This is a genomic window from Lactobacillus sp. M0393, assembly GCF_016102025.1.
In the GTDB taxonomy this organism is placed as follows: Bacteria; Bacillota; Bacilli; order Lactobacillales; family Lactobacillaceae; genus Lactobacillus; species Lactobacillus melliventris.
Genome location: NZ_JACFPK010000007.1, coordinates 1 through 57,671, shown reverse-complemented (window position 1 = coordinate 57,671; position 57,671 = coordinate 1). Strand labels below are relative to the sequence as shown.

The following is a 57,671-nucleotide window of genomic DNA, read 5'->3' as shown; positions in this document are numbered from 1 at the left end:
CGTGAAAAACTTTTGCTATTTTCAATTCTTTTTGAATCATTAATGGTGAAGCAATTATTTTCAAGCTTATCATCGCCAAAATGGCAGCCCCTAAAGCAGATGCCTCAACTGATTCGGGCACATAAACTTTGTATCCCGTTATGTCAGCCAATAATTGATCAAAAAATTGGTTTTTAGCCATCCCTCCGACTAATATTAAAGCTTCAGGCCTTTGTCCATTAAATTGATTGAGTTCCTTTATGATCAAATTTATATTATAAAGCTCCCCTTCCAATACTGCTCTGGCTAAATCTTTATTTGTATGAATTGCAGTTAATCCCATAAAGCCACCAGAAGCATCAGGATTCCAAATTGGTGCACGTTCACCAAAAATATAAGGCACAAAGAATAGCCCTTTAGCGCCCACAGGGCTTTTCTTGGCTAAATCATTTAGTTCCTCAAAGGTAGCTAAATTGAAAATCTTGTCTTTTAACCACTGCCACACATCACCAGCATTATTAGTAGGTGCACCAACCACCCAATTATTTTGATACTGATAATATGTAAATAATTTACGATTTTGACATAGTCTTAAAGTGTCAATATTTGTTCTGACGGCCGCAGAAGTCCCACAGCTAACCGTATAAAATCGTTCATCAATTTGCGGATTGCTTAAATTTGCCAGAGTCCCATCAGAGCCGCCAATTATAAGGGGTACTTTAATGCTACTTTCAAAATTTGGCACTTGAAAAGTTGTGTCTACTAACTGAGGGAGCTGTTCCTTTTTTATATTCAAATATTGCAAGATATTATCATCCCAGTTTTTGGTATAAGTATTAAACAGGCCTGAAGCATTCGCAGTTGCAAAGTCAACATAGTAGTGCTGAGAAAACTGATACAAAATATAGCTTTTAATATCAACAATAAAAGCAGTCTTCTCCCATAACTTTTTATTCTTTTCTTTAAGCCATAACAATTTACCTAAAGGGAGCATGGGATGTAATGGTGCACCGGTATTTTTTGTCAGGTCAAACAAGTCATCTTTAATAATATCTTTTTTAAATGTATCCGTTGCTCTATTATCAGCCCAAGTATAGACATTAGTCAGAGGATGATTATTTTTGTCAATTAATATTAAAGTATGCATAGCAGAGGAAAAGCCTATCCCTTTAAGTTCAGCAATAGCAATTTTATTTTGTACCTCTGTTAAGCCTAACTGCACTGCTCTTAAAATATCCTGAGGTCTTTCCTCCGCCTGACCTGTTTCTTCAGTAATCAATGGATAATCATAGCTAGTTTGATAAATTATATGACCCAGTTCATCAAAAGCGATGGTTTTTGTACTTGTTGTCCCAATATCTACACCTATTACAATGGACATTTGTTACTTACTCTTCTTGATCCCTTCTATTAATCCATATAAATATTCTTCAGCTAATGCTCGGTCAAATAAGCCGTAACCTGGCATAGCTTTCTCATCCCAGATTGCTCGCCCATGATCTGGCCTGATGTAGCCGGTAAAATTATTATCAACTAATATTTTCATCAACTCATACATATCTAAGTCACCATCTTCTGATAAATGAGATGTTTCATGAAAATCGTACTTAGAAGTAAACTTAATATTGCGAGCATGAACAAAAGCTACTCTATTTTTTCTAACAAATTTTTCTAAAATATGTGGTACGTTATTTTGAGGATTAGAAGCCAAACTGCCACAACAAATAGTTAAAGCATTCGCCGGACTATCGACCATTGAAACAATTCGCTCCAAATCCTTTTCGCTTTTACAAATTCTAGGTAAACCAAAAATATCTTGAGCAGGATCATCTGGATGAATTGCCATTTTTATTCCTACTTCTTCACACACCGGAATAATTTGCTGCAAAAAATACTTTAGATTATCTGCTAAGTCAGAGCTTGTTTTGCCAGCATATGCAGAAAATAATTCTTTTATTTTTGCCAGCCTTTCTGGCTCCCATCCTGGCATCACAAAGCCGTTATTATTGGACTCCACTTTTTTAATCAGTTCCTGTGGATTTTCTTGAACTAATTCTCTTTGAAAAGCTAAAGCAGTCGATCCATCTGGCAGTTTATAATCTAAAGAAGTCCTTGTCCAGTCAAATATTGGCATAAAGTTGTAGCAAATAACTTTAACATCAGCTTTTGCCAGATTACGAATTGTTTCTTGATAATTTTTGATATATTTTGCTCTTGAAGGTAATCCAAGTTTTATGTCTTCATGTACATTAACTGACTCGATCACGTCCATTTTTAATCCCGCAGCAGTTATTTCTTTTTTTAAATTTAAAATTTTTGATAGAGGCCAAGTTTCTCCAACAGGAATATCATAAAGCGTGGCAACCACTTGGTGAACTCCTGGAATTTGTCGTATTTGCTTTAGTCTTACTGAATCAGCGTTTGTACCAAACCATCTAAAGCTTAATTTCATTGTTTATTCTCCTCAAAGGTTGATTTATACGAATATGCGCTATCATCAGGTAACGTCCTCTTTGAGATAAGATCTGCATACCAATATCCCGACTTTTTCATTCTTCTTTTTAGATTATTTTCTAGGTCAATTTCTACTAAACCATACCTGTTTTTAAACGCATTCATAGGCGATACATTATCTGTAAATGCCCACAACATATATCCTTGACAGTTTGCGCCATCATTAACCGCTTTTATTAGCCAATAAAGATTTTCCCGTATGTAATTAATTCTATAGTCATCTTGAATTACCCCATCAGAGTTTTTATATTTTTGCTCATTTTCTATCCCCATTCCATTTTCACTAATAAACCATGGAAAATTGTGGTAATCCGTTTTCATGATCATTGCAAGATCGTACATCATCGGAGGATAGACTTCCCATCCCCGAGAAGCGTTATATTTTCTACCCGGTAGATCGAAATCACTGTAATATTTTTTAATACTAAATGGTGAATTATTATTCCACTCGTATTCGCGCTGCTTGACCCTGGCTGGTTTATACAGATTTAAACCAATATAGTCAATAGTATTATTTTTAATGAGTTGCTGATCCTCTGAATGATATCTAAACATAATATTATTTTCTTTTAAAAGTGCTATTAATTCTTGAGAATAACTACCCTTAACTAATGGATCTACAAAAATTCTGTTATTAAGCAAATCAAACCTGTGTGCTGCTAAAACATCTGGATCATATGTTTTTGATCTTGGGTATGCAAATTCCCAATTATGAATAACACCGATCTTGCCACCTTGGTTCATTTGATGATAAATTGCTACTGTTTTCGCCGTAGCAAGCACCTTATGATAATTCCACTGCATCCATTGCTGAGGATCAACTATATGTGGGTATCTCACAGCATCTAAATAAATCCTGGTTTGGGGTACTATCGGCTCGTTGAAAGTAAACCAGTCTTTTACTCGATCACCATATCGTTCAAACAAAATTTTGGCATATTTTACATATAGATCTACGACTTTTCGTGAATTCCAGCCACCGTACTTATTCTGTAAATATTGGGGTACATCATAGTGCTCAATAGCTATCATCGGCCTAACGTTAGCTTTTATCAAAGCATTTATTACATCGTCAATATGTTTAGCATATTCTTCATCAACAGTAAGATTGTCATAATCTGTAAAGAACCTTGACCAATTAACCGAAGTTCTGTATGAATTTAAGCCGATTTTTTTCATTAAATCTATGTCTTCTTGATAACGATTCATAAAATCAGTTGCTACATCCGGTCCTTTGCCATCATGCCAAACGAAGTATTCGTTTTTAAACCAATCATCAAGGTATGAGTCCTGGCCATCTTTTTTTCCACTCCATCCTTCTGTTTGCCAAGCAGACGAGGCTGCACCTAAATTAAAATTTTCAGGTATTTTCATTTTTATACTCCTTTAATACAAAAAAGGCTGAATAATTATTCAACCTTTCAACAAATTAATTTTCTTCTACTGAAGGTTTTTGGGTTTCAGAAATTTTAACAAATGGTAAGTAAATTAAAACTGCAACAACAATACATACAGCTTGGGTAATCACTGCGCCCCAATTACCACCAGTCGCCAAAAACCCGCTAATTAATGGTGGTGTTGGCCATGGAGTATAAACATATGCTCTAGCAGCAAAGCCCGTTGCCGTTGCAAAATAGCCAATTGTACCTGTTACTAACGGAGTAACAATAAATGGAATAGCAAGGATAGGATTTAGTACAATCGGCAAGCCAAAGATAACTGGTTCATTAATATTAAAAATTCCAGGTGCTAATGACAATTTCGCAATAGCTTTAATATCAGCCCTTTTCTTTGTGACTAAAAATATGGCTATCAATAAACCAATTGTGACACCTGAGCCACCCATGCTCATGTACATATCCCAAAATGGCATAGTAATAATATTAGGCAATGGTTTACCAGCTGCATGTGCTTCTGTATTAGCTGCAATTGCGGCAATTAATAGCGGTTCACGAATCGGTTTAATCATTTGATTACCATGAATACCTATTATCCAGAATAACTGTGCCACTAGCATTAACAGTAGGATACCGGGTAGTCCCTGAACTACATTTTGCAATGGCTTTTGTACCAAACTGTAAATAATATCAAACAAAGACATATGTGTGATTAGGGTAATTATTACTCCAACAGCAGAAATTATAGCTACTGTAATCATTGTTGGGAATAAAGCAGAAAAGCTTCTGGAAACATTAGATGGTACACTATCCGGCATTTTCAATTGCAGTGCTTTTTGCTTACTCAACCAAGCATAAAGTTGTACAGAAAGGATTGCAATTAACATTCCTAAAAACAATCCTTTTGTATCAGTATACTGTTTCGCAAAAACATCTGTTACCTGAATCGTCTGTTTCTTAGCCGTAATAAAATTATAAACACTAGGATTAACTGAAACATAGCTCATTAAAGCAATGATCCCCGGGAAATAGCCCTTTAAATTGTTTTTCTTACCCATTTCAATACCGATAATGAATACAGCATAAATGGTAAAGAAACTTAATGTGGCATAATTAATACCATTCGCAATGGGTTGCAAATTAACCAGCCAGTGCAGTCCATTTATTTGAGCCAAGCCTTGTTTATCATCAAAGACCATACTGGAAAATAAAGTTGCAAACGCGCCAGTAATAATAATCGGAATCAATGAATAGAATGCATCTTTTATGGATGATATATATTTGTTGCCATTTATGACAGCAGCAAATTTATTCATTGCTGAGACAAATTTTTGTCCTTTTTTCATTTTACTCCCTCCAACTGATATATTAGTATATTTGATTACGCTTTCATTATAGTATGCAGCTTTCGTAAAAGTCAACAGAAGTTGTATACTAATATATATGCTTTAAGGAGAAAAATATGTTGCCAGATATTAGAAACATGCAAACAATCGCATATGATAAATTAAAAGAAATGATTGTCACATTGGAATTAAAGCCGGGAGAAAAAATAACTTTAAATAAGATTATTGATACTTTAGGTATTGGTAGGACTCCCATTCGTGAAGCAATTATCAAGTTTAAAGATCAAAATTTAGTTAAAGTTATACCTCAGAGTGGAACTTATATCTCTAAAATAGATCTGAAACAAGCTGAAGATGCAATGTTTGTTAGAAAACTTATTGAAAAGAAAATAGTCGCTATGGCAATTAATAAAGACGATGACGATCTTAAAAATAAACTAGCTAAAATATTGGATTTCGCTAAAGTAAAAGAAAATCAGCAAGACAAAAGAAATTTTTTTCATTTTGATAATGAATTTCATAAATCTTTTTATACTGCCGTTGATAAAGAAGACATTTGGAATTGGATGCAAACTCTAAATGTTCAACTAGAAAGATTCAGATATTTACGTTTATCAGTTGAGGATCTACAATGGTCTACTATAATTGAGCAACATGAATCAATTTTTAATACAGTTATTAATAAAGATATTCCTTTAGGTACTCATGAAATTGAAAACCATCTTAGTATGATGTTTAAAGAAGAAAATGAGCTTATTAGTGCTTATCCTGATTATTTTACAAATTTGATCAAATAAAAAGAACGCCCTATTGGACGTTCTTTTTTAAGGTTTTACACTTAATTAGTGAGCTGAAGCACCTGAAGTTGTGTCAGGTTCTGGTTCAGGCTCTGGCTCAGGTTCTTCTTCAGCTTCTGAAGCACCTGAAGCAGCATCTTCTACTAAGCCATACTTGTCAGCAAAGTAACTAAATGGTTTCAAGCCTTCAGCTTGATACTTCTTAACAAATTCTGGGTCATCAAGAGTATTCAATTCAGTTGAGTAAGGCATATCATGAGTGAACTTAATGTCAACTAACATTGGTCCATCCATTTCCTTGAATTCTTTAACTGCGTCTTCGAATTCTTTCTTAGTACGTACAGTTACACCTTTTACATTCATACCTTCAGCAACTTTAGCCCAGTCGTTGTTTGGCAGAATAACACCTGATAATGGTTGGTGTGATTCATCAACTTGTTCAGCTTCAATGTAGCCTAAAGTATCATTAGTGAAGACAACGTTCATAATGTGCATATTGTAACGAGCTTGAGTCAACAACTCTTGGTTCATCATGGCAAAGCCACCATCACCACTTAAGTTCCAAACTTCACGCTCTGGGTGAGCAGTTGCTGCTGCAAGTGCAGCTGGTGAACCAAAGCCCATAGTTGCGTACAAGCCTGAAGTTGCCCAAGTTTGGTCATCATGCAAGTTTACTAAACGTTGGAAGTCAATGTTAATGTTACCAACATCAATAGCAAATTGTGCGTCATCATCAGCATATTTATTGATAATGTCAAAGATTGGTTCACGGCGAATTGGCATTTCGTCTGAATCATCAAAGCTGTGTTCCCATTCTTCCCAGTTTTGACGGTCAGCAATAGCAGCCTTGTAAAGTGGTGATTCTTCACGAGCTTGACCTGCGTCAATCATAGCTTGTAAAGTCTTAGCACCATCAGCCAAGATTGGAACATCAACAGCGTGACGCTTGCCTAATTTTTCTGAGTCAACATCAATTTGGACAACTTTAGCCTTAGGATCAAAGAAGAATAATGAGAATGGTGAGTCATTACCAACCCAGATAACTGCATCAGCATGAGTTTGGATATCATCACTTGGCTTAGGTGCAACACGACCAATTGAACCCATGTAAGCTGGGCATTTATCTTCAACAACACCTTTAGCCATAACTGAGGACATCAATGGGGTCTTGAATTTTTCAGCAAATTTTTCTAAGACATCGCCATGACCCTTCATACCTAGACCAAAGTAAACAACCGGGTTCTTTGCTTCTTCAAGAAGCTTAACAGCTGCTTCAACTTCATCTTTCTTAGGAGCTGCATAGTTTGGAACAGCCTGCATTGCATTGTAATTTACACGGTAATTGTCATCAATCTTGTCCCAGCCAAAATCCTTAGGAAGAATTAAGACAGCTGGACCCTTCTTAGCATAAGCTTGACGAATTGCTTCATCCATCATTGAAGGGATTTGCTCTGCACGCTTAATTTGGTGGTTCCAAACAGCAACCGGATCAAACCAAGGCTTTTCGTCAAAGGCTTGGAAGAAGTCCATATCCTGACGACCAGTTGGAACGTTAGCTACAATAGCTACCATAGGAACTTTGTCGTATTTTGCATCGTACAAGCCGTTCATCAAGTGAACAGCACCAGGGCCGGCTGAACCGAAGCATACACCGACCTTGCCAGTATATTTATATTCAGCTGAAGCAGCCAAAGCACCAGCCTCTTCGTGCCGAACTTCAATATACTTCAACTTACCCTTAAAGTCGTGGATAGCGTTCATTGTTGAGTCAAATGAGCCACCCGGAAAACCATAAATATGATCAATATGCCAGTCCAACAAAACTTGGAGCATGGCATTTGCGCCATTAATTTTTGCCATTTTAAAGTGCATCTCCTTAAATACATGTTTACTTACATATTGTATTAAAACATATAATTTCACAATTTCAAGTAAGCAAAATTAGTTATTAGCACAACATGTAAGCGCTTTGTAAAAATATTATCTTCACAAAGTTAAGCGCTATACTAATGACATTCAGATAACAGCAATAATTTCATTTGTGATTAGCTGATCATAACGACCAAATTTGTGCATTTTTTGGTGTATTTAATCCTCAGAAAATATTTTTTATAAAGTTTAAATTTTTACTAAATTTAATGTTGAATTTTCTGATAACGACCATTTTGCACGTAAACGCTTAAAATGGCCATATCTGCTGGATTTACTCCTGAAATACGTTCAGCCTGTGCTATTGTCTCAGGTCTGATTTTGGCAAATTTCTCTCGTGCTTCTGTTGCTAAGCCATCTATTGCACTGTAATCAATGTCCACAGGAATTTTCTTTGCTTCCTGCCGGTGCAGTTTATCAATTTGTTGCTGTTCCTTTTTAATATAACCGGCATACTTAACGTTAATTTCAATCTGCTCTCTGACATAGCGCTCATTTGAAATATGCATCCCTGTCAAACGCTCAATATCAGTCACCTTAACCTTAGGCCTTCTTAAGAAAACATCAGCCTTCACGCCGGCTTTTAACTTTTCTTCACCAATACTTGCAAGATACTCCTGGACCTCTTTTGTAGGATGAACCGTGATCTTTTTAACAGCTTGGGCAGCTTGAGCAATTTGTTCTTTCTTTGCTAAGAACTTAGAATAACGTTCTTCAGAAATCAAACCAAGTTTAAAGCCATAATCCGTCAAACGTAAATCAGCATTATCATGACGTAAAATCAAACGATATTCTGCTCGTGAGGTCAATAAACGATATGGTTCTTCTGTTCCTTTAGTAACTAAGTCGTCAATTAAAACGCCAATATAAGCTTCATCGCGGCCTAGGGTAAATCCGGGCTGACCAGCAGCCCGCAAAGCTGCATTAATGCCAGCAATCAGTCCCTGTCCTGCTGCTTCTTCATAGCCGGAAGTTCCGTTCATCTGCCCCGCAGTAAACAAGTTTTTAATATTTTTGGTTTCTAAAGTATGTTTTAACTGCCAGGGATCAATCACATCATACTCAATAGCGTATCCGGGGCGCATTAGTTCCGCATTTTCAAGGCCAGCTACCGAGTGCAGCATTTTTAACTGAATTTCTTCAGGCATTGAGGTTGAAAAATCGCCAACATATATTTCTTTAGTATTTTTACCCTCCGGCTCCAAGAAAATCTGATGACGCGGTTTATCCGCAAAACGAACTACCTTAGTTTCAATTGACGGACAATAGCGCGGTCCTACACCTTTGATTTCTCCCGAAAACATAGGCGAACGGTTTAGATTTTGGTTAATTATTTTATGCGTGGTTTTATTTGTATATGTCATCCAACATGAAACCTGATTCTTGAGGTAATCTTCATCTTTAGTTTCATAGGAAAAATGACGCGGAATTTTATCGCCAGGTTCTTCCTCAGTTTTAGAATAGTCAATCGTATTACTGTTAACGCGCGGTGGTGTGCCCGTTTTAAAACGGCGTAATTTAAAGCCCAGTTTTTCCAAATTTTCTGAAAGCTTAATTGCCGGTACAGTGTTGTTGGGACCGGATGAGTAATTCAATTCGCCAATAAAAATACGCCCGCGAGCTGATGTTCCTGTTGTGAGTACAACGCTTTTAGCATGGTACCTGGCTCCTGTGTTGGTAATTAACCCTCTGCAAACTCCATCTTCAACAATTAATTCATCAACTGTCGCCTGTCTCAAAGTCAAATTAGGCGTATCCTCAATCACTTTTTTCATCTGTTCGTGATACTGCCACTTATCGGCTTGTGCGCGTAATGCCCGTACAGCTGGCCCTTTACCTGTATTTAGCATCCGCATTTGAATATAGGTAGCGTCAATATTTTTACCCATTTGACCGCCCAAGGCATCAATCTCGCGCACCACTGTTCCTTTAGCCGGACCTCCTACTGACGGATTGCACGGCATAAAAGCTACCATATCAAGGCTAATCGTCAAAAGCAACGTCTTTTGGCCCATTCTGGCACTCGCCAGGGCTGCTTCACTGCCCGCGTGACCAGCACCAACAACAATGACATCATAATCATTTGAGTCATAACTTTTAATCATTAATTTTCACACCTATTTCCCTAAACAAAATTGACTAAACAATTCATTAACTAACTCATCAGGACTGCTTTCACCCGTAATTTGACCTAGAGTGTCCCAGGCGCCGTTGAAATCAATTTGGGCAATGTCTATAGGAACTTCTTCATCTTTCAAGGCCTGAACAACGTCTTGCAGCTGCTTTTTGGCCTTTTCCAGTAAGCCAACCTGCCTTTGATTAGTTACCATGACCTGGTCATTTGAGTTCTCAATCCCCTTGAAAAACAGTTCTTTGATTGTTTTTTCTAATTGCTCAAGATTTTGTTTTTGCAAAATTGAAATGGCAATAACCGGACTCTTGGTTAAATTTGTTATTTCGGCAGTAGAAATTTTTTGTCCCAAGTCGGTCTTATTTAAAATAACAATGCGCTTTTTCTCAGCAGTAGCTTCAATCAAGGCATAGTCTTCAGGAGTTAATTCCTTACTTGAATCAAACAAGAGCAAAACTAAATCTGCCTTTGCCAGTGCTTTTTTGGAACGCTCAACCCCAATTTTTTCCACCTTATTATCAGTGTGCCTGATACCTGCAGTATCAATTAATTCTAAAGGTACACCTTCAACAGAAACATATTCTTCCAAAGTATCACGGGTCGTACCGGCAACATCGGTAACGATCGCCGTATCGCTTTGAGTCAGATAATTAAGTAAAGATGATTTCCCGACATTAGGTTGACCAATAATCGCAGTAGCTAAGCCGTTACGTAACGCCGTTCCTTCACTTGCCGTTTTGAGCAATTTATCTATTTTAGCAATAACAGACTGAGAAACACTCACCATTTGCTTAGCCGTAACAGTATCAGCATCATATTCTGGATAATCAATGTTGACTTCAACGTTAGCTAGCGTATCCAAAATTTCCTGTCTCATTGCCCTAATTTTTTCCAGCAGACCGCCTTCCAGCTGCTTTTCTGCCACTTGCCGGGCCTTATCAGTTTTAGCGCGCACAATATCCATCACACTTTCCGCCTGAGTCAAGTCAATGCGGCCGTTAACAAATGCCCTTTTAGTAAATTCACCAGGATCTGCCATGCGCGCACCGGTTTTTAATAATAATTGCAAAATATGGTTAGTGACGACAATGCCACCATGACAATTAATTTCAACAATGTCTTCTCTGGTAAAAGTCTTAGGAGCCAGCATTACAGATACCATAACTTCATCGACTACTTGTTGATTTTCAGGATCAACTATATGTCCATAATGAATAGTATGAGTCGGTACCTTAGTTAAATTTGCACCCTTAAAAACCTGATTGGCAATTTTAACAGCTTCTTCACCAGACATTCTGACAATAGAAATGCCACCTTCACCAATTGGCGTTGAAATCGCTGCAATCGTATCAAACTCCGTTAAAGTTTGTGCCATGATTTTCTCCTTTTTCAATAAAAAAAGCGCATTATTCCACCATGAATAATCATGATGGATAAAGCACTTTGACTACTTTAACTAAATCATTAATTTAGATTAAAAATTATTTTCTACGTTTTAATCGTTTATACGTTCTTCTTAGTTGCCGCTTACGTTCGCGCTCTTGGCGCTCTCTTTCTTCCTGTTCACGCCGATATTTAATAGGGTTTTGCAGAATGAAAGTTTGAACCACCTGGAACAGGTTGGAAATTACCCAGTAAACTACAATAGCTGACTGGAAATATATACCCATTACACCAACCATAATTGCCATACCGTAAGTCATAATCTTAGTTGACAAGGTTTGTGATTCTTTTGGCGTAGATAATTGACTGATATAAGTTGATATAAAAGTCAAGACCATAGACAAAATTGGCATAATAAGGTATGGGTCCGGCTTACCTAAATCCATCCACATAAAGTGGCCAGTTTGCAGTTGTGGCGTTTGCCAAATCGCACCATACAAAGCATACATAACCGGTAACTGAATAATTAAAGGCAAACAACCAGCATAAGGATTAATTCCTGCCTCTTTATAGAGCTTATTTGTTTCTTGCGAAAGCAAAGTTCGCGATTCTGTATCACTACCAGGATACTTTTTACGTAAAGCGTCTATTTCCGGCTGAATTTTCTGCATCTTGGTAGTACTCTTAATCTGAATAGCACTAAGCGGATACAAAATAAGACGTACTATAATAGTAAAGATAATAATTGCCCAACCATAGTTGTTGCCTACCAGCTTCGACAGCCACAACAAAAACGTGGACATGTAATAAATGACCCAGCGATTCCACCAGCTGCCGCTTGTATGTGAAACAGGTTCTGGCTTGCCGTTTGATGCACATCCTGTTAAGACAACCGCTAATGCAACTACTGTCAGCAGCACAAGTAGACGCTTGACATTCTTTTTAGTTAAAATGTCTTTCACTCTAATCTTCCTCAACTTTATTCGGTATCTCTTCAATTATATTGGCTAAAAAGAGTGCATGCAATAGGTTCTTATGAACATCATCCCATTTAAAATCGCGCGCATATGGTCTAGCAATGACTAAAAAATCAATATGTGGTTTAATTAAAGGTTTATTTTCAGTAAGAACAGCGCGAATATAACGTTTGAGGCGATTACGCACTACAGCGGTGTGTCCGACCTTTTTACCAACAGAAATGCCAACACGAAAATGCTTGTTTTCCGGTTTGTCCATTTGATAAATCACAAAAGCACGATTTGCTACTGAATTGCCTGACTTAAAAACTGTCTGAAAATCATTTTCTGTTTTAACACGATAAGACTTTCTCAAAACGTTTCATTCCACTCTTAAAAATTAAAAAAACCACTGGGATTTCAGTGGTTTAAGCAGATAAGACTTTTCTACCCTTTGCGCGGCGTCTAGCCAAAACCTTACGGCCATTTGATGTACTCATCCGTTTCATAAAGCCGTGAACTCTTGAACGGTGACGCTTTTTAGGTTGGTAAGTTCTTTTAGTTGTCATTAAACTACACCTCCAATTTTTGTATGCAGACTGCACAATTTAATATCTAGGATACCATGATTAAAGTAAAAAACCAAGTAAAAAGAGAAAAAACATCAGGATTAATTACCAATTTAGGAATAATTTGTGACCTGGCTTAAACTGGCCGTAAAAAATTCTTACAGTTTTCTATAACAAATCAGCCTTGGCAATTTCAATTGACGGGTAATGTCCAAGTGCTGGCAAATCGGTATCAGGCGGGCAAGAATAAACCATATAATAATCGCCTTCGGCCTGCTTGGCTGTCAATTCTTTCAACTTTTGTCTGGCGCGTTCAACATTCTGCGTAATATAAACTACACTAACAACGCCCACCTTTTCTGTTGCATGTGCACTGATTTCAACACTGCCTTTTAGTATCACCTTTAAATTGCCGTCGTTTTTTAGCCCCAACTCAACATAATCTTGATAATCCATATTGGTACCTCACAATAAATAAATATTTTTATTTGCTGTTAACCAGCCTATTCAGCACTTGGAGTAGTATCAAATAAAAAGCATACTTATAACGTTACTCCTTCAATTATAATGGCGCTTTCTTTACAGTCAAGTTGGTTTATAGGTCTTGTCTGGAACTTCACAAATTATTTTAAATAATGAGTATTAAATTATTGTATCGATTCTGAGACTATTTTTAAGAGTGCCTTTACGCCGCTGCAATGACACCCTATTAAACAAGTTGGTTTACACAGTACTTCACATTCTTTACTCTTTTTTAATCATTCTATTACTTATTGATGATAAAATTATCTTTGGAGGCAAGCGCTTTCCATAGCGCTTAATACAATTTTGTTATAATAAAGGAGATTTTTATGGTAAGTGGTGTTTTTAAAGGTGCTGCTCAAGGCTTTCACAGCTTATTAACCAGTAATGTTACATTAAAGGACGGTAAAATAATCAAAGTTGCTGTTGACGGTGTTCAGCCATATACGGTTGGTTCCTATGCAATACCAACAATGATTAACAGAATTGAAAAAGCCGGCAATACTGATGTGGATGTTGTTACATCCGCTTCAGTAAGTACCTCGGCAGTTGTTAATGGCGTAAATAAAGCTTTAGAAGTTGCCCAAGGAAAATTAACTGCAGACGATGCCGTTAATCCAAAAGTAAAACCAAGTAAAAAACCTAACTATCCGGTTTATGCCAAAGTAAACAATAACAAGTATATCGAATCTCAAGTGCAATTTGACGATACTTATGACGTGATTGTTGTTGGTTCAGGTATCTCTGGATTATCAGCTGCTATTGAAGCAAAAAAGCATGGTAACAGCGTAGTTATTTTTGAAAAAACAGGTATGGTCGGTGGTACCAGTAATTATTCCGCTGGCGTTATTCAGGGTTCTGGCGATAAATATCAAAAAGAATTTACAAGCTATCAAAATGACAATCCTGAACTACATGCTCAAGAGTTAATTCAAGCCGGTGAAGGCAGAGTAAATCCTCAAATGATAAAAGAATTAGCCGAGGATTCTGCTAATAACATTGAATGGCTGGCAAGTTTAGGAATAAAATGGACCTCTGTTTATGGCCACAGAGTTATTCCTTATGAAAACAAGGATTACTTTGCGCAAAGAATTCACGTTTATGAACATGGTGGCGGTTTAGGTACAGGCTGCGTAATGATTGACGCAGTCAGAAAAGAAGCTGACCGTTTGGGAATAAAGATTTTCTTTGATACTCCTGTAATTAATTTAGTAACCACCAGCTATACTGACAAATCAGTTGTTGGCGTAGTAACTAATTGCAAAGGCAAAACTAGTTATTATCGCGCTAATAAAGGTGTAGTCCTTGCTACTGCTGGTATTGACTATAATGAAAAACTAGCTAAAGAATTTGCGCCGCAACAATATCGTGATATTAAAAATCATGCCTTGACTAATTCTAAATACGATACCGGTGACGGTATTTTGATGGGATTAGCACTTAACGCCGCAACTGAAGGCTTAGGCGGCTCTATGGATGTTGATTTCAAGAGCAACGTAGGTGCAGCAGATAATTTGCCAACACCACCAATGTTTTACGTAAATGGCAACGGTAAACGTTACGTCAATGAAGATACTACTTACGGTTATCTAACCCGTGCCACTTACCAACAAGAATTAATTTGGAATAAGCCGACTTGGCAAATCTTCGATTCATCAACCTTCTCTGCCCCATTTTCACCTTGGAGATCTGCTGCAGACACGGGCAAAGATATTAATTCCGGTCAAATGTTTAAAGCAGATTCAATTGCAGAATTAGCTGCTAAAATCAATGTACCAGCTGAAAACTTAAAGCGGCAACTAGAGACCTGGAATGAAAACGCCGCAAATGGTGCAGATAAAGAGTTTGGTCGTAAAGAAGGCCTGCAAGAATTACATGCGCCATTCTATGCTTATGCTCACAAGGACAGCAATTTTGGTGCAATTGGCGGCTTGAAAGTAACTACTAATTATGAAGTAGTTGATCAAGATGATCAAAAGATTGCTCACCTGTATGCTATCGGCTGCAACTCTGGTGGCTGGAATGCAAATTATTACCCATCATCAGGTACTGCCTTAGCCGAGGGAATGCATTCAGGCCGCAGAGTCGGCAGAGTCCTCTCCGGTTTAGTAGAAGAAGTTAATGTTACGCCTGCAGAAACTGATGTAACAACCGGTTCATCAGAATATTAAAAAACTAATTTTTAGACAAACAAGAAAAGCGTTCTTACTAAATTTTATTTAGTAAGGCGCTTTTTCTGTGCTCAAGTTAAAAACAACTTCTGTTTATAAAATTAAGCCAGTTCGACGCAAAAGAATTATAAGTTATTTATTATTAGTAGCAAGAGATTTTAAAGCAATAAGCGCTGTCATGTATTAGCGCTAATTACTTCTTATTATGTTAAGACAAAAGTAAAATTTCCTACACCGGTTCAAGATTAAGTTTCGTCGTATTTGTTTAAAATTAATATCCTAAAATTATCCACAAGTGCAAATTCACATCATTTTACACAAACTTATCCACAATCTACAACCTGTTTATAAAATTATACACAGCATGTGGATAGCATGATTAATATAACTTGCAATATACTGCTATTTCAGTAAAAGATTTCCACAAGCAATAATGTAAATAAGATAAATATTACTCAAATTTTTTAATCTAAAGTGAATTTTCTTCTAAAAACTATCCACAGCTTGTTAATTCTGAATTCTTTTTGTGCACCTGTGGAAAACATTTTTATTAGATGGTAAAATAAGTTTTGCGTAACGTAAGCGGAGGGAAATATTTTGTTTGACATTAATAAATTTTGGCAGCATTTTAATACAGAAATGCGTGAACATTTTAATGAAGTTGCATATAATGCCTGGTTTAAAAATACCAGACCAGTTTCTTACAATAAAGAAACTCACGAATTAAAAATTGCCGTACAAAATCCTGTAACCAAAGGATATTGGGAAAAGAATTTAGCTTCACAATTAATTCAATCTGCATATGGCTACGCTAATATTGAGGTTATGCCCATCTTTCAAATTGAGGGCGATCAAAGTACTGAGCGCATTGTAACGCCTAAACCAAAAAGTGAGACAATGTCCGTAAATTCACGGCCGCAAATGGAAAATGCCTTTGTTCGTAACCTTAAGCTTAATGAAAAATATACTTTTGATAATTTTGTTCAAGGCGAAGGCAATAAGCTGGCAGCCGGTGCAGCTTTAGCTGTGGCTGACAGTCCCGGTAGTTTTTACAACCCCCTTTTTATTTTTGGCGGTGTAGGTTTAGGTAAAACACACTTGATGCAGGCTATCGGCCATCAAATGTTGGCAGAACGACCTAATGCTAAGGTTGTCTACATTCAAAGTGAAACTTTCGTTAATGATTTTATAAATTCAATCAAAAACAAAACGCAAGATCAATTTCGTGCAAAATATCGAACCTGCGACTTATTACTAGTTGATGATATTCAATTTTTTGCTAAAAAAGAAGGTATTCAAGAGGAGTTCTTCCATACTTTTGAGACTCTTTATAATGACCAAAAACAAATAGTCATGACGAGTGACCGGCTGCCTACCGAAATTCCTGATTTGTCAGAACGACTGGTATCACGATTTACTTGGGGGCTGCAAGTAGAAATTACCCCACCAGACCTGGAAACACGAATCGCAATCTTACGTAAAAAAGCCGAAGCCGAAAATTTAATAATTGATGATAATACACTCGATTATATTGCTTCTCAAGTTGACACTAATATCCGTGAACTTGAAGGGGCTCTGGTGAAAGTACAGGCACACGCAACAATTGAGCACGAAGATATCAATGTCAATCTGGCTCGTGAAGCATTGGCTGATCTCAAATTAGTCCAAAAAAACCAAGGTCTGCAAATTTCTAAAATTCAAGAAGTCGTTGCCAATTATTTCCAAACTTCAACTTATGAATTAAAAGGAAAAAAGCGGGTTAGACAGATTGTCGTTCCAAGACAAATTGCTATGTATTTATCCCGTGAATTAACTGACTCCAGCCTTCCTAAAATCGGACAGGAGTTTGGCGGTAAGGATCACACAACTGTGATGCATGCTTACGAAAAGATTAGTCGGGAAATTAAGACCAATTCCGACATCAAGACCGCTGTTTTTGATTTAAAACAAATGCTTGACCGCTAAAAAGTTATCAACTGTGGATAAATAACGGACTTGTACACATCTTTTTAACCGCAATAATTACGTTATTTTAAGGCTAATGTATCTTTTCAACAGAAATCACAGGACCTACTAATACTACTAATTAAATATATAATTAATATAAAGGAAATAGACAAAATAACAGGAGGCACCAAATGAAATTTACAGTTAACAGGAATCTTTTTTTAGATAATTTAAACAATGTAATGCATGCCATTTCATCCAGAGCAACTATACCGATTCTTAGTGGTATCAAGCTTAATTTAACGGAAACGGAATTACTTCTCACTGGAAGTGATACTGATATTTCAATTGAAATCAAAATACCAGTTAGTGAAGATCTGACCGTTGATTCAACCGGATCAGTCGTTTTACCGGCAAGATTTTTTAGCGAGATTATCAGACGGTTACCGGGAAAAGAATTTTCTTTGGAAGTTAAAGAAAGTTTCCAAACACAAATTATTTCTGAAAACAGTGAGTTCACTATTAATGGTTTAGATGCTAATAACTACCCAAGATTACCGGAAATTCCAGACGAGTCCTCTTTTGTTATTTCGGGAAAAACTTTTCGGGAAATTATCAATGAAACTCAATTTGCGGTTGCAACTCAAGAAAGTCGCTTAGTTCTGACTGGTGTCCACTTCACCTTTAGTCCTGATAAAATTCATGCGGTAGCCACAGATTCACATAGACTGTCCAGTCGTGCGTTGACTTTAGAAAATGGACCACAAACAAAAACAGACTTAATCATTCCGGGAAAGAGTTTGATGGAACTTGCACGTATTATCGGAGAAACTGATCCGGAGATTAAAGTTTGTCCGGGTGAAAATCAGGTACTTTTTGAAATTGGCAACATTCTGTTTTATTCACGTCTACTTGAAGGCAGCTATCCTGATACTGAACGCTTGATACCCACTGACAGCACAACAACTGTAGAATTTGACTTAATGGAGCTTTCAAGTGCACTTGATCGGGCAAGTTTACTGACACATGCAGGACGCAATAACGTAGTTGATTTGACACTGGATACTAAAAAACAAAGTGCCAAATTATCTGGTGAATCAGCAGAAATTGGGAATGTTGAAGAAGATGTTAGTTTTAAGAAACTTGAAGGTGAGAATTTAAAGATTTCCTTTAATCCTGATTATTTGCGTGATGCGTTAAAAGCTTCGGTGACTGATTCCGTTATTATGGATTTCACGCAACCATTGCGGCCGTTTACTGTAAATCCAGATAAAGCCGACATTAATTTTGTTCAGTTAATTACACCGGTGAGAACTTTTTAAGTTATCATTTTTAATAAAAAGAAAAAGTCATCAACTGATGGCTTTTTTTCTGACCAAATTTTTATAATCGAACAAAAAAGCATGCTGGTTTATTTTTAGTGTCATTCACTATGAAATGTTTATTTTAAAAAAATCCGTTTATATGGCTTTATATGGGCTTTTAGTTGTTTTTTGCTTGTGAAACGAATATACTTATTATAGGTAGTTAATGGTGTGAAGGTGGTTATGATCAAAGAATTTAAAGTAACAAGCGAATATATTACTCTGGGTCAGTTTTTAAAAGAAGAAAGTATTATTTCTTCAGGTGGACAGGCTAAATGGTATCTGCGAGAAAACCCAGTTTTACTGAATGGGATCAAAGAAAATCGGCGTGGTAAAAAATTACACCCTGGCGATACGCTAGAAATTGCTGACGAAACTTATGAATTGCGGTAGCTGTGGATGTATCTCAAGCACTTTATTGCACAAAATTACCGCAATTTACAGCAATTTGAAGTTGACTTTGATCCCAATGTCAATATTTTTATAGGTCAGAACGCGCAAGGCAAAACTAATTTACTTGAAGCGATCTATTTTTTGGCCCTAACTCGTTCTCATAGAACCAGTAATGATAAAGAACTAATCGCTTTTGGTAAAGACTATGCCAATGTTTCTGGTCACATTTATAAAAGTCAAATTGATCTATCTTTGCGGGTTTTAATTACCACTAAAGGCAAGAAAGTTTGGGTTAATCGGGTCGAACAAGCGAAATTATCCAAATATGTGGGACAATTAAACGCTATTTTATTTTCTCCGGAAGATTTAGACCTGATTAAAGGGGCACCCAACTTAAGGCGGCGATTCATGGATCAGGAGTTTGGTCAAATTAGTGCCGAATACCTTTATTTTGCAGGCAAGTATAAGCAGGTATTGCAGCAAAAGAATAATTATTTGAAACAATTGGCCAAGGGTGAAGCGCATGACACCATGTTTTTGGAAGTTTTGTCGGATCAACTAGCCGGTGTTGCGGCAGAAGTAATAGTCCGCCGCTTTCAATTTTTAAATTATTTAGATCAATATGCTCAAGATGCTTACGCTCACATCAGTACCAGCGCTGAAAAGCTGGAAGTAACTTATCGGCCATCGGTAAAAGAAATAACTGCAAGAGATAGCGTCGAAGAAGTTTATCATAAAGTGTTAGACAATTTTCAAAAAAATCAAAGAATTGAAATTCTCAAAGGCACGACCTTAAGCGGTCCTCACAGGGATGACATTGAGTTTGAACTTGATGGTAAAAACGCACATTTGTATGGCTCTCAAGGACAGCAGAGGACAATCGCGCTTAGTATTAAACTGGCTGAGATTCAGCTTGTGCACCAGTTAACTGATGAATATCCGTTATTATTACTTGATGATGTCATGAGTGAGCTTGACCATAACCGCCAAAGTGCCTTACTCAATTACATTCACGGTAAAACACAAACATTTATTACGACGACAGATCTTGAGGGTATTTCCTGGGAAATAATTAAGAAGCCGAAAATATACCGCATTAAATCTGGACAAATTTATTTAGAAGAGGGGAAATTGCATGGCAGATAGTAACAATGAAAATCTTAAGCAAATTAAGCAATATGAAAAAGAAGCCGATAAATATAATGCCAGTCAGATTCAGGTCTTAGGCGGACTTGAAGCAGTTCGTAAGCGTCCAGGAATGTATATTGGTTCTACCAGTTCTCAGGGTTTGCACCACTTAGTGTGGGAAATAATTGATAATGGTATCGACGAAAGCTTAGCCGGTTTTGCCAGCAAGATTGAAGTCACAATTAATGAGGATGGCAGTGTAACTGTTCAAGACGATGGGCGTGGTATTCCGGTCGATATTGAAAAAAAGACGGGTAGGCCTGCTCTTGAAACTGTTTTTACTGTCTTACACGCTGGTGGTAAATTTGGTGGTGGTGGCTATAAGGTTTCAGGCGGTTTGCACGGAGTCGGTGCTTCTGTCGTGAATGCTTTATCAACCAAGCTAGATGTCACAACAATGCGCGATGGTAAAAAGTACTTTATCGACTTTAGTCGTGGTCGCGTAGTTGATGAAATGAAAGTAACGGGGACTGTGCCTTTATCTGAGCATGGTACTATCGTCCATTTTTTCCCAGATCCAGATATCTTTACTGAAACCACTTCTTTTGATGACAAGATCCTCAAAAATCGTATCCGTGAACTTGCCTTTTTAAATAAGGGCTTGAAATTAACATTTACTGATAAACGCAAAGACAGCGCGGAAACAGATGTTTATCACTATGAAGGTGGTATTCAGGAATATGTTTCGTTCTTAAACCGCGATACAGAAGTATTGTTTGATGAGCCGATCTATGTAGAAGGTAATGACAACGATATTAACGTTGAAGTATCTTTGCAATATACAAAAGGCTATAAAACAACATTAATGACTTTTGCTAACAATATCCATACCTATGAAGGTGGGATGCACGAAGCAGGGTTCAAGACAGCCTTAACACGGGTAGTTAATGATTATGCTCATAAGACTAAGCTGTTAAAAGATAGTGATGATAATCTTTCCGGAGAAGATATTCGGGAAGGGATGACAGCTGTCGTATCAGTTAAGCACCCTAACCCGCAATTTGAAGGTCAGACTAAGACTAAATTAGGCAACTCTGATGCGCGGACAGCTGTAGATCGTGCTTTTTCTGAAACCTTCAACCGTTTTTTAATGGAAAATCCGCAAGTTGGTCGCAAAATTGTCGAAAAGGCTCAGTTAGCTGAACGTGCTCGGACAGCTGCTAAACGTGCGCGTGAGGTAACTCGTAAAAAATCAGGTCTGGAAATTGCTAACTTGCCGGGTAAATTAGCTGACAACACCAGTAATGACCCCAGCATTTCTGAATTATTCATAGTTGAGGGTAATTCTGCTGGCGGCTCTGCCAAGCAGGGACGCTCAAGGCTGACTCAAGCTATCTTGCCAATTCGTGGTAAAATTCTGAACGTTGAAAAAGCGTCAATGGATCGTATTTTGGCTAACCAAGAAATTCGTTCACTTTTTACGGCTTTGGGAACCGGCTTTGGTGCAGATTTTGATGTTTCTAAGGCTCGCTACCACAAATTAATCATTATGACAGATGCCGATGTCGATGGCGCCCACATTCGGACACTGCTTTTAACCCTCTTTTACAATTACATGCGTCCGATGATTGAAAAAGGCTACGTTTATATTGCACGTCCACCTCTATACCAAGTACGCCAGGGCAAAGTTGTCAGATATTTAGATACCGACGAAGAATTGCATGATTATCTGGGTAGTTTACAACCGAGTCCCAAACCGTTGGTACAACGCTATAAGGGATTGGGCGAAATGGACCCAGAACAATTATGGGATACAACCATGAATCCTGAAAATAGGAGACTCGACCGTGTCAGTCCGGAATATGCTAAAAATGCCGATGAGGTCTTTGAATTACTGATGGGTAATGAAGTAGGTCCGCGGCGTAATTTTATCGAGACTAACGCTAAATACGTTGAAAATTTGGATGCATAGGAGGTTTAAATGGATAACGACAATCAAGGTCAGGATCACAGAATAAGAAACGTTGATTTGACCAGCGTAATGAATAGTTCATTCTTGGATTATGCCATGTCCGTTATCGTCGCGCGGGCTTTACCCGATGTGCGCGATGGCTTGAAGCCGGTTCAGCGCCGGATTCTTTATGGCATGAGTGAACTAGGTGTTACACCAGATAAACCATATAAGAAATCAGCCAGAATCGTGGGGGAAGTTATGGGTAAGTTCCACCCTCACGGTGATTCCTCAATTTATTTAGCGATGGCCCATATGGCACAGGATTTCAGTTATCGCTATATGTTAGTTGACGGTCACGGTAATTTCGGATCTGTTGATGGCGATGAGCCGGCCGCAATGCGTTATACTGAGGCGCGCATGAGCAAAATTGCCGTTGAAATGTTGCGCGATATCAATAAAAATACTGTTGATTGGCAGCGTAATTACGATGATTCTGAAAATGAGCCAGTAGTATTGCCTGCCAGAATACCTAACTTATTAGTTAATGGTACCAGTGGTATTGCCGTTGGTATGACGACCAACATACCGCCTCATAACTTGTCAGAGGTGATTAAGGGTCTGCACATGTTGATGAACAACCCTGATGTCACTACTAAAGAATTGATGAAGGCAATTCCGGGTCCAGATTTTCCTACAGGTGGTACTATCATGGGTCGCAGTGGCATTTATCGGGCCTATGAAACTGGGCGCGGCAATATTGTTGTTCGCGCTAATACTAATATTGAAACCGAAAAAAGCGGTCGTGAAAGAATAGTCGTTACTGAGCTGCCATACTTGGTTAATAAAGCTGAGTTGGTTAAGAAAATTGCAGACCTAGCGCGAGCTAAGACTATTGATGGTATTACCGGTGTGCGTGATGAATCCGATCAAACAGGGATGAGAGTCACAATTGATATTCGCCGTGATGCTAGTGCCAGTGTTGTGTTAAATAATTTATTTAAATTGACGCAGATGCAGGCCAACTTTGGTATGAATATGGTGGCAATTGTTGATGGCGCACCGCATTTTCTCAGTCTCAAGCAGATGCTGCAATATTACTTGGAACACCAAGAAGATGTTGTTACCCGGAGAACTAAATTTGAATTAGCCAAAGCCGAAGCTAGAGCACACATTCTCGAAGGTCTGCAAATCGCCCTTGACCACATTGATGAGATTGTCCATATCATTCGTCAGAGTCAGTCAAGTGATATTGCTAAGGCTGCTTTAATCAGTCGTTTTGGTCTTGATGATAAGCAATCACAAGCGATCTTAGACATGCGGCTGGTACGGTTAACCGGTCTTGAGCGTGACAAAGTTGAAGCCGAATATAAAGAGTTACAAGCCAAGATTGCTGATTATAAAGACATTTTGGCAAAACCAGAGCGCATTAATGAAATAATCTATAATGAGCTGCTGGATATTCAAAAACGTTTTGGCGATGCTCGCCGAACTAAGATTGGCGCTAGCGAAGTTGTCTCAATTGAAGATGAAGATTTAATTGAAAAGCAAGACGTTTTACTGACATTAACTCACAGCGGCTACATTAAGAGGATGCCTATTACCGAATTTAAGACTCAAAATCGTGGTGGTAAAGGTATCAAAGGCATGGGCGTTAAAGAAGGCGACTTTATTGCCAACCTGATTTATTCAAGTACTCATGATATGTTGCTGTTCTTTACCAACAAGGGCAAGGTTTATTCAAAGAAAGCCTATGAAATTCCAGAATTTGGTCGTACTGCTAAGGGTCTCCCAATAGTCAACTTACTGCAACTGGAAAAAGGCGAGAAGATTCAGACTATCGTTAATATTCCTGAAGATGCGGATGACCAGTACTTATTCTTCATTACGAAAATGGGGACCGTTAAACGTACTCATGTCAGTGAATTTGGCAATATCCGCAACAGTGGCTTAATCGCATTAACCCTGCGCGATGGTGATGAGCTGAATAATGTCTTGGCTACAGACGGCAAGCAAGATATCCTGATCGGTACCCACTTAGGTTATGCCGTGCGCTTTAATGAGCAAACTGTTCGGTCAATGGGACGGACAGCTGCCGGTGTTCGGGGAATTAATTTACGTGAAAATGACTATGTTGTTGGTTCTGGTGTCGTTAAAAATAATGATGAAGTCTTAGTGATTTCCGAAAAGGGCTACGGTAAGAGAACAGCAGCTGCTGAATATCCGACAAAGGGCCGCGGCGGTAAAGGGATTAAAACCGCAAACATTACCAAGAAAAATGGTCCACTTTCAGGCGTGACTGTGATCGATGGCAGTCAGGATATCATGGTTATCACAGATGATGGTATCATGATCCGCTTTAAGACAAAGGATGTTTCTCAAACTGGGCGCAGCACTCTCGGTGTGCGCTTGATCAAGATTAATGACAACAATAAAGTTGCCAGTCTGGCAATTGTTCCGGCTGAAGAGGACCAGGAAGTAGCTGCTTCTACAGAAAATGCAGAAGAGCAAGACTAATTAAGAAACAAAAATATTTAAAAATTATCAGATTATTTTACGTATATATTAAGTAAGGAATGAAAATTTCTTATTGGATCACGTAAAGATAGTTTGGTAATTTTTTGTTTATGTGCTAGAATTAGAGATTGCGAGTAATAAACTTCATTACTCCTTGTTCTTGATTTTTAGCAAGAACCATTTAGTCCAGAAGGAGGTGCACTAGTATGACAACTACTAAGTATGAAATAACTTATATTATCAAGCCTGATATTGATGAAGAATCAAAGAAAGCATTGGTTGAAAGCTATGATAAGGTTATTACCGATAACGGTGGTACGATGGTTGAGTCAAAAGACTGGGAAAAGCGTCATTTCGCATATGAAATTAATAAATATCGTGAGGGTTTATATCACGTTATGACTTTCACTGCTGATAACGCTGATGCAGTTAACGAATTTGACCGTTTGTCCAAGATTGATACTGCCGTTCTACGTTCAATGACCGTCAAAGTTGGATAATTAAGAACAAAAACATTATCGTTTTCGTGATTTAGGAAAGGGAGGACCTAAAGTATGATTAATCGAGTTGTACTTGTTGGCCGTTTAACACGTGATCCTGAATTACGTACTACTGGGAGTGGAATCTCGGTTGCTACGTTTACTCTTGCTGTAGATCGTCAATATACAAACGCTCAAGGCGAGAGAGGTGCAGATTTTATCAGTTGTGTTATTTGGCGCAAATCTGCAGAAAATTTCTGTAATTTTACGTCTAAAGGCTCACTTGTTGGTATAGATGGCCGAATTCAAACCAGAAGTTACGATAATAAAGACGGGCAAAGAGTATATGTAACAGAAGTTGTCGTTGACAACTTTGCATTGCTTGAATCACGTAAAGATCGTGAAGCCCGTGGTCAAAATGGTGGTTACACACCAAATAACAATGGCAATTTTGGTAATCAGAATACCAATAATACTCCTAATATGGGGGCTTCAAATCAGAATAACACTGCTAATAATGGTCCGGATAATACTCAAGATCCATTTGCAGGTTCAGGCGATACCATTGATATTTCTGATGATGATTTACCATTCTAAATTAACAGAAAGGACCTAGGATATGGCTCAACAAAGAAGAAGCGGCGGCGCTCATCGTCGTCGTAAGGTTGACTACATTGCTGCCAACCACATTGATTACGTTGACTATAAGGACGTTGATTTGTTGAAACGTTTTATCTCTGAGAGAGGTAAAATCTTACCACGTCGTGTCACTGGCACCAGCGCTAAGAATCAACGTAAGGTAGCTAAGGCAATTGAAAGAGCTCGCATTATGGGCTTGTTGCCATTTGTTACTGAAGACTAATAAATAAAAACTCTGCTAATGCTTGAAAAGCACTGAGCAGAATTATTGATAAGAACCTTGAAATTACGATAATTTTGAGGTTTTTTATTATGCATAAATTATCTAAGCAAGAATAAAAGTGACTGGTTAAATTTTGACAGTTAAAGAGAGTAAAAAGAACCAAAAAAGTAATGATAGTTCAAACCTGAACCTTGTGGAGTTTCTTATCTAGTGAATACAATGTATAATAATAATGATGTATTATACATTATTTTAGGAAGGACCTTACATGAAAGATTTTTTACGTAAGCTTGAATTTCCTGCTTTTATTAAAGATTCTAGGCTGACGGCTTCAGTCATTATTATCTTAGCGCTATCGCTTTTGGGCAGCATCGTTGCGATGATCATGAACCCATTATTTGGCTTGGCTATGGTCTTGATCTTTATTTTAACTGTGGCATGCGTCGGTTATGGTGCATATATCTTAGCTGGTAATGCAAACAATTTTGCTGTTAGTTTATCTTATCGGATTAAGCGTAGCGAGCAAGAAGCAATGATTAAGATGCCCCTGGGCATTTTACTTTACGATAAGGATCATCAAATTCAATGGGCCAATCCGTACCTGCAGCTTTATTTAAAAAATGAAGACCTGATTGGACATACAATTGCGTCCGTTGATCCTGAACTGGATAAGTTAATTAATGAATCCTTAAAGGCTAAAACTGCTGAAAACCATGTAGTTAATTGGGATGGTCATCAATTTGAGATGGTTATCCAAGACAACCTGGGCGTGGTTTATTTACTGGATATTACGCGTTACGCCAAAATAGAAAAACGATATAAAAACGAATTATTAGCTATTGGGCAGATTTTTATTGATAATTACGATGAGTTGAGTGAAACCATGCATGACCAGGAATTGACTGCTACTAGTGCATATGTCCAGAATACTCTGAGTGATTATGCTAAAAACTTTAACGCTTACCTTAAACGCATTGATGAAGATCACTTTTTATTATTACTCCATATGCAAGATTTAGCTAAAATGGAAAAAGATAAGTTTTCTGTTTTGGATAAAATGCGTTTAGAAACAAGTCGTAACAATACACCGTTAACTTTGTCAATTGGAATTGCTTTTGGCAGCAGCTTAATTACTGAATTAGCTGACCAAGCGCAGTCTAACCTTGACTTGGCGTTAGGCAGAGGCGGGGACCAAGTTGTTCTTAGTCAACCCGGTAAAGCAGCTCGTTTCTATGGTGGTAAATCGAATCCGATGGAAAAGAGAACCAGAGTTAGAGCAAGGATGGTTTCACAGGCGATTAGTGAGCTGTTCAAAGAAGCAGACCGCGTTTTTGTAGTTGGTCATGCCAGCCCTGACATGGATTCGGTCGGTAGCGGTATTGGCGTTGTTAAAATTGCCCGTTTGCATCATGTAAAGGCAAATTTTGTCTTAGATGTCAATAAGACCAATTATGATGTCAGCCGCTTAGTTGCTAAAATGGAAAAAGTAAAGGGAGATAATGATATTTTTATCGCACCTGGGGATGCGTTAGAAGCATTGACTGACAAGTCTATGTTGGTTATGGTTGACCATTCAAAATATTCTATTACTTATTCCAAAGAATTATATGAGCAATTAAGAAATAGAATTATTGTCATCGATCATCACCGTCGTGGTGAAGAATTCCCTGAGAATCCAATGCTGACATACGTTGAACCTTATGCCTCATCTGCCTGTGAGTTGGTGACTGAAATGGTAGAGTACCAACAGCCAAGTTCAGGTAAGCGGGTTTTAACCGACCTTGACGCTACAGCGATGCTAGCGGGAATTACAGTTGATTCCAAAGAATTTTCGCTGCGTACCGGCACTCGGACATTTGATGCCGCCAGTTACTTGCGGTCAATTGGTGCAAGTACAATGGGTGTCAGCGAGTTGCTAAAAGAAGATATTGCTAGTTTCTTGCAGCGCACCCGGCTGGTCAGCAGCTTGAAGATGATCAGACCCAAAATGGCGGTCTTATGTGGACCCGATGATAAGGAAATTGACCCTATTATTACTGCCCAAGCTGCAGATACGGCGCTTGATTTAGAAAATGTCGAAGCCAGTTTTGCAATTACCAGACGGAATAAGGATACAATTGGTATATCTGCTCGTTCAATGGGTGATATCAACGTTCAGCTTATTATGGAAAAACTTGGCGGCGGCGGACATTTGTCTAATGCGGCTACCCAAATTAAAGGGATATCTGTTAAGGAGGCACTTGCTAAATTGATGGATGCAGTGGATACTTATGAACAAGAAAATGAATAAAAGGAGAGCACAATGAAAGTTATTTTTACTAAAGATGTTAAAGGCCGTGGCAAACGCGGTGATGTTAAAAACGTTCCTGATGGTTATGCCCAAAACTTTTTATTTAAAAGAGGTCTAGCCAAAGCTGCAACTAAAGCAAATATGCATACTTTGGCAAGAGTGGCTGCTAACGAAAAGGCGGCATATGAAACTGAAAAGGCTGAAGCGGAAAAGATTAAGTCTGAACTGGAAAAGGATGAAACAGTAGTTAACTTCAAGTCTAAAGCCGGTTCAGATTCTAGACTGTTTGGTTCAATTTCTGGTAAAAAGATCGTTGAAGGCTTAGAAAAACAGTTTGGTATTAAGATAGATAAGCGCAAATTAAACCTGCCTGAACCAATTAAATCCTTAGGATACACAAATGTGCCGGTTAAGTTATTTAAGGGCGTAGAAGGTAAAATTCGCGTTCATGTTACCGAACAGGATTAAACTGTAGTTGAATTCTGAAAAAAGTGGGCGTAAGTAATGGATAATATTGTCTCACAGCAGATACCGCATGATGATGAAGCGGAAAAAGCCGTTCTAGGTGCAATTTTTATTGATCCTGCTGCCATAGCTGATGCCAGCGCAGAGGTTCAGCCAGAAGATTTTTATAAAAGAGCAAATCAGTTGGTTTTCCAGGCTATGCTTGATTTATCTGACCGTGAGGATGCAATTGATCCGTTAACGCTGCAGGATGAACTGACTAAGAAAAATCAGCTTGATGATATTGGTGGTATAGCTTATGTTTCTGAACTGGCTATGGCCACGCCGACGGCTGCTCACGTTACTTATTATGCTAAAATTGTTCACCGTAAAGCTTTATTGCGGCGGCTGATTTCTGCCAGTCAAAAAATTATTACGAATGCAATGCAGGATTCCGATGATGTCACCGACATTTTAGATAATGCCGAAAGTGAGATCATGAATGTTTCGTCGGAAAATAATGCCAATGGTTTTCGTAATATCAAGGATATCGTTAACTCCACTATTGATGAGATTAACAATATTCCTGAAGATGGTAATATGGTTACGGGTCTACCAACCGGATTTGTGGAACTCGATAAGATGACCACCGGTTTTCATGATGATGAACTAATAATTGTGGCAGCACGTCCCGGAGTAGGAAAGACTTCCTTTGCACTTAATGTTGCCCAGTATGTCGGCTTGCATACTGATAAAACTGTCGCAATGTTTTCCTTGGAAATGAGTGGGGAGCAGTTAGTGCAGAGAATGCTGGCTTCTGAAGGCTTAATCAATTCGCAACACTTGCGTACTGGTCAACTGGATGAAGACGAGTGGCCTAAATTAGTCACTGCATCCGGATCCTTGGCAACAGCCAATATTTATATCGATGACACACCGGGAATTAAGATGAGTCAGATTAGGGCACAGTCTCGCCGTTTGGCTAAAGAGAAAGGCAATTTAGGCCTAATTGTAATTGATTACCTGCAGTTAATTGAAGGTCCGCACAGTGAATCACGCCAGCAGGAGGTTTCAGCTATTTCACGGCAATTGAAGAAATTAGCCAAGGAGCTTCATGTACCTGTTATTGCTTTGTCGCAATTGTCGCGGTCAGTTGAGCAAAGGCAGGACAAGAGACCTGTCTTATCTGATATTCGTGAATCCGGCTCAATTGAGCAAGATGCCGACATTGTCTCTTTTCTTTACCGTGATGATTATTATCGCGATGAAGAAGAAGGCGAGGAAAATAAGGAAGTATCGGCTGAAGATGATAATGGCGAAGTTGAGGTTATTATTGAAAAGAACCGTTCAGGTAGCAGGGGAACAGTAAAATTAATGTTTTCTAAACCTTATAATCGCTTTTCTAATCTCGATTATAGTCATGATCAGCCTAACGAATAAGAAAGAATAAAAGCCATGGTGATTTATAGTAAAAAGCTATGGCTTTTTGCTTTTCTACATCTTTTAACAAAAAATAGGGCGTTTTTAATGACAATAATTATACAAAATTGTACTATTAAGGTGTGAATAGAAATTTTTCGCTAATTTTTTGGGAAAGGATCGATTAAGATGGCTGATAAAGGTTTTAAAGATAAAGTAGCTGGCAAAGCTAAAGAAGTCAAAGGCAAAGTTCAACAAGCTGCTGGCGACGTTAAAGATAAGGCACAAGAAGCTACTGAAAATGTCAAAGACAAAGTCGATGACGTTAAGGATAAAATGAAGAATTAATTTTTTAATTAATAAATAAAAAGGAGATTGAGAAGACCAACGGTTTGCTCAATCTCTTTTTTGGGTTACACATGAAACAATTTATCGCAATTTACGGCGAATACTCTCTGGTAATTTTAGATTCGGCCGATCAGGATCATAAAATTCATAGAACACTGGATCCTTATTAGAATCATTACTTTTAGGATAAAGGTCGTAGTTGCTGGCCATTAAGGGTAAAGTCATATTCTTTTTGTAGGAATTCCAGATATTGCTTAACACTTGAGTTAACAGCTTTCGTTCCTGAGGTTCAAGGGATAAAAAGGCGCGACCAAAGCGGTAGGTTCCTACTATTTTATTACTAGTTAGTTGGTTTAATTCATCAATGTCATAATTCTCAAAAGCCTCGAAAAGATCAGAAAAGGCATCGTTTCTTTCTTGATCGGGAATCGAATTATTGAAATTAATTAGAGCATGTCTGATCACGCGGCTACTGGAAGAAAGACCATCGGCTAGAGTAAAACTGTCGCGACCTACTGACCAGCGGCGAGGGTCATGCTGGTTGCGCATTGGTACGGTACTTTTGACAACCAGAGTTTGTTCCGGATGGTCAAGCATTGCACCAAAGATTGAATTCTGGGGAATGTAGGTTTTCATTTTAGACATAGAAGAAGTGAAACCAGGACTCGTGTATACCTTATGGAAAAAGCCCGGTCCGTCAAAACTAATCGCCTTGATTATCCGCTTTTGAATTTCAGGCTCAACTGCACATAAAGCAAACTGAGCAAAGTTCCCTCCTTTTGAATGGCCTAAAAGGTAAATTTGTTGATCACTAAATTTATGTGCTATTTCTGTTAAATATTTAGCTGCCACTTCCTGACCATAAATCTCAGGCAGGTAATTCATACCCATATCTTCATTTAAGCCAATCATAGTGCCGTCAGTTCCGCGAAAGACGACAGCAATGGTTTTTGTGTCAATAAGAAAGGTGGCAGCAGTAAATTGTAACGGGTGAGGTTCTTTTTCCAGTCTGTCTGTCCAATCTAGAATCTTGATGTTGCCGATTCTAGGACTTTCCGGTAACAACATAACTTCAGTTGCAGTCTCGGCATACATTTGATGTTGAAAAGAAGACAAGTTCCGCAATTTTTCCGCTACTTCTCCTAGAGTATGGTTGGTAGCAGAACTATCGGCCGGCAAATAGGCAATAGATGACAGCAGTGAAGCATCAACACTATTAAATGGCTTTTCTTTAAAGCTTAAGTCGCCGCGCCAGCGTAAATAATCCAAGGGTCCGGCCATATAAATTCTCCTTTCGTAATAAAAGTTGATATTAATATTGTAGTAAGTTTGTGCAATTTAGATAAAAATAATGCAAAAAAAACAATAGAATTAACTATTGCTTAAAAAATATAACTTTATTTATCTATACTAGCAATACTGATCCGCTTGATGTCAGGATATTTGCGCAGAGCCATGATAATATCATTTTCATTAATATTATTATTGATGATGCCGTCTACAAAAAAGATAATTCTTTCATCACTGACAAAAAGAATCTTGACAGAAACATTTTCAACATGATTTGTTTGCAGTTCCTGTTCGATGATATGCAAGATATTAGGTTTATTTACAGCTTCTATTTGAATATTAAACCTGATATGCATGATGATTTTGTCAATGATAGTATCATCGTGAAACATCATCTGAATGACGAAAAGGAAGGCAGTAGCTAAAATTCCGATAAAATAAAGGCCAGAACCAATTGCCATTCCGATGGCTGCCGTAGCCCAGATACCCGCAGCTGTGGTTAAGCCGGAGATCTGTTGCTTTTTGATTAAAATTGTGCCGGCACCGATAAATGAAATACCTGAAACTATCTGCGCAGCAATTCTGGAAGGGTCCAGAGCAACATCAGACATTTTTAGTAAATCGCCAAAGCCATATTTTGAAACTATCATAAATAGCGCAGACGAGAAGGCAACTACAATATGTGTCCGCACTCCAGCACTTTTTCTTTGAATTGCGCGTTCATAACCGATCAGTGCGCCACACAAGGAGGCAACTAAAATTCGTAGTACCCAGGGGAATTCGGCGCTAATCGAGGCTAAATTTGCCATTACATCCACTCCATTCTGAATCTATCTTTATATTATACTCTTAAAAAGTTTACCAAAGCTTAGTTATAACAAAAACTGAGAAAAAGTCAAAAAATGCTTGCGTAAACTAGTAGAATATGTTTTAATTAATATCGTTGTCGAGATATGACAATGCTGACTTAGCTCAGTTGGCAGAGCACGTCATTAGTAATGATGAGGTCGGAGGTTCGAATCCTCTAGTCAGCATTCAGAAGGATAAAATTAGTAAAATGACCTTGATATATCAATGTTTTCTGTTGGTAAGTTAAGGTTATTTTTTGTTTATTAAAGATAATTATGCACACAATACGGAACAAGTTTTTAGCTGTGTTCCGCGCAAAAACTTTTAGGTAGGCTTTTAGGTTGACATAGCAGGCTTTTTGCCCGCTTTTTTGTGCACTAAGTTTAATCAAAATTATAAAAATGTTATTGAAATATTAAATTATGATAGTATAATTAAATAGTAAATTTTAAAGAACTAATAATTCTTAAGATTTTAAAATATTTGTTTATGAGTTAAAACTAGAAGATCATAGGTAAAGATAGGATCTGCTTTGTTAGATTTAAAGGTTGAAGAAAGTTAAGCTATTTCATAGATTAAAAAGGCTATGTCAAAAATTATTAGCATATGTACTCGGTCATGTTTTAGTCCATTGTAACATACTGCAACCTTAGATAAATCTACAAATTTAATCAAAGCTCTTGGGAATAATAGCTAAGGGATTTTTTACAAATCGGAAAGTAAATTATATTAACTCAATTCTAAATATAATGACTCATAAAATAAAATGGCAAACAGGTTAATTGTTTTTATACTAAAAGGTGGTTATTATGAATCGATACTATTTTAAAGCTAATTTTAAAATTGCAATAAAATCGAAAAAGAACTTTCTTTTAGTCTGTTTATTAATAATTTCTATGACTTTCTTCCTCTTTGTAGTTGAAACTCAAAAAATTGGCGATGGCTATCGTCAATGGCGGGACTACTATGAATCTGTACAAGTAAATGAAGATTATTTTGATGGTAGTTCTCTTCGTCAAAAAAATTATAAACAAACTTATGCAAATTTATGCAAACAATCAGCTTATATTGCTGTTTTGCAAAATGGTGAAGTGTTTTCCGATCCACAGACTTATTTAAGAGGATCGGAAAATCTAATTGAGACAATGCTTGACGGTTATAAGAATAATTATAAAGGTGCTAAAACTCTTAATGTGCCGCCCAAATATGAGCTTTACCAAAAATTGGCTACATATAAATACCTTTATCAACATCACATTCCAGTTGTGATGAACTCTAAAGCATCTTCAACATATTTAGTTTATATTTTGTCCATGTTAGGAAGCCTTATTTTCCTTTATATTCTTTTTATTTCAAATGATGTTTGGATATTGAAATTACGACATAGCAGTCTTTTGAAAAATATTCCTTATAGAAATAAAGATGAAATTTCTGGGAAAACTACAATCAATATTGTCTTAACTATCATCCCTGTGTTAATAGGAATTATAGCTGCATATATTTTTGCGGGTGTGCGTAATGGTTTTGTTACGTTAAATTATCCTAATGTATTTTACTTTAATAAAATTTTCGCAATACCATTATGGGCTTATTGTTTATTATTTTTGGTATATGTTGTTCTGCTTGTATTATTTACTACATCATTGACTTTATTTCTTAATCAACTAACTAAGAATGTTTATTTAACAACTTTAATAGGGATGTTAGTTTATGCTATTTCTTATCTTCCTGGCACCATTAGCAAATATCTTTTTTGGCTACCATCATCATATCTAAATATTACTAATGTTTTTAATGGAACGGTAGCTAATACAACCGAATTGAATTTCTTAAATTGTTGTACTGGTGCACTAATATTAATGATTTGGTCACTAATATTTATGAGTTGTTTTAGTTATTTGGTCAATAAAGGGAGGAGAGTAAGATGAGATGGCATTATTTTATTTCTCAATTAAAAGCCTTTTTTGTTAATCCTAAAAATATCGGATTATATATTGCCACTGCTTTGTTATCTCTATATTTTGGCCTGGTAAGTGTACCTAATCATCATGTCATTAATCGTGTTGATCCATACTCTATTCAAAAAGAATATAAGAATGATACTGCCTTTCTTAAAAGTGCTAAAAAACAATATGAACAAGCAAGAAAGCCGTGGCTTACGATAGATCCAAGCGCAGGAGCAAAAGATGCGATTGCAACATATCCTACAATACTTAAATATGATAAAAAAAGATTAGCAGCATTAAAAGCAAATGACTGGAAAGAGTATGCTTTATATTCTAGTAAGTGGTACAAGTATGTTGATAATTTGATCTTCGTTGAAGAAAATCAAAATTATATGTATCCAGTTGAGTATGGACATAATGGAATTTATAAAGAAAATGGACATTATGGCTATCAACAAACTTATCACCTTTATAATGCACTTTTAGCTAGTAAAGCAAAATTAAATAAGAACGTGTTGGAAGAAAGAACAGCACTGCAGCGAATTCAAAACTCTTTATCTGGTTGGACAACTTTAATTTTAATAATAATTGTTATCTTTTTTGCAGCTGATATTCTTACTAATGATTATAAATATCGTACGGTAGTAAAAAATATTCCCCTAAGCAAAAGTACTATCTTGTGGCTAAAAACCGCAGTAGTTGAGATTGGCGTCCTGCTTGATTTCTTGATGGCATTTATTATAGCAGTAGTATGTATTGCTCCCAAATATGGACTGGGATCATTTAATTTAAGGACTACTTTTTATATGGGAAGACTATATTTTAAAGTGCCATTTACTTATTTAACGTTAGGAAAGTATTATTTGCAGCTGAGTATTTTTGCAATACTGATTGTGTTTATATTTATCCGTTTAACACTCTTGATATCTTTATTAAGCAGAAATGAATACGTTGCAGAAATTCTTTCCAGTTTATTTGCGGTAGCTGGGAAGGTACTGTATTTCTCATCGGGAATGGGTTTTGTTTATCCATTTTTACAATATTTGCCAACCACGTATTTTACAATTGGTGATAGCCTATCTGGTAACTTATCTTATTTAATGGATACTCCAGGATGGGGCTTCAATGCCGGAATTGTGCCTTTAGTACTAACAGTTTTAGCTATTGAACTAGTTATGTTGTTAATTTATAGGATAAAGAAAATACCTTTAATTAAATGAGGTGAAATGCAATGTTAAAAATTAATCATTTAACTCTAAATTTTGGTGAAAAAAAGATTTTTACTGATTTATCTCTTGCCTTTGAAAAGGGACAAATCATTGGATTAGTTGCACCCAATGGTACAGGTAAATCTACTTTAATTAATATTATTTTGCATAACCTTACACCTCAAAAAGGTTTTGTTGAATATAATGGGATGCGCTATAAAAATGAGCATGATATTGTTAAATTACATAAACAGATATGTGCTTTTCCCGATCAAAGTGAATTATTTCCATTTATGACTGGACGAGATCATTTAAAACTTTATGCGGACTTATGGAATAAGCCTGAAAAATCCGTTAATGGAATTATCGACGAACTGAATATGAGTAGTTATGTTGATCATAAAGTTGAGACCTATTCATTAGGAATGAAGCAACGTTTATGTTTTGCAATGGTTGTGGCTGCTGATACTCCTGTTATGTTATTAGATGAGGTAATGAATGGACTAGATCCCCAAAACGTAGCATTAATTTCAAAAGTGCTTGTTAATTTAAAAGAGAAACAAAAGCTAATTATTATGGCTTCACATTTATTATCGAATTTACAAACTTATGCGGATCGAGTCCTGTTTCTAAAAGATGGTGCTATAAATAAAGATTTTGATAATAAAAAGCCAGATAAACAATACTTGAAAGTTGAAAAAACTGAAGAGCTTTTGGGATTTCTAAGTAATTTAAAGTATGAAGAATTACCCGATAACTTAATCTTGATACCTATTTCTGAAAATAATCAAGATGACCTAAAAGCATTATTTTTAGAGCTATTACAACACCATATTCAATGCTCAATAGGAAGAATAAGTATTGAAGAATTATTCGACAAAATTTATGATTAAAATAAAAGGTCTAAAAAATATATTGACATTTAATTATCAATAAAGATTACACCTTGAGTAATTCAATTATTGTTTTAGCCGTAACAAGACTGTGAGATGTACATCTTCAAAACAGTGTTTTGGTCTTTAATAGCGAGAACAAATTAATATATTTACTAAAAGAGGACATCTTCAAACCTTATAAAAATATTGAGTAGAGTTAGTATTTATTATAAGGAGCAAGAGTAAGATGTTCTCTTTTTTATGCAGTAAAAAGCCTACTAGCAGCTTATCACAGGGATAAGTCATTGATAGGATAAATTATAAAGCCATAATTATGCACATGCTACAGAATACGTTTTTAATCGTGTTCCACGAGTTCAGAATGGAGATTGCTAGAGCCATATTCTTTAGGCGCCCGGTTGTGCTAGCAGATGAAGCAACAGCTTTGCTCGATCATGTAATTTCTAGGAAGATTTATAATACTATTTTGGTAGATAGTTATTTACTAACGTTTTTACAAGTCAATATTAAATAAGTATGTTAGTCAAAATATACTATTAATTTTATTTTGTTGATTTAAGATTTGTTTGATGCTATTATTAAGCAACTAAAAATTTATAAAATAATAGTCTGTACAATTTTATTAGAAACATTTTATAACTAGTAACTTGTTTTATGACTTAATGCTGCTACTGGACTTTTAATGTATTAATCTTAGGGGGTTTTTATGAAAGAGTAAGGTAGTATGATGAAAGTATATTTTTTAGCTTATAGCAAGTGTGATAGTTCTTCTGACATTGCTTATAGCAAAAATCAGATTACTGTACATAAACAGTCTTTTTGTTAATTATTTTAATCTTTGTTTTAAAAAAGGGATGTGAAAAATCATGAATTATTATAAAGCCTTTGATGCTGGAAGTAGTATATATCTGGTTGCATTTATGATTGATTATATTATAGAGCTGTTTAGTATTAACAGTTCAGGTATCAAGACTACCGCATTAGGACTGAAAATAATTACGAATATGAATGAGCATTCCTTAAACATTAATTTTTCATTAACATGGGGAATATTAATTTCGTATTTGGTATTTATCTTATTTTTTATGTCTGCCTTTCATTTCTTTAAAAAGATAAAAACCAGATGACTATATGGCAATGTGAGCTTGAATAATAGTCTTATTCAGAAGAATCATTTGATCTGATTAGCCTTGACTTATTAGCATTTTACGCAGATAAGTTAAGGCTGATTTTTTATGTAGTAATAAATATTTTTCGGTGTAATAAACAAATTTACGGTGTAAAATAATTGAATTTTGCACCGGTAATCTTTTAAATGCACTGATACTTGGTATAATATGTAAGAAGAAACTAGTTTATAAAGGAGACGTAATACTTTGAAAGTTTTTGATTACCAAACTTTAAATGGTTTGAAATTAACTACGAAGATGATTGAAAAACTCAATCTGATCTGTGAGCTAAAAGGTAAAACGGATCATATCTCCTTAAGTGCGAAAGACATAATGGATAAGCTGTTGGTAGTCGCAAAGATTGAGAGTACAGACTCATCCAATCGAATTGAAGGAATTACAACAAGTGATGCACGACTTAAGAAATTAATGGATCAAAAAACGACTCCGAAAAATCGCAGTGAAGAAGAAATTTCTGGCTATCGTGATGTTTTAGCTATAATCCATGACAATTATAAATATGTCAAGATCTCTCCTAATAATATATTAATATTGCATAAACAATTGTTCGATTTTACTGAAAGCAACTGGGGTGGTCAATTTAAGGACATTGATAATGAAATTATTACTACCTTTGCAGATGGTCATAAAGAAACTCGCTTTACTCCACCACCAGCATATATCACACCTGAATTAGTCCAAAGTTTATGTGAAACCTATAATAATGCAATTTGTGATAATTCCCTCCCACCATTAATACTAGCGGCAGCATTTATGTTGGATTTTGTATCAATTCACCCATTTAGAGATGGTAATGGCAGAATGTCACGCTTGTTAATGTTACTTGAATTACAACAATTAGGTTTCGGAGTTGGTAAGTATATTAGTTTGGAACGTTTAATTGAAAAAACTAAGGCGCAATATTACCGGACTTTGTTAGAAAGTTCAGGTAAAGCATGGATTAATAATGAAAACGATTATGAACCATATGTTGACTACTTTTTGAGTATCGTATTGCAAGCTTACCGTGAATTAGATTCACGAATTGACATCACTAGTGATACGGAAAAGAATCCGGAATCATTGCTATTGAGTAAAATTACTAATAGTTTAAAACCGCTATCTAGACAAGAACTAATGAATTTGGTACCGCAATATGGTGAAAGTACTATTAAACATGCTTTAGCTAGGTTGCGCAAAGAAGGAAAAATAGGTTTAGTAGGCAAAGGAAAAGCAAGTCGCTATATTGCTAATGACTAAAGCAGGGCAGTAAATAAATTATCGGTGCAAAATTTAATTATTTTGCACCGATAACTATAGCAACGGGCGAATTAAGAGAGTTCATTGGTAACTTCTTTCTAGAATTTTGTGGTTAATTACATTCTATCAAAGAAGTCCAATGGACTTTTTTGTTTTCTAATCAGGGCAAGTGCTCAACTTCATTTTACAATTTACCATTTTATTATTTTGTTAGCGCGTATTATCTGAACATGGAAGGAATTAAGCGCAGATGCCCGGACACCCCCAGGGTATCTGCGCATGGACCGATGTCAGGACAGAAGTTTTAGTTTCCTATAGGAAAAATAGGCAAACATAATATGAGTTTATGCTAAAATTAAAATTAAATAATAACGCTGAATAGATAAGGCAAAGCTATGAAAATTAACGATATAATAATAAAAGGTATAAAAAATAGTGAAAAAATTGATACACCGTCAGTTATTTATTTAAAAGATGCTATTAGATTTAATATAGATGAAGCGTTAAAACAATTATCGGAAGTAAAAACTAATGAGACAAAATTACTTTATTCTATAAAAACTTGTTATAACTCAAAAGTAATTTCGCTTTTATCAAGATTTGTGGCCGTTTTAGTGTTTCCTCTGTACAAGAATATAAAAAAATAGCTCGGTTTAATAATAAAACTGTTTCGGCTACCGGATTTGACGGTATTGATATTAGTATAAAAAAGGTATGACAGTTTATTATTTGATTATAACTCGTATAAATTAAATAATGGTTCTACGAATTTTTTAAAAAATTTGAAGATTTTGCAATCAAATGGATTTATAGTTACAGATTCATTTGGTAGAACAAAAATACCAGGTTTGTTTGCTATAGGAAGTGTAACAATGCCAATATCTGGAGTCCCAGAAGCTATTTATTCTGCACAGATTACTGGATTCTATGTAGGACATCTCTTAGAAAAGACAACTATTGCTGATCCTAGTGGTAGATTTCCTTTCTTTCCTAGAGAAAGGAACTGGTCATATAGCTATCAACATAAAATAGAGCTTGATGAAGAATAACCATAAAAGGTAGATTAGTTATGACAATTGGTGAAGCCTTGAAAGAAATGCAGAAAGAGCTTGGACTAACCGGAAAAGAAATGGCTGCTGGCATTATTACAACTGGTACGTATTCACGTGTGATCCATGGTACTAGAAGAATAAGCAGTGATTTATTAATAAAATTACTACTAAAACACAATATAGACTTATCTTATTTCTTTGATAAAGTATCTGATACTTACATGCCTCCCTCCAATAGGTTAGAACAAAAATTATCCTCTCAATTTGGACTTGCATTTAATAATCATGATATTGTAGCAGCAGTTACAACATTCGAGCAGATTAAAAAGGCTAATGTTAGTATTCATTTTAAAAAAAGAGTACAGATAGCTGTTGCTTTTTTGACAAAAACTACAGATGATTTAGATAATAAGTTTAAAAAATCCATTATAGATGATTTAAATAAAGAGAGTAACTGGATTTTTAATATTCAAGCTTTACTTTTGTTTGCTACATCATTTGAAATTTTACCAATTGAATTTGTTGAAAAAAAGATGGTCTTTTTCTTTAATAAAATATCACGATCTAAAAACATTTCAGAAATTATGAAAGAAAGATTTGCCATCGTTTGTGTTAACTATTTACATTGGAAATATTCTCAAACAATAAGATTGAATGGAAAAATAGGGATAATTGGAGCTAATGTAGTGAATGCTATAAATTATCTTCAAAGCTTAGAGTCAAACACTCATTTTATCATTTATATAATATCAGCTAAATATTATTCGGCATTGTTTTCTGGTAATTTAACTCGTGCTAAGCAGATTAAAGAGAATCTGCTTGATATGGGGTGTACATTAGTTGTTAAAAATTGGCCACTGTGAAATTTTTGTTTATTTAAAAATGGAAATTTATTATGGATTTATGACCAACCGATTATGAGTATTATTAAAAATAAGAAAAGGATTATAATTAAAAAAGTGTATTATGTTATGTAAAAAATATGCAAACGTTTATAAGCTGCTAGTTGGCCGAGTTACGACCAACATCGCCGACAGCCTGTTCTACATGGCGGTACTCTGGTATTTCAAGGAGACCGGGCACTCACCTTTCATGGTAGCGGTCCTGTTGACCGTTACTTCCGGGGTTGACATGGTCTCGTTCGGCCTGGGCCCTCTGATTGATCGCATCTCAATGAAGAAGCTGCTGAACTATTCCACCATCATCCAGGCCGCAATCAGCGCCGCGGTGGTGGGGGTGTTGCAACTGGGCCAAGGCGGCGTCGGGGCTGACGCTGTGGTCTTAATTCTTTACACGGCCTCCACGGTTCTTTCAACCATTATTTACCCGGCCGAAACCAAACTGCTGCCGCTGTTTGTCGCGGAAAAGGACATGCTCCACTTTAACGGCCTGTTCCAGGTGACCTACGGCGTTTTGGACTTAGTTCTGGACGGTTTTGCCACCTTTCTGATTGCGACAACGTCAATCAGCATGACCGTGGTCATCTCCGGCGTGGTTTTTGCGCTGGCCCTGCTGACCTACGGGCGCCTGCAGATTAACGCACTGGCCAAGGACGTCTTGGAGAGCGAGGAGTACTTCACCGGCTCCTACTGGAAGGACCTGCACGTTGGCTGGCAGACGCTGAAGGATGAAAAGAACATCCTGGAACTGATCCTACCGCTGTGCGTCGTCAACTTCTTCTACGGCATTTTCGACGTGGGCCTGCCGTATTTTGGGCAGAGCTACGTTCATGACTCGGCAATCGGCTACGGCGGCCTGCTGATGGCCTCGTCTCTGGGCGGCATCGTCGGTGCCTTCCTGGTGCAGCACTTCAAGCTGGGCAAGAAGAGCATGGAATTGTTCATCGCAATTTGCTTTGTGGGTGCTGGCGTCTTCCGCCTCCTGGTTCCGCTGACGGCGGGCCTGAGCGTCCTGCTCATCCTGCTGAACTCGGCCGTTTCCTCTTTGTGGCTCACCATGATGAACACGGACTTTGAGGCCCTGGTGCAGGTCAGTTTCTCGTCTGCGGTGCTGGGGCGCATCGAGACCATCAACGACAGTATCCTGTCCGTCATGATCCCGCTCGGGACGATGGCGGGCGGACTGGTAGTTGACCGGCTGGGCGCAATCAGCACGCAGTACATTTACGGCGTTACGCTGCTGCTCGCAGCGGTCTACTACCTCGGCGTGGTCAGGCATAAGGCCAAGAAGTAAAAAGAATCCGCATGGCATTAACATGATTATTCATCAGATTCTGTTGCTATAGTTTGGCGATGTTTTGATTGAGCATTCAGACTAAAAATAGATATGCCCCTTGAAATTAAAGTAGTTTAATAATTTCTGGTTAAGGACTAACTTCCGATATTAAATCGGGGTTAGTCCTTTCAGTTTGCTTGTTCCGGTGAAGGTAAGTTCTTGAAGGTCTGTTCAAAGCCGTAGAACATATTCCACTTTAAGGTGCCAAAGAAAGCCTACCATCAGTCCGTTGCCTTTGCGCGGTATGGACTGGTGGATGCCACGGCTTTTAGTTAAGTTTGAAATTGTAAGTATTCGTCTAGGTATCAATTAGTTGATGTGAATCAGTGTCAATTGTTTGAGCCACAGAACAGTGCTGTAGCCCTCCTCATGTAAGCTGAGTGCCTATAATTTTTGTTCAACGGAAAATTGACCATAGTAAAACCCTCCAGATGTACTTAGGTCCAATTGAAGTGCAACTAAAAAGTTAGACATTTTATCTAAAAAATTCTTGAATTCAGGCCAGTCATAAAATTCAAACTCTGTTTTACAATTTACCGAAAGAAAACAAAGGCAAAACGATTATTTTTGTAACTCAGCGCTTGTCTGCGGTGAAATATGCAGATAAGATTCTCTTTTTACAAAATGGTAGAATTCTCGGCTTTGATACACACGAAAAATTAATCAGACGTAATGCGGATTACCGTAATATGTATAATTTGCAAAAGGATACTTATATCTAAATTTGGGTTGGTCTAAAAAGCGCTTTTTGCTACAATTAAACTATTTTAAGTAAGTATTTGCTGTATACTCTAGCGCAATAGAAAGTGTGACAAGTTTGAATTCTATTAAAAGGTTTTTAGATTGGCTAACAAGTTTATTACTGATTATAGTTGTCGGATTGGTTTTGATCACACTTTTTTCTGCATATTATAGTTTTGGCACTATGATTTTTGGAGTCCATGAGGCGAGCGCAATAAAGGATTTTTGGTTCACAGAAATCATGTTGGGTACAGTTTATGTATCTGTAGTTATGGTCATTGCTATATATACGGCAATAACTCGTTTTTTAAAGAAAAGAAAAAATGATGCTTCTTGTTAAGTAGCATTGATTACAAATATAGCAAGTTGAAGGCAGGTAGTTCATTGAACTAACTGCCTTTTGTTATTCAAGAACTTGATATAGCTGTCCTTAGTAAATATCAATAGTAAGCATATCAAATGCATTATTTTGAATATAGGTAAATATTGCAAATTGTATTTAAAAATAGAAATATAGTTGTAATTATATTTACAGATGCTTCACAAATAGTGATAAGAGCGTTATTTGAGAAAAAGAAAAATCAGTTCATATAATACTGAACTGATTGATTAGATATTTAAATTAACCTTGAATTTTTGATAAGTATTCAAGTTGATTTTATAAACAACTAAACTCTAATTTAACCCTGATTTTGTGGATCCTTTGTACTGATCTAATGCGGATTTTAAATCTTTGTCTGTAATTTTGACGTTTTGGTCTTTCAAAACTTGGCTGATTACATTTCTCATCACAGTAGAATTTGCAGCCCATTTGGTATAAAGATTATTTGTTAGTTCTGCTCTATTGTTTTCAAAACTCCCTTTAGCTGGATGACTAATCATTTTTATTATCTCATAACCATTAGTAACTTTTACTGGAGTACTAGTATATTCACCATTTTTAAGCTTATATGCGGCATTTTTGAAAGTAGAATCCCAATTTTTATTTTCTTGATTAAAAGGTGCTAATTTACCGCCATTAGTGCTGGTAGAACTATCTACAGAATATGTTTTTGCTAAACTTGAAAAGCTTTTCCCATTGCGTAATTGATTGATAATTTCTTTAGCTGTTGATTGACTAGTTACTAAAATATGCTGCACAGTAATCTTCGGCTGATATGTTTTCCATTCTGCCTTTAATTGCTTATTTGTTGGCTTGATTTGAGACCTCAATGCAATTTCACTAAGTAGGTTAATTTGAATCATTCTCTTAAAAGATGACTTAGTATATGAATTTTGTGCTAAAAATTCATCAAATTGTGAGCCATAGCGCTCTTTATAATTATTGTATTCTTGAGTAACTTCTTTAGAATTCAACTTTCCGCCATATTGGGCTTTTAGAGCATCATAAATTAACAAATTAGCTAAAACATTTTTACTTGTAGGGGCTGACTTGAGTTCCCTATAAAATTCTTGTTGCGTAATTTTTTTATCTTTCCCGTATTGAGCAACTTCTGCATTATTTGATTTTGAACAGCCTGTTAAACCTAGTAAGGAAATACCAGCTACAGTCGTTATTACACCTTTTAATAATTTTTCCATTTTATCTCCTCCAATGAAGATTTTTTTATCTAATTATTAAAGCAGATTGTAACTTTTAATTCAATTAGATTAAAAGCAGTAAGCAAGAACGTACCACAATAGCAGGCAAAGTCGTCATAAATAACAAGAATAAATTAATTAAAATATTAAAAACAAATAATATTATTAATAAAAAGTTGGTTGATTTTTTAATTTACTACTCTATAATATTAAATTGATAATATTATTAATTAATGTTTGGGGGATTATTTATGAAAAAAAACAAGTATATGGGAGTACTGGTTTGTGCCGCTGCACTATCTGTATTCTCTAATACTGAACAGCAAGTTAAAGCTAGTGTTGACAGTCAAACAAAAACTGTTGCAAAAAGCTCTAAAGCAGCAGAATCAGCTACAGCTGGCGTAACAAATAAAGCAATTGAAGCACAATTAGCTGCAAAAGGAGTTAATCTCAAGCATCTAACTTCTAACGAAAAGCAAAATGTATATGTTGATGTAATTGTTCAATTGTCTGCTGCACCTGCAGCTACAAATGGTTCGGTAAGCACAAATTCAAGTAGTGCAGAAATTGAGCAGGCTACAAAAAAAGTAATTGCCAAACAGGCTACAGTTAAAGCAAAGGTAAGGGCAATTACCCACCAAGCAGTTGGCAAAAGCTATGGTTATGTAGTTAACGGTTTTGCTACTAAAGCAAAGGTTAAAGATATTCAAAAATTAAGAGCTATTCCAGGCGTTAAATCAGTTACTTTGGCAAAAGTCTACTATGCCAATGATTCTTCTGCTGACAATATGGCTAATGTTTCCGCAGTTTGGAATAATTATAAATACAAAGGCGAAGGCACTGTAGTTTCTATCATCGATACAGGTATTGATCCTAATCATAAAGATTTACGTTTGAGTGATGAATCTAAAGTGAAATTAACTAGAGCAAAGGTTAATGCTTTCACTAAAGAAGCTGGTTATGGTCGCTACTTTACTGAAAAGGTCCCATATGGCCATAACTATTCAGATAATAATGACAATATTACTGATAATAATTCTAGCGAACAACATGGTATGCACGTTTCAGGTATCGTAGCTGCCAATGGTACTTCAGATTCTGTTAATTCAGTTGTAGGTGTTGCCCCAGAAGCCCAATTATTAGCAATGAAGGCCTTTTCTAATTCAGCTAGTTCTGCCTCTACTGATTCTACTAGCATTATTGGAGCAATTGATGATTCAGCTAAACTTGGTGCTGATGTTTTAAACATGTCCCTAGGTTCTATTTCTGGTCAGCAAACCGATGATGATCCAGAAGTTGCAGCTGTTGACCGTGCTGCTAAGACAGGTACTGCTGCTGTAATTTCTGCTGGTAACTCTGGAACCTCAAACTCAAAGGCTGATGGAGACAATAAGGCATATTATGGCAATCCAGACATGGAAACTATAGGCAGTCCGGGTACTGCCAGAACTGCTACAACGGTTGCATCAACGGAGAATAGTAAAGTTACTACTGATGGTATAACTTTTACTTCAGCTGATGGTAAAACTGTAGTAGCAGGTCCAGAAACTACACAACTTTCAGCAGGTACTGATCGTTCATTCTTTAATGACAAGCAATTCTATGTTGTTAAAGATAAAAATGGGCAATTAGGTGCAGGTTCTGCAAATCAATATACATCTGATGTTAAGGGTAAAATTGCCATCGTTAAGCGTGGGACCCTTGCTTTTACAGATAAACAAAAGTTTGCACAAGAAGCTGGGGCTGCGGGTTTAGTCATTGTTAATAATCAAGCTGGTGCATTAAATAACATGCAACTTAATGCTGGTTTTCCTACTGTTGGATTATCAGAGGATGCAGGAAACAAGCTAATAGAATATATTGCAAAAAATCCTGATGAAGCATTAAAGGTAAGCATTGCTGTCCAGCCATTAGATAATTCAGCTCTTAAGACGGATTTAATGTCCAGCTTTACTTCATATGGGCCTGTTTCTAACTTAGCCTTTAAGCCAGATATCTCAGCTCCAGGTGGAAATATTTGGTCAACTCAAAATAATAATGGCTATACTAACATGTCAGGTACTTCTATGGCTTCTCCGTTTATTGCTGGTACGCAAGCACTTGCTAGTCAAGCAATGAATGATAAAAAGGGTTCTTTCTATGAAACTTATCAAAAGATGACTCCGAATGAAAGAACAGCATTTATCAAAACTTTGGAAATGAATACTGCAAGTATTCATACTGATATTAGTCATGATAATGTAATCGTTTCACCTCGTAGACAAGGTGCTGGATTTATCAATGCACAAGCTACTATTCAGGCATTAGTTAAAAATCCTTCAACCGTTGTTGGTAGCAATGGCTATCCAGGTGTTGAGCTTAAGAGCTTCACAGATAGAACTCTCAAATTCCAAGTTAAGTTTACCAATAGAACAAATAATGATTTAACGTATAAGTTAACCGATAATGGTAAAGAATCAGATGTTTATACTTCTGCTACTGATAGTAGTTCAGTTTTGTATGACAAGCAAATCGATGGTGCTTCAGTTCAAGCTGATGGTGATGTAGTTGTAGCTGCAAATTCAACTAAGGAACTTACTATTACATTAACATTACCTGCTGATTTTAAAGAAAATCAGTATGTTGAAGGATTTTTGACCTTTAATGGATCAGATAATTCACAATTGCGTCTACCATACATGGGATTCTTTGGCGACTGGGCAAGTTCAGATCAGCCAATCTTTGCTAGCCTAAATGATCCAGACGTATTCCAACCATACAATTATATCTTGGGAACTTTTGTAACCGTTGGTAATGATTATGATAGTGCTAACCCGGGCTTAGGCATCGATGATAACGGTAATGTTGCATTTGATTCTTCAAAATTCGCAATTTCTACAGCGGATAATGTTCAATTCCAATGGTTTAAACCAGTTTATTACTTATACAGAAATGCTAATAACGTTAAGGTTCAAATTTTGGATAAAGATGGTAAAGTAATTAATACTTTAGCTTCGTTAAGTAATGCTGCTAAGTCGTACTATTACGCACCAGCTCAAACATACAATTACTTTAATGAAGCTCCTGAATGGGACGGCACGTATTTTGACCAACAAGCTAATAAGACAGTTAAAGTACCTGATGGAACATACACTTACAGAATCTCTGCTACTGTTGATGGCACAAATACAGAGCAGCATTACGATATGCCCGTTAAGGTAGACAGTGTTAAACCGGTATTAAAGAACCTCAAGCTAGAATCAAGTACAGAAAAGGATGACAATGGCCAAGAAAAGACTCGCTACTACTTGTCTGCCGAAGCTAAGGATGATCTTAGTGGCTTGAGTGGTGACGCAAATGTTTCTGTAAACGGTATCATCAGTCAATTAACATATGATCCAACTGCTAAGGCAGATAAGGATGGGTTCCAAAGGGTTGAAATCGTCTTATCTCCTGAACAGGTGAAAACTTTACAAGCAGGTACTAATAACTTTGCTGTAGCTCTATTTGATAATGCTTCAAATGCAGTAACTGCTTCAGGTGAAAGCAATAAGCCAGGTGAAACTAGCTTTGGCCTGGTTCTTAGAGATGGCGGTTTACCAGATAAGATTTCCTCAACAACTAACAACTACTACTCTGCCACTGGATCCTTTATCTTTTTAGGTACTTATCCAAGCAAGGTATATGGTACTTATACTGATAAGAATGGTCAGACTCACGACTTAGATATCGAAAGTGATGGCGACAAGACATTTGCTGCTGAACTTCCACTTACTAAGGATGATTACAAGACAACGGTCACCCTCTATGCTGATGCTGATCATAAGACCGTCATTAAAGAAAAAGAAATTACAGTTAGTCTTGTCCCGGCTAAGGTTGAAAGCTTAACCGTTGATAAGAATGATACCTATGATGCAAGCAAGAATTCATCAGCTGAATTGGCACAAACCTCTGAAGCTACTGTTAAGCTTTCAGGTAAGGTAAGCGATGATACTAAGTCATTAGTAATTAAGCAAGATGGCGAAAACGACGTAACGGTTGAGCTGAATGCTGATCATACCTTCTCTATTGAACTACCAGTAAACTTTGGTGAAAATGACTTTAATATTGTGGCAACTGATGAAGACGGTAATTCATCTAGTGTTGAACAAAAGGTTAAGTCTAGTGATCGTGGTGAAACAACTGTAAGAAGCAGTGATGTTATATTCGATGACGGCATTCAATGGGGTACTAACAGCGTTAGCGCTGATACCAAAAACTATGATCCTAAAACTGGCGAGTTGACTATTACGGGTAAGGTAAAGAGACCAACTACTACTTTGCAAATCGATGGTAAGAGCGTCAAGATCAATTCTGATCAAACATTTGAAGTAACTCTAAATGTTGGTACTCACGGTGCTAAGATTGTATCTACTTTGATTGGTGACTCAACTGTTAGAGAAACTACTCAAGAGAGATTAAGCTTCTATGTAGATGCAGAATCACCTGCTTTAACCCTAGATAATGATGGTCCTGTTTACACTAACAAGGATAAATATACAATTTCTGGTACTGTGGCTGATGATTACAAGTTCTATGACCTATCAATCAATGATAATAACATTGAATCTGCCTGGGGTGATGTAGATTATAACAGTAAGGAAGGTGTCAAGAAGGACTTTAAGTATGAAGTTGAATTGAAGAAGGGTAAGAATACTTTTAATGTTAAAGTAACTGATTCTCAAGGCAATGAAACTACTCAAGCTTTAGTTGTTTACTATGAACCGGAAAAGACCTTAGATGAGCCTGATGTAAAGCAAACCGTAGCAATAGATGGCAAGTCTGCTCTCCTTGAAGCTACTACCAAGGAACTTGATGCAAAGGTAGTCTACAGTGTTGATGCTGGCAAGACATTCAAGGATATGCCAGCTGATGGACTCAAAGTCACTGAAAATGGAACTGTTGAATTCAAGACCGTTGATAAATATGGCAATGAATCTGGTGTTAAATCTGTAGAGGTCAAGGATCTTGATAAGAAAACCGAACCTAATGCAGATGACAAGAATTTATCCGATGCTAAGGAAAAACTTCAAGCTAAGGTTGACGCTGGTGCCAAGAAAGACTTGAGTGGATACACTGATGAGTCCAAGAAGACTTATGAAGAAGCTTTAAACAAGGCGAAAGATGTCTTAGCAAATAAAGACGCCACATTGAAAGATGTCCAGGCTGCAACTGATGCATTAGCTAAAGCAGAAAGGGCATTGACTGATAAAGAAAAAGATACTTCAGATAATAATCTGCCAAAAGCAAAGAAGGAACTTCAAGCTAAGGTTGACGCTGGTTCTAAGAAGAACTTGAACAAATACACTGATGAATCCAAGAGGACTTATATAAATGCATTAGACAAGGCCAAGGAAGTTTTAGCAGATAAGAATGCTACATTAAAAGATGTCCAAACTACTAGCGCTGCATTGGATGAAGCAGACAAACATTTAACTGTTAAGCGCACTGAATCATTTACCCCATGGGTTAATCCATCAACTAATACCACTCCAATCGCTAATAACTTTAGTTCACAAGCAAATACAACTGCTTCAGATAAGAGCAAGACTAATGTGGAAAATAAGGATGCCAAAGAAGAGGGTAAATCAACTAAGGTAATGTTTAAGTCTATTCTTTACACTAATGACCTTAAGAAGACTTCTAAGATTGCCAAGGCATATAGCTTCCTTAACCTTGTAGTTGAAAATGATAAGCTAAAGGTTTATACATTTAATGGGCAACATTTCTACAAGCTAGTAGATGAGGATGAATATGTTCGTGTAAGAAATGTTACTGGTACCAAGGCTAAGCTGAAGAGAAACTCATATGTTTACAAGTCTAATGGTAAGAAGGCATCACGTAAGCTTCTCAAAAAGGGTACAACTGTGACTGTCTACGGTGATCAATATAAGGCTTTAAAGAAATACAAGAAGACAACATATAGAGTTGGCCAAGGTAAATACATCAAGAGCGTAAACTTCTATAAAGTTCATCTTGTAAAATAGATGATTCATAACTAGTCTTGTCATATGAAACTTATCTAAGAAAATAGTTTCTAGATTTTAAAAGACGATCAAATTCAGCTCTTTGATAAATACTGATGATAAAGAGTAAATGAAAAGAACCAAGTAGCTAATAAACTGCTTGGCTCTTTTTTCTTTTACCTTGTTCTGCCAATCTGTATAGAACTACAAAGTATAATATTTGCTAGTTGCTACTGATTAGTAGTAGAAGCTATAATAATGTAGAAATGATATTTGGAAGTTTGTAATGGAAGTTGCTGAGGCATTAGCGAGGCTAAAATTCTTGGTGAAGCATGATCATTTTCAAATGGTTCAAAGAAGAGACAAAATGGCAATGCCAGTTTCAGTAACTTTGGCGAAAGAAATAGTTAAGCAGTTGTCAATCAGTGATTTTGTCAAACATGAACCGAATAGAAGTAATCCATTACAATTTGTCTGGGTATTTAAAACAAGCGATGGCCAAACTTACTACATTAAATTCGTATTTACTGAAGACAATCAAAAAGTAGTATTTATTAGTTTCCATCTTGATTATTAAAGGAGGGGTTTATATGGCTTACCAAAAGGATTTCACTACTATTTATACTATTGCTGGACATAAGTATACAGTAACAGCACCAGCTCTTTTTGACAGTAAAACCAATGAACTGATTCCAGATAAGGCATTAGATGATCAAGCTGCTGAAATTGCCCGTCAAAAATATCGTGACGAAATGGGTCTATTGTCACCAAAAGAAATAAAACAATATCGAGCTAAAGTTGGTTTAACACAACGTAATTTAGCAGAGTTAACCGGATTGAGTCCAAATACGATTGCTCTTTACGAAGCGGGTGCATTTCCAACAAAGGCTAATAATAGGTTGTTAAAAGCTCTCATAAAAAGCGATAATGTACTTGAACAATATATTTCTGATGAGAAGAATAAATATTCTGATGAATTGATAGCAAAAGTTAATTCCTATTTGAACCATAGTGATAGTGTTGTGGAATCACAACCTGAGCAACCTAAGTTCACTGCTGTACAGTTAGCCAATTGGTTTCGAGTTGAGAATTACTTTGAGCGGGATAATGATTTGAACATTGATCCATTAACGCAAATGAAAGTCAATAAGCTTCTCTATTTTGCATATGGTAGATTTTTAGCTAAAACTAGAAGTAGGCTGTTTTCTTCCCCTATTATTCATTTACAATACGGTCCAGCAATAACTGAAGTACATAAAAAGTTTAATGGTAAGCGTGTTTTAGATATTGATAAACCAGACAAAGAGGCCATGAATGACTATAGCTTGGTTTCTAAAGATGGTGAAATTGCCGATTTACTAGATAAGGTTAATGATGATTACATTAATTACAATGCTGCTCGATTAAGTAAGCGGACTCATCGGTCTGGGTCACCATGGGATTTAACTCCGGATAGAGAAATAATTAAAGATCAGTTGATTTTTGATTCGTTTAATCGAGGAATAGAAGAATAGTTTGAGAAAGAATAAATAATAAGTGTCCTAATTTGGGGCTCAATACATTTATTAAGTTGTAGTATCAGTCTTTTGCTTAATATATAACTGAGCTAACCGCCTTAAAAACGGCTGCTTGAAATTCAGAGAAGAGGTCTTGTTTACAAGTCCTCTTTTTTATATCCAACACTATAACGTGAATGAATTAGTAGCGTGCAAGAAATTGTTGTAGAAAGCAGAAGAGCTTTAAGCAATGTAAAAAAACAGATTTTTTGGTCTTAAAAAGTTGTTAAACAGCCGGTGGCTACAACCGCGGGCAGGGGAAATAACGTAACCTTGCTATATTGGTTAAAATTTATAAGCAATTGCTAAATCAGCCTTTAAGTTTTTATTCTTTGTAACAGCTTCGTTCAATGTGCATTATAGTAAGTTGCTTTGGCAGAGCTAATTAGTTTGCTTTTGCTGATTTTTTGGCATTTCTAAAGAATATTATCCACTCATAAATACATGCAATAACCGCTATTAGATAATCATACCAATGAAAAGCTTTTGAAAAGCCTAATAGAGAGAGAACAAACACGGCAATCAACGCTAAACTAAAAAATATAGGTTTAGCAATCACCATATTATATTTAATAAGCCAAGTATCAATTGGCAGAAGCTCTAAAGCTAAAATAATTATTATTACTAAAGTAGTATTCATGTTATAGTCACACCTTTTAAATTATTTTAAAGATAAATAAATACGATTGTTCGTGCAGTCCAGTAAGCGACTGTCTTGTCAAAGTGTAGATATACAAAAAGGCAATCCACTGGATTGCCTAGACGTCTAGTACGCCTCTTTTGCATGCAAAGATCGCACTTTATTTCTTCTACTGAAATTATAGCATAAGAACACATGATAGAATAGTGAAGTACGCCTTTCGATCCTCCCCGAAAAAAGGTGATAGCATGGGAAGGATTGTACTTTTATTTCTTCTGAAGTGTTTACTACTAACCAGTCTAACGCCTGCATTGCGCAAGCTAGGACAAGATTTTGATAAATTAGCCAATTTAATCGAAAAGATGCTTCGGTTATTTAAGTAGTAATCAGAAAGAAATGGACTTTTGTCCTACCTCTTTTTGATTACTGCTTTATTTTTTATGTACCTTTTAAAGTTGCTAGCTACTTGGATTTAGCTCTACTTCAATTAATATACTATGTTAATCTACTTTGGCATAGGTGAAAGTGGATAGGAAATAAATTCTGTTAGCTTTTGGATTTGTCATATCCACCTTATTTGCGTCAAATATGACAGTTTTATTAATAAAAATAAAAAGGCAATTATATTATTTATATAAATAACGAAGGTTTTTTGAAAGGAAAAGAAAATCATGGTTTATAAATACTATTCGCACTTTAAGTTTTTTTGTTTAAATATTTTTGGATTAATTTCCAGTATGCAGAATATTGTTACAGCATACATTGTTGGTTCGTTAATTAATTTGGCAACGGCTAAAAATTTTGCAGCTATTCCAATCTTTTTTGGTAAAAACATTTTGTTATTGATCTTAATTTTAATCGCCACATTAATTTTTGATTATCTTAAAGCAGACGCTGCTAAGCAGGTCAATACTAAGTTAAGGCTTAAAGTGATGAGGGGTATGCTCTCGGATGAGCAAGAAGATGCTTCTAATTTAGGCTTTTTAACTAATGATTTTAAACTTTTGGAAACAAATCGCTATGATGCTGAAATAGGAATTCTGATTTATTCATACACGGTTGTATTTGCTATGGCATTCGCTTTGTATCTAAATTGGCAGCTTACAATAATATTCTTTATTGGTTCGGTTATACCAACAATTGTTTCCACCTTTTTCCAAAAGCCTATTCAAAATGCTGCAGAGGCTTGGACAAATGCTAATGATAAATATGTTAATCAAACTAAAAATTTGTTATCTGGTACTGCTACCTTTAATTTATATGATAAGCAGGATAATGCAGTTAAACAAAATCAGTATAAAGTTAACCAATTAGAAGAAAAATTAGCCAAGATGAATGTGCTTAATACTAATACCAGTGCTTTTCTTAATGCAATTGCAATTATGGGTACTTATTTATTGCCGTTTGCAATTGGTATTGCATTAGTAATTAAAGGTCAAACTACTTTAGGTGCTCTTTTTGCAATAACGCAATTATCTAATTCATTTGTAAATCCAATTTTACAAATTTTGCAAGAACGAAATAATTTGTCTACTACAAAGCCAATTGTTCGAAAGATAAAGCAATATATACAAAAAGCAGATAATGTGGAGCGTGAACAAACCAACAATCCTACATTTAATGAGCTACAAGTGCGAGACCTAGATTTAATGCGTCAGGATAAGGTATTAGCACAACATATTAATCTTGATATTAAGTCTGGCCAAAAAGTTGCGGTCATCGGACCCTCAGGATCAGGGAAATCTACGATGTTACAGTTTCTAATGTATGGTAAGTATGGTAAATCTAAAAAAATTATACTTGATCATAACGAAGTAGCGGCAGGATCGTTTACTAAGTTGTTTGCCTATTCCAGCCAGAGTGCAGTTATTTTTTCTGATACGCTTTGGTTTAATCTAACTCTAGGAGCCAATATAGCTAAAGAAAAAGTTCTTGAGGTATGTCAAGGACTACAGTTAGGACAATTAATTAAAGAAAAGGGATTTGATTATCAATTAGGTGACAATGCAGATCAACTATCTGGTGGCCAATTGTCCAGAATTGAGGTGGCACGGGCTATTTTAGCCAATCGACCAATTTTATTACTGGATGAAATTAATGCTTCACTTGATAAAACTTCATCAAAGGCAATTCACCAATATATTTTTGATTCAAACTTTACTTTTGTTGAAGTTATTCATCATTACGATCCAGAAGAACTGCAAAAGTATGATGTAGTTGTTGATTTTAATCAATACCAATTTGACGATAAAAAATAAGTTGTAAAAGGTTCTAAGAGTACTTACTTGGTTGCGATATTAAATAACATAAAATAAGACATTAGACATTGACAGAATGTAATAACCAATTTTTACCTCAGTATTATATAATTTTCATTTTAAATTTTATGATACTTTTATATTTTTTGATTATAATAAAATCAAAAAGTTTAATATTTGATAGTTAATCAAATAGTTGAGGAAATTAAAATGACAATTGGTGAATTACTAAAAGACTGTCGCATTCAGCAAAGGAAAACACAAAAACAATGGGTTAATGATGTGGTAAGCCCGTCATTTTATGCAAAAGTTGAAAAAAATTTAAGCAGCATTTCAGCAGATAATTTAATTGAACTATTAAACGTTAACAAAATTTCATTAACTGATTTTTTTGGTAAGTTAAACCACCAGGCGAAGACCGTACATGACGAGAACCTAGAGATTGATAGAATGGTTAATGAAGCGTATTATCAAAATTCTGTGCATGATCTGCAGCAAATACGAAATTTTGTTGCAGAAAGTGATTTTCCAAATAAAGAAGATAAATTAGATATAATTGATATCTTTATTGCAATAATTAACAAAAATCTTTCCAGTATTGATAGTGGCGTTATAGATAGATTGAAAGAGAGAACGTTTGATGTTTCTCATTTTAATTCTGATAATTTAAGATTGTACTGCAACCTTATGAGTTTTTATGATTTAGATAGTAATTTATTGATTTCAAAAAGAGTAATACGTCAGTTTATTGGCTCAAGTAGTATAGATATTCAGAAGTTAGTTTTATCTATAATTATTAATATGATGATTTTGTGTATTCGTAACAAAAAATTTGAAGAAACAGCATTTTATGTTAGTAGTGAACAACAAATCAAAACAAAACCAGATATATTTTTCTATAAAACTATTGCCCCAGCTTTTGAGAATATAATCAAATATCACTATGATCAAAATTCCAAGTATCTTGATGAAGTACAAACAATAACTAAATGTATAAAAATTGCTGGTATGCCCAGTTATGGTAAAGAGCTTGAAGAATTAATGCTTGCTAATAAATAAGATTTTTAAATGTCATATCAAACCATTAAGAGTTAAATATGACATTTTTTATATGCTTATATAAAATCGTAATAAACTAGGAGTAAATAGAAAGGAGTAAGAAAATTGAAAATTTATTACGTAAATTAATTCATATTGGGCTCAATTTAGATTGATTAGAAACATGGGAAAAATGTTTTGTAAGTTAAGCAAAGATTTAAAGATTAGGTCTAAAGTAGATGATCATATTTATGAAGCATTTGCAGATGGATTATTTATAAAATTTAGACCAGGAAAAAATTATAAAGATAAGTAAGTTTTCTATAAAGGAGATGGTAGAAAAATTTTTTTTAGAAGCTGGTATTGTCTTTGGCGATCGAGCTAGACGGAATTGACGCTAACAAAAAACATTATTCAAAAAAGAATAATGTTTTAAGAACTCAATATAAATCGAAGTATTACTCTGCAAAGTAATACTTTTTGTGTGCTACAGATATAATATCATCTTTAGAAGAATTTTGACCACCATGATTTTTGGTGGTCTTTTTTAGTTGGAGGATCTGAAATTTTTTTAAGTTCTTCAACTATTAATTGTAGCTGTTGCGACTGATTAAGCATTTTCTGGGTTTGATCCAGTGTATTGTGCAATCGAGCTTTCTTGCACTTCTTTGTTTACCGGTAAAAAGATGATTTTTGTTTATCACCTTCTCTTTGATAAGCCTTGCACCCGTAAGAGTGACGATTATTCTATTTCGATTGTCTTTACCGTAAAGATTTCATATGATAGTGGCTAGTTAGCTTCCTTTAATGTGCATTATGCTAGGTTGCCCTGGTACAGTAAAGGTAGTCCTTAATAGACAACTAACCAACTAGCTATTAGAATTTAAGGATAAAGAGGTAATTACAATGAAAATTAACAAAAAATTGTTTATTAGCTTAGTAGCTGGAATATTGACAATAGCATCAATAGCAGCTACTACGACTAATATTGATCAAGCTCAAACTACTACGTCAAATGTAAATTCTGAGCAAGGCAAGCTAACCTTAAATCATAAGACTCGTGTTTATAACAAAAAGGGTAAGAAAAAATATTCTTATCTTAAAACGAATGGGCTGCTAAAAAAGGGTGCTT

Annotated in this window: 45 protein-coding genes, 1 tRNA gene and 1 pseudogene (1 of these 47 running past the window's edge); 32 read left to right on the top strand and 15 right to left on the bottom strand. The window is 36.1% G+C overall.

Annotated features, from left to right (window positions below):
• The 4 genes in view from H3R29_RS07110 to H3R29_RS07095 are tightly spaced (at most 49 nt apart) and all read right to left on the bottom strand, a layout consistent with a single transcriptional unit that may run on beyond the window.
• Positions 1-1,360: the 5' portion of a gluconokinase gene (locus H3R29_RS07110; RefSeq protein WP_198202904.1), read on the bottom strand. Its footprint begins 95 nt before the window's first position; only the first 1,360 of its 1,455 coding nucleotides appear in the window; its start codon is at positions 1,358-1,360; its stop codon lies off the left edge, out of view.
• Positions 1,361-1,363: 3 nt separating this feature from the next.
• The gene (locus tag H3R29_RS07105) at positions 1,364-2,431 is read right to left on the bottom strand and encodes a mannonate dehydratase (protein WP_198202903.1); all 1,068 of its coding nucleotides are present in this window, start codon (positions 2,429-2,431) and stop codon (positions 1,364-1,366) included.
• Positions 2,428-3,873, bottom strand: coding sequence for a glycoside hydrolase family 1 protein (locus H3R29_RS07100; RefSeq protein WP_198202984.1), 1,446 nt, complete (start codon positions 3,871-3,873; stop codon positions 2,428-2,430). The genes H3R29_RS07105 and H3R29_RS07100 overlap by 4 nt, the downstream gene beginning before the upstream one ends.
• 49 nt (positions 3,874-3,922) lie before the next feature.
• Positions 3,923-5,236, bottom strand: a complete 1,314-nt coding sequence (locus tag H3R29_RS07095; protein ID WP_198202902.1) for a PTS sugar transporter subunit IIC — start codon at positions 5,234-5,236, stop codon at positions 3,923-3,925.
• Between the two features lie 116 nt (positions 5,237-5,352).
• On the opposite strand from H3R29_RS07095, the gene H3R29_RS07090 reads away from it, so the two are divergent.
• Entirely contained in the window at positions 5,353-6,033 is a 681-nt protein-coding gene (locus tag H3R29_RS07090) for a GntR family transcriptional regulator (protein ID WP_122026699.1), read from the top strand.
• Between the two features lie 45 nt (positions 6,034-6,078).
• Here H3R29_RS07090 and spxB read toward each other — a convergent pair whose 3' ends face one another.
• From spxB to H3R29_RS07055, 7 genes are all read right to left on the bottom strand, one after another.
• Positions 6,079-7,893, bottom strand: coding sequence for a pyruvate oxidase (gene spxB / locus H3R29_RS07085; RefSeq protein WP_110446851.1), 1,815 nt, complete (start codon positions 7,891-7,893; stop codon positions 6,079-6,081).
• 275 nt (positions 7,894-8,168) lie between these two features.
• The gene (gene mnmG, locus H3R29_RS07080; RefSeq protein ID WP_198202901.1) at positions 8,169-10,067 is read right to left on the bottom strand and encodes a tRNA uridine-5-carboxymethylaminomethyl(34) synthesis enzyme MnmG; all 1,899 of its coding nucleotides are present in this window, start codon (positions 10,065-10,067) and stop codon (positions 8,169-8,171) included.
• 12 nt (positions 10,068-10,079) lie between these two features.
• A complete protein-coding gene (mnmE, locus tag H3R29_RS07075; protein ID WP_198202900.1) occupies positions 10,080-11,468 on the bottom strand; it encodes a tRNA uridine-5-carboxymethylaminomethyl(34) synthesis GTPase MnmE in 1,389 nt (462 codons plus the stop codon).
• Positions 11,469-11,574: 106 nt separating this feature from the next.
• Positions 11,575-12,438 (bottom strand): membrane protein insertase YidC, encoded by an 864-nt coding sequence (locus tag H3R29_RS07070; protein ID WP_198202899.1) that lies wholly within the window; start codon positions 12,436-12,438, stop codon positions 11,575-11,577.
• Position 12,439: 1 nt separating this feature from the next.
• Entirely contained in the window at positions 12,440-12,808 is a 369-nt protein-coding gene (gene rnpA / locus H3R29_RS07065) for a ribonuclease P protein component (RefSeq protein ID WP_046325754.1), read from the bottom strand.
• A gap of 52 nt (positions 12,809-12,860) precedes the next feature.
• Positions 12,861-13,001 carry a 50S ribosomal protein L34 gene (gene rpmH / locus H3R29_RS07060; protein WP_003549412.1) on the bottom strand — a complete coding sequence of 47 codons (141 nt, stop codon included), beginning with the start codon at positions 12,999-13,001 and terminating at the stop codon, positions 12,861-12,863.
• 168 nt (positions 13,002-13,169) lie between these two features.
• Complete coding sequence (locus H3R29_RS07055; RefSeq protein WP_198202898.1) at positions 13,170-13,457, bottom strand: hypothetical protein; 288 nt, start codon at positions 13,455-13,457, stop codon at positions 13,170-13,172.
• Between the two features lie 395 nt (positions 13,458-13,852).
• Between H3R29_RS07055 and H3R29_RS07050 the strand changes: the two genes are divergently transcribed.
• The 14 genes from H3R29_RS07050 (at position 13,853) to H3R29_RS06985 (ending at position 30,836) form a co-directional block, all read left to right on the top strand.
• The gene (locus tag H3R29_RS07050) at positions 13,853-15,694 is read left to right on the top strand and encodes an FAD-dependent oxidoreductase (protein WP_198202897.1); all 1,842 of its coding nucleotides are present in this window, start codon (positions 13,853-13,855) and stop codon (positions 15,692-15,694) included.
• Between the two features lie 597 nt (positions 15,695-16,291).
• Positions 16,292-17,659 carry a chromosomal replication initiator protein DnaA gene (gene dnaA / locus H3R29_RS07045; RefSeq protein ID WP_198202896.1) on the top strand — a complete coding sequence of 456 codons (1,368 nt, stop codon included), beginning with the start codon at positions 16,292-16,294 and terminating at the stop codon, positions 17,657-17,659.
• Between the two features lie 173 nt (positions 17,660-17,832).
• Entirely contained in the window at positions 17,833-18,963 is a 1,131-nt protein-coding gene (dnaN, locus tag H3R29_RS07040) for a DNA polymerase III subunit beta (protein WP_198202895.1), read from the top strand.
• A 225-nt stretch (positions 18,964-19,188) separates the two neighbouring features.
• Entirely contained in the window at positions 19,189-19,398 is a 210-nt protein-coding gene (gene yaaA / locus H3R29_RS07035) for a S4 domain-containing protein YaaA (RefSeq protein ID WP_198202894.1), read from the top strand.
• A gap of 6 nt (positions 19,399-19,404) precedes the next feature.
• A complete protein-coding gene (gene recF, locus H3R29_RS07030) occupies positions 19,405-20,544 on the top strand; it encodes a DNA replication/repair protein RecF (RefSeq protein ID WP_110445321.1) in 1,140 nt (379 codons plus the stop codon).
• A complete protein-coding gene (gyrB, locus tag H3R29_RS07025) occupies positions 20,534-22,498 on the top strand; it encodes a DNA topoisomerase (ATP-hydrolyzing) subunit B (protein WP_198202893.1) in 1,965 nt (654 codons plus the stop codon). Before recF ends, gyrB begins: the two co-directional genes overlap by 11 nt.
• 9 nt (positions 22,499-22,507) lie before the next feature.
• A complete protein-coding gene (gyrA, locus tag H3R29_RS07020; RefSeq protein ID WP_198202892.1) occupies positions 22,508-24,994 on the top strand; it encodes a DNA gyrase subunit A in 2,487 nt (828 codons plus the stop codon).
• A gap of 206 nt (positions 24,995-25,200) precedes the next feature.
• Positions 25,201-25,494 (top strand): 30S ribosomal protein S6, encoded by a 294-nt coding sequence (gene rpsF, locus H3R29_RS07015; RefSeq protein WP_046323979.1) that lies wholly within the window; start codon positions 25,201-25,203, stop codon positions 25,492-25,494.
• 54 nt (positions 25,495-25,548) lie between these two features.
• A complete protein-coding gene (gene ssb / locus H3R29_RS07010) occupies positions 25,549-26,070 on the top strand; it encodes a single-stranded DNA-binding protein (protein ID WP_046323980.1) in 522 nt (173 codons plus the stop codon).
• Between the two features lie 22 nt (positions 26,071-26,092).
• Complete coding sequence (gene rpsR / locus H3R29_RS07005) at positions 26,093-26,335, top strand: 30S ribosomal protein S18 (protein WP_034978630.1); 243 nt, start codon at positions 26,093-26,095, stop codon at positions 26,333-26,335.
• 268 nt (positions 26,336-26,603) lie between these two features.
• On the top strand, positions 26,604-28,625 hold the full coding sequence (locus H3R29_RS07000) for a DHH family phosphoesterase (RefSeq protein ID WP_174794576.1): 2,022 nt from the start codon (positions 26,604-26,606) through the stop codon (positions 28,623-28,625).
• Positions 28,626-28,637: 12 nt separating this feature from the next.
• Entirely contained in the window at positions 28,638-29,093 is a 456-nt protein-coding gene (gene rplI, locus H3R29_RS06995; RefSeq protein WP_046323982.1) for a 50S ribosomal protein L9, read from the top strand.
• A 36-nt stretch (positions 29,094-29,129) separates the two neighbouring features.
• Entirely contained in the window at positions 29,130-30,509 is a 1,380-nt protein-coding gene (dnaB, locus tag H3R29_RS06990; protein WP_046323983.1) for a replicative DNA helicase, read from the top strand.
• Between the two features lie 168 nt (positions 30,510-30,677).
• Positions 30,678-30,836 carry a CsbD family protein gene (locus tag H3R29_RS06985; RefSeq protein WP_110445323.1) on the top strand — a complete coding sequence of 53 codons (159 nt, stop codon included), beginning with the start codon at positions 30,678-30,680 and terminating at the stop codon, positions 30,834-30,836.
• Between the two features lie 81 nt (positions 30,837-30,917).
• On the opposite strand, the gene H3R29_RS06980 is transcribed toward H3R29_RS06985, so the two are convergent.
• The gene (locus H3R29_RS06980) at positions 30,918-32,117 is read right to left on the bottom strand and encodes a DUF2974 domain-containing protein (RefSeq protein ID WP_198202891.1); all 1,200 of its coding nucleotides are present in this window, start codon (positions 32,115-32,117) and stop codon (positions 30,918-30,920) included.
• A gap of 116 nt (positions 32,118-32,233) precedes the next feature.
• Positions 32,234-32,935 (bottom strand): MgtC/SapB family protein, encoded by a 702-nt coding sequence (locus tag H3R29_RS06975; RefSeq protein WP_046323985.1) that lies wholly within the window; start codon positions 32,933-32,935, stop codon positions 32,234-32,236.
• A 152-nt stretch (positions 32,936-33,087) separates the two neighbouring features.
• On the opposite strand from H3R29_RS06975, the gene H3R29_RS06970 reads away from it, so the two are divergent.
• From H3R29_RS06970 to H3R29_RS09155, 11 genes and pseudogenes are all read left to right on the top strand, one after another.
• Positions 33,088-33,160: transfer RNA gene (locus H3R29_RS06970), tRNA-Thr, on the top strand.
• 624 nt (positions 33,161-33,784) lie between these two features.
• Positions 33,785-34,903 (top strand): ABC transporter permease, encoded by a 1,119-nt coding sequence (locus H3R29_RS06965; protein ID WP_122025404.1) that lies wholly within the window; start codon positions 33,785-33,787, stop codon positions 34,901-34,903.
• Positions 34,900-36,141 (top strand): tellurium resistance protein TerC, encoded by a 1,242-nt coding sequence (locus H3R29_RS06960; RefSeq protein ID WP_198202890.1) that lies wholly within the window; start codon positions 34,900-34,902, stop codon positions 36,139-36,141. The genes H3R29_RS06965 and H3R29_RS06960 overlap by 4 nt, the downstream gene beginning before the upstream one ends.
• Positions 36,142-36,152: 11 nt before the next feature.
• Positions 36,153-37,022 (top strand): ABC transporter ATP-binding protein, encoded by an 870-nt coding sequence (locus H3R29_RS06955; RefSeq protein WP_198202889.1) that lies wholly within the window; start codon positions 36,153-36,155, stop codon positions 37,020-37,022.
• 1,379 nt (positions 37,023-38,401) lie between these two features.
• On the top strand, positions 38,402-39,454 hold the full coding sequence (locus tag H3R29_RS06950) for a Fic family protein (RefSeq protein WP_232352247.1): 1,053 nt from the start codon (positions 38,402-38,404) through the stop codon (positions 39,452-39,454).
• A gap of 395 nt (positions 39,455-39,849) precedes the next feature.
• Positions 39,850-40,101: a hypothetical protein gene (locus tag H3R29_RS06945; RefSeq protein WP_198202888.1), complete on the top strand. Its 252-nt coding sequence runs from the start codon at positions 39,850-39,852 to the stop codon at positions 40,099-40,101.
• A 126-nt stretch (positions 40,102-40,227) separates the two neighbouring features.
• Positions 40,228-40,503 (top strand): annotated as a pseudogene (locus tag H3R29_RS09245) (hypothetical protein); the annotation flags it as partial.
• 20 nt (positions 40,504-40,523) lie between these two features.
• On the top strand, positions 40,524-41,369 hold the full coding sequence (locus H3R29_RS06935; protein ID WP_046323997.1) for a helix-turn-helix domain-containing protein: 846 nt from the start codon (positions 40,524-40,526) through the stop codon (positions 41,367-41,369).
• Positions 41,370-41,472: 103 nt separating this feature from the next.
• The gene (locus H3R29_RS06930) at positions 41,473-42,699 is read left to right on the top strand and encodes an MFS transporter (protein ID WP_198202886.1); all 1,227 of its coding nucleotides are present in this window, start codon (positions 41,473-41,475) and stop codon (positions 42,697-42,699) included.
• Between the two features lie 632 nt (positions 42,700-43,331).
• On the top strand, positions 43,332-43,463 hold the full coding sequence (locus H3R29_RS09195; RefSeq protein WP_255525001.1) for a hypothetical protein: 132 nt from the start codon (positions 43,332-43,334) through the stop codon (positions 43,461-43,463).
• An 86-nt stretch (positions 43,464-43,549) separates the two neighbouring features.
• A complete protein-coding gene (locus H3R29_RS09155) occupies positions 43,550-43,822 on the top strand; it encodes a hypothetical protein (RefSeq protein ID WP_294830938.1) in 273 nt (90 codons plus the stop codon).
• Between the two features lie 335 nt (positions 43,823-44,157).
• On the opposite strand, the gene H3R29_RS06920 is transcribed toward H3R29_RS09155, so the two are convergent.
• Positions 44,158-45,063, bottom strand: coding sequence for a peptidylprolyl isomerase PrsA (locus tag H3R29_RS06920; protein ID WP_198202885.1), 906 nt, complete (start codon positions 45,061-45,063; stop codon positions 44,158-44,160).
• Between the two features lie 251 nt (positions 45,064-45,314).
• On the opposite strand from H3R29_RS06920, the gene H3R29_RS06915 reads away from it, so the two are divergent.
• The 3 genes from H3R29_RS06915 to H3R29_RS06905 all read left to right on the top strand — a co-directional run bounded on the left by H3R29_RS06915 (position 45,315) and on the right by H3R29_RS06905 (position 52,561).
• Positions 45,315-51,068 (top strand): S8 family serine peptidase, encoded by a 5,754-nt coding sequence (locus tag H3R29_RS06915; protein WP_198202884.1) that lies wholly within the window; start codon positions 45,315-45,317, stop codon positions 51,066-51,068.
• A 265-nt stretch (positions 51,069-51,333) separates the two neighbouring features.
• Positions 51,334-51,624, top strand: coding sequence for a type II toxin-antitoxin system MqsR family toxin (locus H3R29_RS06910; protein ID WP_045927268.1), 291 nt, complete (start codon positions 51,334-51,336; stop codon positions 51,622-51,624).
• A 13-nt stretch (positions 51,625-51,637) separates the two neighbouring features.
• Positions 51,638-52,561 (top strand): type II toxin-antitoxin system antitoxin SocA domain-containing protein, encoded by a 924-nt coding sequence (locus H3R29_RS06905; protein ID WP_198202883.1) that lies wholly within the window; start codon positions 51,638-51,640, stop codon positions 52,559-52,561.
• Between the two features lie 427 nt (positions 52,562-52,988).
• Here the strand turns inward: H3R29_RS06905 and H3R29_RS06900 are convergent, their stop codons facing one another.
• Complete coding sequence (locus H3R29_RS06900; protein ID WP_187156990.1) at positions 52,989-53,243, bottom strand: hypothetical protein; 255 nt, start codon at positions 53,241-53,243, stop codon at positions 52,989-52,991.
• Positions 53,244-53,914: 671 nt separating this feature from the next.
• Here H3R29_RS06900 and H3R29_RS06895 point away from each other — a divergent pair.
• The 3 genes from H3R29_RS06895 to H3R29_RS06885 form a co-directional block, all read left to right on the top strand.
• Positions 53,915-55,501, top strand: coding sequence for an ABC transporter ATP-binding protein (locus H3R29_RS06895; protein ID WP_187156989.1), 1,587 nt, complete (start codon positions 53,915-53,917; stop codon positions 55,499-55,501).
• A gap of 210 nt (positions 55,502-55,711) precedes the next feature.
• A complete protein-coding gene (locus H3R29_RS06890; RefSeq protein WP_187156988.1) occupies positions 55,712-56,560 on the top strand; it encodes a helix-turn-helix domain-containing protein in 849 nt (282 codons plus the stop codon).
• An 885-nt stretch (positions 56,561-57,445) separates the two neighbouring features.
• Positions 57,446-57,671 (top strand): hypothetical protein (locus H3R29_RS06885; protein ID WP_198202882.1); only part of this gene is annotated, 226 nt, incomplete at its 3' end.

Bases quoted from the DNA above. Each gene is read 5' to 3' on its own strand.
- H3R29_RS07105 (WP_198202903.1), bottom strand. From the start codon at position 2,431: ATGAAATTAAGCTTTAGATGGTTTGGTACAAACGCTGATTCAGTAAGA.
- H3R29_RS07095 (WP_198202902.1), bottom strand. From the start codon at position 5,236: ATGAAAAAAGGACAAAAATTTGTCTCAGCAATGAATAAATTTGCTGCT.
- H3R29_RS07090 (WP_122026699.1), top strand. From the start codon at position 5,353: ATGTTGCCAGATATTAGAAACATGCAAACAATCGCATATGATAAATTA.
- spxB (WP_110446851.1), bottom strand. From the start codon at position 7,893: ATGGCAAAAATTAATGGCGCAAATGCCATGCTCCAAGTTTTGTTGGAC.
- mnmG (WP_198202901.1), bottom strand. From the start codon at position 10,067: ATGATTAAAAGTTATGACTCAAATGATTATGATGTCATTGTTGTTGGT.
- mnmE (WP_198202900.1), bottom strand. From the start codon at position 11,468: ATGGCACAAACTTTAACGGAGTTTGATACGATTGCAGCGATTTCAACG.
- rpmH (WP_003549412.1), bottom strand. From the start codon at position 13,001: ATGACAACTAAAAGAACTTACCAACCTAAAAAGCGTCACCGTTCAAGA.
- H3R29_RS07055 (WP_198202898.1), bottom strand. From the start codon at position 13,457: ATGGATTATCAAGATTATGTTGAGTTGGGGCTAAAAAACGACGGCAAT.
- H3R29_RS07050 (WP_198202897.1), top strand. From the start codon at position 13,853: ATGGTAAGTGGTGTTTTTAAAGGTGCTGCTCAAGGCTTTCACAGCTTA.
- dnaN (WP_198202895.1), top strand. From the start codon at position 17,833: ATGAAATTTACAGTTAACAGGAATCTTTTTTTAGATAATTTAAACAAT.
- yaaA (WP_198202894.1), top strand. From the start codon at position 19,189: ATGATCAAAGAATTTAAAGTAACAAGCGAATATATTACTCTGGGTCAG.
- recF (WP_110445321.1), top strand. From the start codon at position 19,405: ATGTATCTCAAGCACTTTATTGCACAAAATTACCGCAATTTACAGCAA.
- gyrB (WP_198202893.1), top strand. From the start codon at position 20,534: ATGGCAGATAGTAACAATGAAAATCTTAAGCAAATTAAGCAATATGAA.
- gyrA (WP_198202892.1), top strand. From the start codon at position 22,508: ATGGATAACGACAATCAAGGTCAGGATCACAGAATAAGAAACGTTGAT.
- rpsF (WP_046323979.1), top strand. From the start codon at position 25,201: ATGACAACTACTAAGTATGAAATAACTTATATTATCAAGCCTGATATT.
- ssb (WP_046323980.1), top strand. From the start codon at position 25,549: ATGATTAATCGAGTTGTACTTGTTGGCCGTTTAACACGTGATCCTGAA.
- rpsR (WP_034978630.1), top strand. From the start codon at position 26,093: ATGGCTCAACAAAGAAGAAGCGGCGGCGCTCATCGTCGTCGTAAGGTT.
- H3R29_RS07000 (WP_174794576.1), top strand. From the start codon at position 26,604: ATGAAAGATTTTTTACGTAAGCTTGAATTTCCTGCTTTTATTAAAGAT.
- rplI (WP_046323982.1), top strand. From the start codon at position 28,638: ATGAAAGTTATTTTTACTAAAGATGTTAAAGGCCGTGGCAAACGCGGT.
- dnaB (WP_046323983.1), top strand. From the start codon at position 29,130: ATGGATAATATTGTCTCACAGCAGATACCGCATGATGATGAAGCGGAA.
- H3R29_RS06985 (WP_110445323.1), top strand. From the start codon at position 30,678: ATGGCTGATAAAGGTTTTAAAGATAAAGTAGCTGGCAAAGCTAAAGAA.
- H3R29_RS06980 (WP_198202891.1), bottom strand. From the start codon at position 32,117: ATGGCCGGACCCTTGGATTATTTACGCTGGCGCGGCGACTTAAGCTTT.
- H3R29_RS06975 (WP_046323985.1), bottom strand. From the start codon at position 32,935: ATGGCAAATTTAGCCTCGATTAGCGCCGAATTCCCCTGGGTACTACGA.
- H3R29_RS06965 (WP_122025404.1), top strand. From the start codon at position 33,785: ATGAATCGATACTATTTTAAAGCTAATTTTAAAATTGCAATAAAATCG.
- H3R29_RS06960 (WP_198202890.1), top strand. From the start codon at position 34,900: ATGAGATGGCATTATTTTATTTCTCAATTAAAAGCCTTTTTTGTTAAT.
- H3R29_RS06955 (WP_198202889.1), top strand. From the start codon at position 36,153: ATGTTAAAAATTAATCATTTAACTCTAAATTTTGGTGAAAAAAAGATT.
- H3R29_RS06945 (WP_198202888.1), top strand. From the start codon at position 39,850: ATGAAAATTAACGATATAATAATAAAAGGTATAAAAAATAGTGAAAAA.
- H3R29_RS06935 (WP_046323997.1), top strand. From the start codon at position 40,524: ATGACAATTGGTGAAGCCTTGAAAGAAATGCAGAAAGAGCTTGGACTA.
- H3R29_RS06930 (WP_198202886.1), top strand. From the start codon at position 41,473: ATGTTATGTAAAAAATATGCAAACGTTTATAAGCTGCTAGTTGGCCGA.
- H3R29_RS06920 (WP_198202885.1), bottom strand. From the start codon at position 45,063: ATGGAAAAATTATTAAAAGGTGTAATAACGACTGTAGCTGGTATTTCC.
- H3R29_RS06915 (WP_198202884.1), top strand. From the start codon at position 45,315: ATGAAAAAAAACAAGTATATGGGAGTACTGGTTTGTGCCGCTGCACTA.
- H3R29_RS06910 (WP_045927268.1), top strand. From the start codon at position 51,334: ATGGAAGTTGCTGAGGCATTAGCGAGGCTAAAATTCTTGGTGAAGCAT.
- H3R29_RS06905 (WP_198202883.1), top strand. From the start codon at position 51,638: ATGGCTTACCAAAAGGATTTCACTACTATTTATACTATTGCTGGACAT.
- H3R29_RS06900 (WP_187156990.1), bottom strand. From the start codon at position 53,243: ATGAATACTACTTTAGTAATAATAATTATTTTAGCTTTAGAGCTTCTG.
- H3R29_RS06895 (WP_187156989.1), top strand. From the start codon at position 53,915: ATGGTTTATAAATACTATTCGCACTTTAAGTTTTTTTGTTTAAATATT.
- H3R29_RS06890 (WP_187156988.1), top strand. From the start codon at position 55,712: ATGACAATTGGTGAATTACTAAAAGACTGTCGCATTCAGCAAAGGAAA.